Annotated in this window: 48 protein-coding genes (2 of these 48 cut by a window edge); 23 read left to right on the top strand and 25 right to left on the bottom strand. The window is 65.1% G+C overall.

Going from position 1 to position 57,671, the window contains the following annotated elements; translation table 11 throughout:
- The 4 genes from LC092_RS15400 to flaF form a co-directional block, all read left to right on the top strand.
- On the top strand, positions 1-1,388 hold the 3' portion of the coding sequence (locus LC092_RS15400; RefSeq protein ID WP_224808028.1) for a flagellin. Its footprint begins 1 nt before the window's first position; only the last 1,388 of its 1,389 coding nucleotides appear in the window; the start codon is cut by the window's left edge — 2 of its three bases fall inside, at positions 1-2; it ends in the stop codon at positions 1,386-1,388.
- 248 nt (positions 1,389-1,636) lie between these two features.
- A complete protein-coding gene (locus LC092_RS15395; RefSeq protein ID WP_224808026.1) occupies positions 1,637-3,025 on the top strand; it encodes a flagellin in 1,389 nt (462 codons plus the stop codon).
- Between the two features lie 342 nt (positions 3,026-3,367).
- Entirely contained in the window at positions 3,368-3,862 is a 495-nt protein-coding gene (gene flbT, locus LC092_RS15390) for a flagellar biosynthesis repressor FlbT (RefSeq protein ID WP_224808024.1), read from the top strand.
- Positions 3,744-4,112 (top strand): flagellar biosynthesis regulator FlaF, encoded by a 369-nt coding sequence (gene flaF, locus LC092_RS15385; protein ID WP_224808022.1) that lies wholly within the window; start codon positions 3,744-3,746, stop codon positions 4,110-4,112. Before flbT ends, flaF begins: the two co-directional genes overlap by 119 nt.
- A gap of 150 nt (positions 4,113-4,262) precedes the next feature.
- Here the strand turns inward: flaF and LC092_RS15380 are convergent, their stop codons facing one another.
- From LC092_RS15380 to LC092_RS15365, 4 genes are all read right to left on the bottom strand, one after another.
- Positions 4,263-5,003: a hypothetical protein gene (locus LC092_RS15380; protein ID WP_224808020.1), complete on the bottom strand. Its 741-nt coding sequence runs from the start codon at positions 5,001-5,003 to the stop codon at positions 4,263-4,265.
- A gap of 579 nt (positions 5,004-5,582) precedes the next feature.
- Positions 5,583-7,121: a flagellar protein gene (locus LC092_RS15375; RefSeq protein WP_224808019.1), complete on the bottom strand. Its 1,539-nt coding sequence runs from the start codon at positions 7,119-7,121 to the stop codon at positions 5,583-5,585.
- Between the two features lie 9 nt (positions 7,122-7,130).
- Positions 7,131-9,014 carry a flagellar hook-associated protein FlgK gene (gene flgK / locus LC092_RS15370; protein WP_224808017.1) on the bottom strand — a complete coding sequence of 628 codons (1,884 nt, stop codon included), beginning with the start codon at positions 9,012-9,014 and terminating at the stop codon, positions 7,131-7,133.
- A 78-nt stretch (positions 9,015-9,092) separates the two neighbouring features.
- The gene (locus tag LC092_RS15365) at positions 9,093-10,508 is read right to left on the bottom strand and encodes a flagellar hook protein FlgE (protein ID WP_224808015.1); all 1,416 of its coding nucleotides are present in this window, start codon (positions 10,506-10,508) and stop codon (positions 9,093-9,095) included.
- 294 nt (positions 10,509-10,802) lie between these two features.
- Between LC092_RS15365 and LC092_RS15360 the strand changes: the two genes are divergently transcribed.
- Complete coding sequence (locus LC092_RS15360) at positions 10,803-11,648, top strand: AAA family ATPase (RefSeq protein WP_224808014.1); 846 nt, start codon at positions 10,803-10,805, stop codon at positions 11,646-11,648.
- Positions 11,649-11,767: 119 nt separating this feature from the next.
- Positions 11,768-12,187, top strand: coding sequence for a hypothetical protein (locus tag LC092_RS15355; protein WP_224808013.1), 420 nt, complete (start codon positions 11,768-11,770; stop codon positions 12,185-12,187).
- Between the two features lie 19 nt (positions 12,188-12,206).
- Here the strand turns inward: LC092_RS15355 and LC092_RS15350 are convergent, their stop codons facing one another.
- Positions 12,207-12,857, bottom strand: coding sequence for a hypothetical protein (locus LC092_RS15350; RefSeq protein WP_224808012.1), 651 nt, complete (start codon positions 12,855-12,857; stop codon positions 12,207-12,209).
- 107 nt (positions 12,858-12,964) lie between these two features.
- Here LC092_RS15350 and LC092_RS15345 point away from each other — a divergent pair, with 107 nt between their 5' ends.
- Positions 12,965-13,543, top strand: a complete 579-nt coding sequence (locus LC092_RS15345) for a DUF2975 domain-containing protein (protein WP_224808011.1) — start codon at positions 12,965-12,967, stop codon at positions 13,541-13,543.
- 11 nt (positions 13,544-13,554) lie between these two features.
- On the top strand, positions 13,555-13,773 hold the full coding sequence (locus LC092_RS15340; protein WP_224808010.1) for a helix-turn-helix domain-containing protein: 219 nt from the start codon (positions 13,555-13,557) through the stop codon (positions 13,771-13,773).
- A gap of 16 nt (positions 13,774-13,789) precedes the next feature.
- Here the strand turns inward: LC092_RS15340 and LC092_RS15335 are convergent, their stop codons facing one another.
- Positions 13,790-14,746: a hypothetical protein gene (locus LC092_RS15335; protein ID WP_224808009.1), complete on the bottom strand. Its 957-nt coding sequence runs from the start codon at positions 14,744-14,746 to the stop codon at positions 13,790-13,792.
- A 21-nt stretch (positions 14,747-14,767) separates the two neighbouring features.
- Positions 14,768-15,166, bottom strand: coding sequence for a hypothetical protein (locus tag LC092_RS15330; protein WP_224808007.1), 399 nt, complete (start codon positions 15,164-15,166; stop codon positions 14,768-14,770).
- Between the two features lie 63 nt (positions 15,167-15,229).
- On the opposite strand from LC092_RS15330, the gene LC092_RS15325 reads away from it, so the two are divergent.
- The 5 genes from LC092_RS15325 to LC092_RS15305 all read left to right on the top strand — a co-directional run bounded on the left by LC092_RS15325 (position 15,230) and on the right by LC092_RS15305 (position 21,841).
- Positions 15,230-16,063: a SixA phosphatase family protein gene (locus LC092_RS15325; protein ID WP_224808005.1), complete on the top strand. Its 834-nt coding sequence runs from the start codon at positions 15,230-15,232 to the stop codon at positions 16,061-16,063.
- Between the two features lie 97 nt (positions 16,064-16,160).
- The gene (locus LC092_RS15320) at positions 16,161-17,630 is read left to right on the top strand and encodes a YcjX family protein (protein ID WP_224808003.1); all 1,470 of its coding nucleotides are present in this window, start codon (positions 16,161-16,163) and stop codon (positions 17,628-17,630) included.
- Positions 17,627-18,694, top strand: a complete 1,068-nt coding sequence (locus LC092_RS15315) for a YcjF family protein (RefSeq protein ID WP_224808001.1) — start codon at positions 17,627-17,629, stop codon at positions 18,692-18,694. Before LC092_RS15320 ends, LC092_RS15315 begins: the two co-directional genes overlap by 4 nt.
- A 250-nt stretch (positions 18,695-18,944) precedes the next feature.
- Positions 18,945-20,528, top strand: a complete 1,584-nt coding sequence (locus tag LC092_RS15310) for an EAL domain-containing protein (protein WP_224807999.1) — start codon at positions 18,945-18,947, stop codon at positions 20,526-20,528.
- 137 nt (positions 20,529-20,665) lie between these two features.
- Entirely contained in the window at positions 20,666-21,841 is a 1,176-nt protein-coding gene (locus LC092_RS15305; RefSeq protein WP_224807997.1) for a vWA domain-containing protein, read from the top strand.
- A gap of 265 nt (positions 21,842-22,106) precedes the next feature.
- Here LC092_RS15305 and LC092_RS15300 read toward each other — a convergent pair whose 3' ends face one another.
- Positions 22,107-22,292, bottom strand: coding sequence for a hypothetical protein (locus tag LC092_RS15300; RefSeq protein WP_224807995.1), 186 nt, complete (start codon positions 22,290-22,292; stop codon positions 22,107-22,109).
- Between the two features lie 552 nt (positions 22,293-22,844).
- Here LC092_RS15300 and LC092_RS15295 point away from each other — a divergent pair.
- Entirely contained in the window at positions 22,845-25,010 is a 2,166-nt protein-coding gene (locus tag LC092_RS15295; protein ID WP_318245931.1) for a methyl-accepting chemotaxis protein, read from the top strand.
- A gap of 268 nt (positions 25,011-25,278) precedes the next feature.
- On the opposite strand, the gene LC092_RS15290 is transcribed toward LC092_RS15295, so the two are convergent.
- Positions 25,279-26,727, bottom strand: coding sequence for an aminotransferase class V-fold PLP-dependent enzyme (locus LC092_RS15290; RefSeq protein WP_224807992.1), 1,449 nt, complete (start codon positions 26,725-26,727; stop codon positions 25,279-25,281).
- 125 nt (positions 26,728-26,852) lie between these two features.
- Here LC092_RS15290 and LC092_RS15285 point away from each other — a divergent pair, with 125 nt between their 5' ends.
- The 7 genes from LC092_RS15285 (at position 26,853) to LC092_RS15255 (ending at position 32,056) form a co-directional block, all read left to right on the top strand.
- Entirely contained in the window at positions 26,853-27,314 is a 462-nt protein-coding gene (locus tag LC092_RS15285; protein ID WP_224807991.1) for an Lrp/AsnC family transcriptional regulator, read from the top strand.
- Between the two features lie 437 nt (positions 27,315-27,751).
- Entirely contained in the window at positions 27,752-28,048 is a 297-nt protein-coding gene (locus tag LC092_RS15280; protein ID WP_224807990.1) for a hypothetical protein, read from the top strand.
- A complete protein-coding gene (locus tag LC092_RS15275; protein ID WP_224807989.1) occupies positions 28,041-28,193 on the top strand; it encodes a hypothetical protein in 153 nt (50 codons plus the stop codon). The genes LC092_RS15280 and LC092_RS15275 overlap by 8 nt, the downstream gene beginning before the upstream one ends.
- A gap of 349 nt (positions 28,194-28,542) precedes the next feature.
- Positions 28,543-28,845 carry a DUF1488 domain-containing protein gene (locus tag LC092_RS15270; protein WP_224807988.1) on the top strand — a complete coding sequence of 101 codons (303 nt, stop codon included), beginning with the start codon at positions 28,543-28,545 and terminating at the stop codon, positions 28,843-28,845.
- 12 nt (positions 28,846-28,857) lie between these two features.
- Positions 28,858-29,664 (top strand): transglutaminase-like domain-containing protein, encoded by an 807-nt coding sequence (locus LC092_RS15265; RefSeq protein ID WP_224807987.1) that lies wholly within the window; start codon positions 28,858-28,860, stop codon positions 29,662-29,664.
- Between the two features lie 148 nt (positions 29,665-29,812).
- A complete protein-coding gene (locus LC092_RS15260; RefSeq protein WP_224807986.1) occupies positions 29,813-30,193 on the top strand; it encodes a hypothetical protein in 381 nt (126 codons plus the stop codon).
- A gap of 180 nt (positions 30,194-30,373) precedes the next feature.
- Entirely contained in the window at positions 30,374-32,056 is a 1,683-nt protein-coding gene (locus tag LC092_RS15255; RefSeq protein ID WP_224807985.1) for a thiamine pyrophosphate-binding protein, read from the top strand.
- 214 nt (positions 32,057-32,270) lie between these two features.
- Here LC092_RS15255 and LC092_RS15250 read toward each other — a convergent pair whose 3' ends face one another.
- Positions 32,271-34,715 (bottom strand): ATP-dependent helicase, encoded by a 2,445-nt coding sequence (locus LC092_RS15250; RefSeq protein WP_224807983.1) that lies wholly within the window; start codon positions 34,713-34,715, stop codon positions 32,271-32,273.
- 124 nt (positions 34,716-34,839) lie between these two features.
- On the bottom strand, positions 34,840-37,023 hold the full coding sequence (ligA, locus tag LC092_RS15245; protein WP_224807981.1) for an NAD-dependent DNA ligase LigA: 2,184 nt from the start codon (positions 37,021-37,023) through the stop codon (positions 34,840-34,842).
- Positions 37,024-37,189: 166 nt separating this feature from the next.
- Between ligA and LC092_RS15240 the strand changes: the two genes are divergently transcribed.
- Entirely contained in the window at positions 37,190-37,627 is a 438-nt protein-coding gene (locus LC092_RS15240; protein WP_224807979.1) for a hypothetical protein, read from the top strand.
- A gap of 9 nt (positions 37,628-37,636) precedes the next feature.
- Positions 37,637-38,587, top strand: a complete 951-nt coding sequence (locus LC092_RS15235) for a hypothetical protein (protein ID WP_224807977.1) — start codon at positions 37,637-37,639, stop codon at positions 38,585-38,587.
- A 24-nt stretch (positions 38,588-38,611) separates the two neighbouring features.
- Here the strand turns inward: LC092_RS15235 and recN are convergent, their stop codons facing one another.
- From recN to LC092_RS21290, 14 genes are all read right to left on the bottom strand, one after another.
- Positions 38,612-40,288: a DNA repair protein RecN gene (recN, locus tag LC092_RS15230; RefSeq protein ID WP_224807975.1), complete on the bottom strand. Its 1,677-nt coding sequence runs from the start codon at positions 40,286-40,288 to the stop codon at positions 38,612-38,614.
- 87 nt (positions 40,289-40,375) lie between these two features.
- Entirely contained in the window at positions 40,376-41,194 is an 819-nt protein-coding gene (locus tag LC092_RS15225; protein ID WP_224808050.1) for an outer membrane protein assembly factor BamD, read from the bottom strand.
- 337 nt (positions 41,195-41,531) lie between these two features.
- Positions 41,532-42,488 (bottom strand): UDP-3-O-acyl-N-acetylglucosamine deacetylase, encoded by a 957-nt coding sequence (gene lpxC / locus LC092_RS15220; protein ID WP_224807973.1) that lies wholly within the window; start codon positions 42,486-42,488, stop codon positions 41,532-41,534.
- Positions 42,489-42,763: 275 nt separating this feature from the next.
- The gene (gene ftsZ / locus LC092_RS15215; protein ID WP_224807971.1) at positions 42,764-44,548 is read right to left on the bottom strand and encodes a cell division protein FtsZ; all 1,785 of its coding nucleotides are present in this window, start codon (positions 44,546-44,548) and stop codon (positions 42,764-42,766) included.
- 104 nt (positions 44,549-44,652) lie between these two features.
- Positions 44,653-45,975, bottom strand: coding sequence for a cell division protein FtsA (gene ftsA / locus LC092_RS15210; RefSeq protein ID WP_224807969.1), 1,323 nt, complete (start codon positions 45,973-45,975; stop codon positions 44,653-44,655).
- The gene (locus tag LC092_RS15205) at positions 45,972-46,667 is read right to left on the bottom strand and encodes a cell division protein FtsQ/DivIB (protein ID WP_224807967.1); all 696 of its coding nucleotides are present in this window, start codon (positions 46,665-46,667) and stop codon (positions 45,972-45,974) included. Before LC092_RS15205 ends, ftsA begins: the two co-directional genes overlap by 4 nt.
- Before the next feature lie 206 nt (positions 46,668-46,873).
- Positions 46,874-47,803, bottom strand: coding sequence for a D-alanine--D-alanine ligase (locus LC092_RS15200; RefSeq protein WP_224807965.1), 930 nt, complete (start codon positions 47,801-47,803; stop codon positions 46,874-46,876).
- Complete coding sequence (murB, locus tag LC092_RS15195; RefSeq protein ID WP_224807963.1) at positions 47,796-48,782, bottom strand: UDP-N-acetylmuramate dehydrogenase; 987 nt, start codon at positions 48,780-48,782, stop codon at positions 47,796-47,798. Before murB ends, LC092_RS15200 begins: the two co-directional genes overlap by 8 nt.
- Positions 48,779-50,209 (bottom strand): UDP-N-acetylmuramate--L-alanine ligase, encoded by a 1,431-nt coding sequence (gene murC / locus LC092_RS15190; RefSeq protein WP_224807962.1) that lies wholly within the window; start codon positions 50,207-50,209, stop codon positions 48,779-48,781. Before murC ends, murB begins: the two co-directional genes overlap by 4 nt.
- The gene (gene murG, locus LC092_RS15185) at positions 50,206-51,351 is read right to left on the bottom strand and encodes an undecaprenyldiphospho-muramoylpentapeptide beta-N-acetylglucosaminyltransferase (RefSeq protein WP_224807959.1); all 1,146 of its coding nucleotides are present in this window, start codon (positions 51,349-51,351) and stop codon (positions 50,206-50,208) included. Before murG ends, murC begins: the two co-directional genes overlap by 4 nt.
- 8 nt (positions 51,352-51,359) lie before the next feature.
- Positions 51,360-52,517 (bottom strand): FtsW/RodA/SpoVE family cell cycle protein, encoded by a 1,158-nt coding sequence (locus LC092_RS15180; RefSeq protein WP_224807957.1) that lies wholly within the window; start codon positions 52,515-52,517, stop codon positions 51,360-51,362.
- Positions 52,517-53,926 carry a UDP-N-acetylmuramoyl-L-alanine--D-glutamate ligase gene (murD, locus tag LC092_RS15175; protein ID WP_224807955.1) on the bottom strand — a complete coding sequence of 470 codons (1,410 nt, stop codon included), beginning with the start codon at positions 53,924-53,926 and terminating at the stop codon, positions 52,517-52,519. The genes LC092_RS15180 and murD overlap by 1 nt, the downstream gene beginning before the upstream one ends.
- A gap of 4 nt (positions 53,927-53,930) precedes the next feature.
- Entirely contained in the window at positions 53,931-55,016 is a 1,086-nt protein-coding gene (mraY, locus tag LC092_RS15170; RefSeq protein ID WP_224807954.1) for a phospho-N-acetylmuramoyl-pentapeptide-transferase, read from the bottom strand.
- Positions 55,017-55,024: 8 nt separating this feature from the next.
- A protein-coding gene (locus tag LC092_RS21290; protein ID WP_318245930.1) for a UDP-N-acetylmuramoylalanyl-D-glutamyl-2,6-diaminopimelate--D-alanyl-D-alanine ligase crosses the window boundary here: on the bottom strand, positions 55,025-57,671 show its 3' portion. 1,001 nt of this gene lie beyond the right edge of the window; the window shows 2,647 of its 3,648 coding nt (coding positions 1,002-3,648); its start codon lies beyond the right edge, outside the window; the stop codon is at positions 55,025-55,027.

The raw sequence follows: 57,671 nt of genomic DNA, 5'->3' as shown, positions 1-57,671 counted from the left end.
TGTCCGATATCACTCTCTCCGCCGGTGTTCGCCAGAACCTGCTCACGCTTCAGAGCACCGCGGACATGATGGCCTCCACCCAGAACCGTCTTGCCACCGGCAAGAAGGTCAACTCGGCCCTCGACAACCCGACCAACTTCTTTACCTCGCAGTCGCTGTCCGCGCGCGCCAATGACCTCGGCAACCTGCTCGACGGCATCGGCAACGCGATCAAGACGATCGAGGCCGCCGACAACGGTATCACCGCCATCACCAAGCTGGTGGAAAGTGCCCAGTCGACCGCGCGTCAGGCGCTGCAGGACGGCGGCGCCGGGTCCGGCACCATCGTCGAGAGCTCCTCGTCGATCTCCACAAACGGCCTGACGCCGATCGCCGGCGAATCGATCCAGGATCAGGCCAAGCGCCAGACCCTGTCGAACCTCGGCTTCGCGGCCGGCGACACGATCACGGTGCAGACGACCGACACCAGCACGGGGTCGGTCTCCAACATCTCGATCACCGTCGGCACGACGCAAAAGACCGACGGCTCCGGTGCGGTCTCGACCGTCCAGGACGTTCTCGATGTCGTCAACGCCTCCGGCGTTGCCACGGCCGAAGTCACCGACGCCGGCAAGCTGAAGCTCACCGGGTCCGACGCCGAGACGGTCAACCTGTCGATCGTCGACACGGGCGGCGACGCCTCCACGGCCACCACCCAGGCGACCTCGCTGGCCGCGTCGCTCGGCTTCGGCACGAACTCCAACGTCGACCTGTCCTCCCCGGCCGATGGCGACTATGTCGACGCCGGCGAGACCGCGGTGACCTTCACCGATGGTGCGACCGCCGGTGCCGCCGACAGCCTGTCGATCACCACCCAGGCCAACCCGGCCTCGAACTCCTCCACCCGCCAGAAGCTGGTGTCGCAGTTCAACGACATCCTGGGCCAGATCGACAAGCTCGCCGCCGATGCCTCCTTCAACGGCATCAACCTGATCGATTCTTCATCCTCCAAGCTGACCGTCGCCTTCAACGAGAAGCGTGACGCGGCCACCAAGTCGGAGCTGAAGATCCAGGGCGAGGACCTGACTTCCTCGGGCCTCAACATCAGCAAGACGACGAGCCTCAACGACACCGAGGCGAACACCGCGCTCGACGAGCTGTCGACCGCCCTGATCACCCTGCGCGAGGCCGGATCGAAGTTCGGTTCGAATCTCTCCACGGTGCAGATTCGCAAGGACTACACCAAGGCGGCGATCAACACGCTGCAGACCGGCGCGGACAACCTCGTGCTCGCCGACACCAACGAGGAAGGTGCGAACCTTCTGGCCCTGCAGACCCGCCAGCAGCTGTCGACCACAGCCCTGTCGCTGTCCTCGCAGGCCGACCAGGCGGTGCTGCGTCTGTTCTAAGAAACTGAAAAATATAGCACTCTCAGAATATCGGCCAATCGGGGCGGCGGGGAAACCCGCCGCCCCTTTTGCGTTTCGCACGGGTTAACCTCTTGGAGACGCCCTGTTTATCTTGATTAATTTTTTCTCCCAATTCGCGTTCTGGCACTCGGTCGTTAACACGTTGTTAGGGATAATTAAGGCACCTTCGTTGAAAGCCTCAGGACGAGGCGGTCCCGACAAACGGGACTAGGCGAAAGGATTTCACCATGTCTGACATTACCCTCTCCGCCGGTGTTCGCCAGAACCTGCTCACGCTTCAGAGCACCGCGGACATGATGGCCTCCACCCAGAACCGTCTTGCCACCGGCAAGAAGGTCAACTCGGCCCTCGACAACCCGACCAACTTCTTTACCTCGCAGTCGCTGTCCGCGCGCGCCAATGACCTCGCAAACCTGCTCGATGGCATCGGCAACGCGATCAAGACGATCGAGGCCGCCGACAACGGTATCACCGCCATCACCAAGCTGGTGGAAAGTGCCCAGTCGACCGCGCGTCAGGCGCTGCAGGACGGTGGCGCCGGGTCCGGCACCATCATCGAGAGCTCGTCGTCGATCTCCACCAACGGCCTGACGCCGATCGCCGGCGAATCGATCCAGGATCAGGCCAAGCGCCAGACCCTGTCGAACCTCGGCTTCGCGGCCGGCGACACGATCACGGTGCAGACGACCGACACCAGCACGGGGTCGGTCTCCAACATCTCGATCACCGTCGGCACGACGCAAAAGACCGACGGCACCGGCCCGGTCTCGACCGTCCAGGACGTTCTCGATGTCGTCAACGCCTCCGGCGTTGCCACGGCCGAAGTCACCGACGCCGGCAAGCTGAAGCTCACCGGGTCCGACGCCGAGACGGTCAACCTGTCGATCGTCGACACGGGCGGTGACGCCTCCACGGCCACCACCCAGGCGACCTCGCTGGCCGCATCGCTCGGCTTCGGCACGAACTCCAACATCGACCTGTCCTCCCCGGCCGATGGCGACTATGTCGACGCCGGCGAGACCGCGGTGGCCTTCACCGACGGTGCGACAGCCGGTGCAGCCGATACACTGTCGATCACCACCCAGGCCAACCCGGCCTCGAACTCCTCCACCCGCCAGAAGCTGGTGTCGCAGTTCAACGACATCCTGGGCCAGATCGACAAGCTCGCCGCCGATGCCTCCTTCAACGGCATCAACCTGATCAACTCCTCCTCGTCCAAGCTGACCGTCGCCTTCAACGAAAAGCGTGACGCGGCCACCAAGTCGGAGCTGAAGATCCAGGGCGAGGACCTGACCTCCTCGGGTCTCAGCATCACCAAGGCAACGAGCCTCAACGACACCGAGGCGAACACCGCGCTCGACGAGCTGTCGACCGCCTTGATCACCCTGCGCGAGGCCGGATCGAAGTTCGGTTCGAACCTTTCCATGGTGCAGATCCGCAAGGACTTCACCAAGGCGACGATCAACACGCTGCAGACCGGCGCGGACAACCTGGTTCTGGCCGACACCAACGAGGAAGGTGCGAACCTTCTGGCCCTGCAGACCCGCCAGCAGCTGTCGACCACAGCCCTGTCGCTGTCCTCGCAGGCCGACCAGGCGGTCCTCAGCCTCTTCTAAGGGCGCGCAAGCCTTCCGCGTCAGACGACGCGACCCGCAGACAGAAACGAAAGGGCGACGGGGATACCCGCCGCCCTTTTCCGTTGGAAAGGCGATTTGCGACAGGACACGCGCGCGGCTTCGAGACAGTTCGCATCGCGCGCGCGGCGCCGCAAGGCGGGTCCTGACACGCGCAGGCGCGACGCCAAATACCGCAAATTGACTTAGGGAATTATTCACTCTAATACATTGAAATACAAAGATATGCGGCAAATACTACCCGGCAAATTTTTCCGCCCCGAACATCTTCTTTTCGAGCACTTATTTGTTGCTTGAATCAACCCGGTATGCGATTCTCACACCATGGCACTCAAGATCGAATTGCGTCCTCGCGAAAGATTTATCATCGGTTCCACGGTCATCACCAATGGAGATCACCGGACGCATATCTTTATTGAGGGCAATGAACCGATCCTGCGCGAGAAGGACATCTACACGGCCCAGACGGCGAATACGCCGGCAAAGCGTATCTATCTGGCCGTCCAGCTCATGTACCTGAACCAGGACATCGAGCGGCACAAGAAGATCTACTTCGAGCTGATACAGGATCTGATTCAGGCCGCACCGAGCGCAATGGACCTGATCGATGCGGTCAACAATGAGATCTTAACCGGGTCGCTCTACGCTGCATTGAGACGGGCTCGAAAACTGGTCGAGTATGAACGGGAACTGATCGAACATGTACAATCAGGCCACGGCAGCATATCAGCAGACAGCGCAAACGGCGGTGAGCCCGAGGGAGCTGGAAGCGACCCTCTTGATGAAGGCGGCCGCGCGCCTGCAAGCGGTCAAGGATGACTGGGAAACCGGCGGACCCGTCACCCTCGACGACGCCCTGACCTACAATCGCCGTCTGTGGACGATCCTCGCGACCTCCGTGACGAGCAATGACAACCCGCTTCCGGACGAGGTGAAGCAGAACCTCGGTTCGCTCGGCGCCTTCATCCTGAAGCATACGTTCGACGTGATGTCGAACCCGAGCCCGGAGCGGCTGACGACGCTCATCCAGATCAATCGCAACATTGCAATGGGCCTGCGCGGGAGCTGATCCGACCGCAACCGGACAGCGCCCGTTCCGCGGTCCGATCGCCCAGCAAGTTTTCCAGACGCCGGCCCCGTGGCCGGCGTTTTCGTTTCTCCGCTCGTGCCTTCTTCCAAAAACAGACCCGAACGTTTTGCCGACGCCAGCCTGGCCGTCCTATCGCACGAGCACTTCGACACTCTGCACATTGCGCCCGTGGACATCGATGTAGAGTTCACCCTGATTGTCCAGAAGCTCGTCGACGTCTATCTGCAGCGTTGTATCGACACGCCCTTCGCACAAATCCCCGCCTGCCTCGTAGACAACCACAACACTGGCCCGCGGCGGCAGGCTCTTTAGGAAGGACCCGTCCCACCAGGCCTTGAAGGACGCCTCGCCGCACGCCCGCTGATGGGAAAGCCCAACGAGAAGCGTCCTGCCGTTGATCCCCGAGACAACTTCGGCACTGTCGAGGGAGAGCAACGGATCACCCAGGTCCGACGGCACGCCAGAAGCGATTGCCAGCGGCGGACTGGAGGGCACAGTCGCTGCACTCTCGTCGGCTCCGGCCCCGACCTCGATCACCATCCGCAGCACATCCAGCCCTGCCTGCAATTCGAACACATGCGACCCGGAAACACCCAGATCCGGAAGATCGAACGTCAGCGGTCCCGACTTGACCGCCTTACCGCGGTCGCCGTGCTTGTCGAGGGTGAGCTTCGCCTCGATGATCGGAGGGGCCGCCTCCTTGATCATCCGCGAGACATGAAGCGTGTAGTCATGCGGCTTGCGCCCGCCGCCCGACGTGACATCCAGAGCGATCTTGCCGATGCCGGCGCGACGTAGAGCGAAAGCCGAGAAGCCGTCCCCGTCGTCGATATCCTGAAGCCCGTCGACAACGACAGTGCGAGCGTTCAACTCGAATGCCATGGCCGGAGATGAAAAAAAGACCAAAACAAAGCGAAAACACAAAGAAGATAAACGACGTCTTGATCTTGCTAATGGGAACCCCAACTGCAATAAAAACGTAATATTATATGCGGCGGGCTCTCGATCTTAAAGGTCGGAATGTATATTGAATAATACTCTATCGACACACCTTCACGCGGGCTCGAGTTGTCGCGAATGCGAAGACCGGCAACCACGAACAAAAAAGGGGAACCGGCAGGCTCGTGCCGGTTCCCCTTTTTGCTTGCGCCTTCTGCGCGATCCGCAACGCATCCTGCGTTCGTCTGTCCGGTGGTCCGTCGCGCCTTCTGCACGTTCAAGGGCGCCTTCTGCGCCCGTCCCGGTCGGTTCTTTCGCGCCTTCTGCGCGGTTCAAGGGCACATTCTGTGCCCGCCACCCGGTCCGCTCTCACGCCTTCTGCGCGCTCCGGAGCGCCTCCTGCGCCCCGTTCCGGGGTCATTCGTCTTCGCGCCTTCTGCGCGTTCAAGGACGCCTTCTGCGTCCGGCCCCCATGAAGCCGCCTGACGGCGGCGAGAAACGGTTTGCTCCTCAGAGATAGTTCGACAGCGAGAGGTTCAACGTGATGCTCGTCGCCTGGTAGCTGACCTCGAGGGCGGTGCGCAGCGACAGGAGCTTGGTTGCAACCTCTTCCTTGTTGATCCCCTCGATCTCGTCGATCACCGACTTCACGGATCCTTCCGCCACCCTGTGGCGGGTCTCCGCATCCTTCACCGTGCGTTGCGCGGCGGAGAATTCCATGTGGTTGCGGCGAATGCCGGAGGATTCCGATCCCGGCGGGGTCAACCCGTCATAGGAGCGCTGCGCCATCGCCTCGTAGAACTTCTGATTGTCCGGCTGGCCGTTGGAGAAGTCGGCGACAGCGAAGCCGGCCAGCGCCTGGACGACCTCGCGATACCCCGCCTCATTGGCACGGGCGCCATAGTTCACGGTCAGGTTTTCGTCGATCGTCGCCCGGCTGTCCTTGCGCGGGTCGCCAAGATCGTTGTCGCCGGTGTACCAGGCGACCGTGTCATTGGTGCCGTCCCGCAGGCTGGTGGCGGTGCTGAAATCCACCGGCGGACCGGCGCTCGGCACCACGCGGGCGAGCGGCTGATAGCCGGGCGGAACCGGAGATTTCGGCGCCGTGTCGAAGAAGGCTTCCGTGGCCCGCACCGTCGACGCCGCCTTCAGCTCGGTGTTTGCCTCGCGTTGCAGCGCGGTGTCGAGCGCATCCTTGAAGAACTGGGCCGTATCGGCCGGGGTCGCGCCGCGCTGGAAGGTGAACTCGGGATCGTTCGCGCCGCCGAAGACGCCGATCTCGACCTCGCTTTTCGACCCGTCCGGCAGCGAGAAAAACACCCGGATCGTCTCACCCGGCTGCGGCTGGCCGGTAAAGTCGACGTCGAGCGTCGCCGGCGGTCCCGCGGTCTGGGTTATCGACACATTGGTCGCCCCCGACGCCACGCTGTCGATCTTGAAGCCGAAGGGATGAGCCCCGTCTTCCGCAACGCTCACCTGGGTCCCGACCCGGGCGGTCGTCAACCGCCCATTGTTGAGCGCTCCGAGATCCGCCTGGTTGTATTCGCCGACCACGGTCTTGAGACCGGCATAATTGCCGTCGCCCTTCAGCACGTAGTCGAGGCTCTGGACGGGGAGCGTGTCCGCCGTCTTTCCGGAAAACAGGTAGCGCCCGCCGACATCGGTGTTCAGATGGGCCATGAACTCGCGCAGGGCGATTTCGGTCGACGTCTGCGTCGACGTGCGCCCGTCGCTGAACAGCTCGAAATTGTTCCGGTCGGTGGCGGCCTTCGCCTCGATGCGGATATCCTCCAGCCGCTCGCTTGCCTGATCCAGCGTGGACAGCCGCAGGTCGGCGATCTGGATCGTCTGCTTGTAGACGCCGATCTCCGAAAGCTGCTGCTTCATCGACAGGTTGAGCACCCGCTCCGAGCCGAGCCCGCCATAGGTCTCCGACTTCAGGTTGGTGCCGAGCTGGCGCTGAAGATCGTTCATCTGGTTGCGCAGACTGGTCAGATAGGTGACCTGGCTGGGAGCCGAAAATCCGCCGCCGTAGGGATTGATCGCCATTGCTCGTCACTAGCTCCGCATCAGGATGTCGTAGAGTTCGCGCACGACCTGCATCACGCGTGCGTTGGCCGCATAGGCGTTCTGGAGCTGGACCAGTTGGGCAAGCTCCTGGTCGACGCTGACCTTCGAGGAATCGTCGAGCCGCGACTTGAGGTTCGACGTCACCACCTGCTGGCCGGTGACCGTCGCCTTCGCCTGCGCGGAACGCCCGCTTTGATGCGAGACCGAGGCGGTCACGAAGTCGTTGATCGACCCTTCGAACAGCGAGCCGGATCCGCCGATGCGCGTCTTCGGGGTGAAGGTGGTCTTGGTCAGCGTCAGCTTGTCGAGGACAGCCTGCGGGCGCGTCGCGTCGCCATTGGCAATCCCGGGGGCATATTCCACCAGCAGCGACGGATCGTTGACAAAGGTGGCCCCGACGCGAATGCGCGAGGCAAACCCGGTGATGTTCGGCCGCCCGTCCGCCATCCCCGTGAAGGTCTTGTCGCCGTCGTCCACGAAGAGGGCAAAGGCATCGCCATGGGCCGACGGACCGGAGACCGTCTCGTTCGTCTGTGCCGCTTCGATCCGCAGGCTGGCCGGCGCCGTGCTTTCCAGCCGCAGCGTCGAACCGCCCGGGTTGGCCGCGGCGAAGGTGCCGGCGCCAATGCGGGCGTCGCCATCGAGCGCGCTCTGGATGTTGGCGGCAATCGTCGCATGGTTGCCGCTGGAAAAATCCACCGCGAGAAAGATCGAATCCGGATCGTTGGTCGCGGTCAGCGCCGGCGGCTCCGGGCCGTCGGACCGGTAGATCGTCACCGATTTGCTGAGCCCGGTGCCGAGATCCTTGTAATTGAAGGACACGCTGTCGCCGGGCTGGAGATTGGCAAGATCCAGCTCATAGCCGGTCTGGGTGCCGGACGCGGGATAGGCGGTTCCCGGCTCCACATGGGTGGAAAACGCCCGCGCCAGCGAGGCGGCCAGTTCGTCGAGCTGCGTCTGCGCGTCGGTCAGCGCCTCGTCGCGCATATTGACCAGGCCGACGAGCGACCCGCTGCGCAGGGTGCGCGTCGACAGAAGGTCGATCTGGCTGCCTTCGGAATTCTCCAGCGTCAGCGTTCCCACGCGCCGCTTGGCCGGATCGATGTTGTAAAGCGCATCGGCGTTGATGTTGCCGCGCCCGTCGAACTTCAGCTTCATCACGTCGACGTCGTAGAGCATCGTGCCGCCGGAAGTGTGGACGCGCACGCCCCCCTGCTCGGTCGGCTTGACCTCGATGTCGATATAGCCGGACAATTCCTCCAGCAGCATGTCGCGCTGGTCCATCAGCCCGACCGGCTTGTCGCCGTCCTGGCTCGCCGCGATCACCTGCCGGTCGATCGCCTTGATGTCCGCCAGAAGATCGTTGACCCGGTCGACCTGCTCGCCGATCTGGTACTCGACCTCCTGCCGCATGCCCTGGATGTCTTCCGACATCGCATTGATCTTGCCGACCAGCGCTTCGGCGTTGCGCATCACCTCCAGCCGGTTGGTGTAATCCTCCGGGCCGGACACCAGGTTGGACATCGACGAAATGAAGGAATTGACGGTGTTGGGCAGCGAGCCCGCGTCCTTGATCGTGCCGAACAGCGTGTCGAGACGCGCGGTGTACTGCTGGGCAACGCTTGCGTAATTCTGTTCGGCCAGCGAGGTGCGGTACTGTCCCTGCACCGCCGTGTCGAGATAGCGGCGCATGCTGTCCGCCTCGACACCGGTGACGATGCCGTTGCCGTCATAGGTGACGGACGCGGAGACGGACTTTCGCGTGTAGCCGACCGTGTCGGCATTGGCGATGTTGGTCGCCGTCACATCGAGCTGACGCTGGTTGAACCCCAGTCCGATCAATGCGGTATTGAGAGCGCTGCTCAGTCCCATCGTCTCACCCGGCCCTCGCGCCTGCGATCACGTCATGCCCGGCCGGATCGCTCCGGCCGGGCTGTCCTCCAGATCCGCTTACCGGATCATGTTGATGGCTTCCTGCAGCATCTGGTCACCCGAGGAGACGATCCGCGTGTTGGCGGAATAGGCCTGCTGGGTGACGATCAGCTTGGAGAATTCATCGGCGATGTCGGTGTTGGACGCTTCAAGCCGCTTGCCGACAATGCGACCCTGCGCGCCCGCGATCGGCTCGCCCGATTCCGGCGTGACCTCGAAGGCGCCGCCATCGACGCGCTCAAGCCAGGCCTCGCCGGAGAAGGACACCAGCGAAATCTCGTGCAGCTCGCGGGTCCGGCCGTTGGAGTAGGAGGCCACGAGACGACCGGCTTCCGAAATCGAGATGCCGGCAAGGTCGCCGGAGGGATAGCCGTTTTGCGTCAGCTTGGAGATCTTGGCGCTGCCGTTGGAATCGGAGAACTGCGTCAAAGCGCCGGTGCCGAAGTCGAGCGTCATGTCACCGACAACTTCGCCATCGACGGCAAGGCCGGTGATCGTCATCGCGTCATTGGCGGGAACCAGCATCTGTCCGCCGTTGCCGGCACTGGAATCGAACTGCGCGTCCGACACCTTGGTCCACTTCGGATTGGCACCCGTGGCGGCGGAATCGGACAGATAGTAGAGCGACCAGGTGTCCGGCTGCGTGCCATTGTCCTCGAAGGTCTTGGCCCAGCGCATCTGCACGTTCACCGGCGTACCGCTCGAGTTGTAGACGGTGATTGCCTCGCCGGCGATGGAGGTGTTGAGGAAGGCCACCTCGTCGGCGGCATTGATGGCATCGACGCCAACGGTCTGGCCGGCGGCCGCCGCATCGGGAGCGGCACCCGTCGATGCCTTGGTCAGCGTCGCGTCGAGCAACTCGTCACCGCCGCCGAGCTGGTTGCTCGTCTGCGGTGTCGTCGGCAGATTGCCCTCATAGCGGATGCGATCGGTCGTCACGGCCGGAATGACCGAATTGTCGATGGTGATGATCTGGGGAACCGAGCCGGACACGTTCTTGGTGACTGGATCGATCGGCTGGCCCATCAGGTAGTAGCCGGCGCCATTGACCAGCCGGCCTTCCTTGTCGACCTCGAAATCGCCGCGACGGGTGTAGAGATCGTTGCCGGAGAAGATCGTCCGGCCGTCGACCTCGCCGGCCTTGCCCTGAACGACGAAATAGCCGCCGCCGTTGATCCCCATGTAGGTGTCGACCTGGCTCTGCTGCAGATCGCCCTGCAGGCCATTGGTCGCGCGCGAGTTGGCGGACACCGTGCCGGCGATCTGTCCGGGCTGCGCGCCCTTGCCGCCGCCGACGAGATCGGAAAACGACGTGTCGAGCCGCTTGTAGCCAACGGTCGCCGCGTTGGCGATGTTGCCCGAGATGTTCTCCAGCGCAAAAGCCTGCGCGGAAAGGCCGGAGACGGCCGCGTTCAATGCACCAAAAACACCCATGTGATCCTCCAGGACGGACAGGACGGACTTTCCGGCGCTGCTGGGCACGCCGGTCTCGGTCCTGAGGTTGGCAAACACTGTGCCAGTTCAAGAAATTTCGTTAACCATATGGAATATCGAGATTTTCGGATTCAGCTTCCGGGCCGCGGGCCAGGCAGGGCACGACCGACCGGCAGCTTTGTCCGCGCGCTCCCGGCAACAAATGCCGGCCTGCGGGCTCGGCGGCGGCATCTTGCGCAGGCGGGGGCCGCCCCATAGTGTGCGCTGCAAGATCAGTTATCAGCGGAGAGTTTCATGCGTTTTGAGGGCACGTCCGGCTATGTCGCAACGGAGGACCTGCGGATCGCGGTCAACGCGGCCGTGACACTGGAGCGGCCGTTGCTGGTCAAGGGCGAGCCCGGGACCGGCAAGACCATTCTCGCGCAGGAAATCGCAGGCGCCCTCAACGCGCCGCTGATCGAGTGGCACATCAAGTCGACGACCAAGGCGCAGCAGGGCCTTTACGAATATGACGCGGTATCGCGGCTGCGCGACAGCCAGCTCGGCGACGACCGGGTCCACGACATCGCCAACTACATCCGCAAGGGCAAGCTGTGGGAGGCCTTCGCGGCCGATCAGCGCCCGGTACTGCTGATCGACGAGATCGACAAGGCCGATATCGAGTTTCCCAACGACCTCCTGCAGGAACTCGACCGCATGGAGTTCCATGTCTACGAGACCGGCGAGATGGTCCGCGCCCGCCAGCGCCCGGTGGTGATCATCACCTCCAACAACGAGAAGGAACTGCCGGACGCGTTCCTGCGGCGCTGCTTCTTCCACTACATCACCTTCCCTGATGCAGACACGATGGCCGACATCGTCGAGGTGCATTTTCCGGGTCTGAAGGCGGAATTGCTGCGCGAAGCACTGAAAATCTTCTACGATGTCCGCGACACGCCGGGCCTGAAGAAAAAGCCCTCCACATCGGAGTTGCTGGATTGGATCAAACTGCTGCTCAACGAGGACATGGAGCCGGCCGACCTGCGCGAGCGCGACACCAAGAAGCTGATCCCGCCGCTGCATGGTGCCCTGCTGAAGAACGAACAGGACGTGCATCTGTTCGAACGCCTCGCCTTCCTCAACCGTCGCGACGGGCGCTGACCTCAGCGCGCGCAGCCGCCCTTGCGCTTGCCGGCATCCTCTCGCTGGGAGGGCTGTCCGGCGACGCCGGCGCGCAGGACGGCGCGACGGAATCCGGTTGGCGCACGGTCACAACCGGCATGCGCCATTTCACCGGCCTGACCTGTCCCGACCGGGTCGCCTCGCTCAACCGCATCAGCGTTCTCGGCAGCGGCGTCGACCGGGTCGCCGGCTGCGTCTACCAGGGCGACGACGGCACCAACGCGATCCTGCGCAGCCATCCGGTCGGCACCAGCGCCGACATCACGCGCACATTCTCCAAACGCTTCTCCGAAGCGGGCTTTTCGCGGCTTGAAACGACCGGCGCCTCGGCCGCCGGCGTCTCCTTCCGCACCGGACGGCGCGGCGATGGCACACGGTGCGAGACCCTGTGGCGCTTCACCGCGCAAAGCGCGGATTACACCTTGTGGATGGTCTATACGCTGCCCTCCCAGGCCGAGAGTATCGGCCCGATGGTGACCGCCTTTGCCGAGGTCATGGCCCGAACGGACGCGCGCTGACACTTTCGCAAACCGTGCCTCAGTCGCCGTCCACCGGGGCCGCGTCGCAGCTCGCGATCGTGTCTTCGACCGGCGCCCCCGCCTCGCGCATTGCCGCCTTCAGGTCGAAATCGCGCAGCAGCGCCACGACCCCGTCGAACTCGCTGGCGGCCAGAAAGGTCGAGACCGGCACGGGTCCCTCCGGAACCGGACCGACGCGGCAGCCCTTGACGGAAACCGACAGCGAACCGCTCGCCCGGGATGCGCCTTGCGACCGGCGCGCGCCGAGACGGCGCTGCACGGACCTGACCCTGTCCGCATCTTCCGGCGCAACGGCGAAGACGCTCAGCGTCGTGCCACTTCGCCGCTCGGAGGCGAGGCCCGCGGGTTCGCCCGCGCCCTCGATCCGTTCGAAGACGATCTCGTCGCGCTGAACGACGGGCCCCTCCGGCGCACTGCGCTGCTCGATAACCATTACCGCGCCCCCTTGCGGGATGCGGATCCAGTCGGGATGTCGCACGGCGACCATCAGTTGCTCGGGATCGGTGGTTTTCAGGTCGAAGGCGCGAAGCTTCACCATGCTTGTCAGGGGTACATGACCGCAGGCCGCCAGCAGCAGGGCGACACACACCGGCGCGGCAATGCGCAAAAGCGCAATCCGCGCGAAAAGCGGCAGGACAGGACGGGGCATGAAGAGGGCTCCAATGCAGGAAACGAGACCGACGGATATGTGATTGACGATTATTTTTTAATGTTACACAATAAAAAAACAGCATATGTCAATAAGGGACTCATCACATGGCACTTCGCGAGAACGAACCGCCCTCTTCCCGTGGGCGCCTTGCCCGCATCCAGCGTGTCAGCCGCATCATGGCGGCGATCACACTTGTTCCGGTCGTCGGGCTACTCGTCGTTCCGATCCTGGCCGTGGCTCTCGCGTTCCTTGATCCGGCCACGCTGGACGCCCGCCTGGTCGAGGCCCTGGCCGCGTCGCAGCAAGCAGCGCTCACGCCGGCGACCCGCCTCGCCGCCCTCGCCCTTGCCGCGATCCCCCTTTGTCTGGCGCTCCTTGGCTTTGTCGTGGTCCAGCGCCTGTTTCACGGATTTGCCACCGGCAACATCCTGACGCCGGAAAGCGGACGCCGGCTGAAACGGATCGGTCTCATCGTCACCGCCCTTGGCCCCGTCGCGATCGTGATCCGCTCCATTGCCAGCGTCGTCGTCTCGCTGCCCAACCCGCCCGGCGAACGGGTCCTGGCTGTCGGCTTCGGCAGCAACGACATCACGACGATCATCGCCGGCATGCTCATGATCGTGCTCGGCTGGACGCTGGAGGAAGCGGCAAGGGTTGCGGACGAGAACCGCCAGTTCGTGTAAGGAAGCGGACCATGGCGATCATCATCAATCTCGATGTCATGCTGGCCCGGCGGAAAATGCGCTCCCGCGAACTGGCAGACCGCATCGGCATCACCGAACAGAACGTCTCGCTGCTGAAATCCGGCAAGGTGAAGGGCGTGCGCTTCGAAACGCTGGAACGCATCTGCGAGGCACTGGACTGCCAGCCGGGCGACCTCATCGAGTATCGCCCGGAGCCGGAGGACGGCTGAGCGTTATCCCGTGACCTTAAGTGACCTGTGTCTCCTCAATGGTCTCGATAAAGGCATTCACGAAATCCATGTGCGTCTGGTAGGGCAAGAGCGTCGTAATCGTCACAATGCCCGATCCGTACCCTGTGGCGGTCATCACCTCGATCTCGAGCTTGGCGTTCTCTGTAATGCCAGTCTGCACGTCGAACAGTCGGATCTGAAAATACATCTTGTCTAGTGCAATACTCACCGCCGGCTTACGGTCGTTCTTTTTTTCCGGTCTGTGGTGCTGGATCGGCAGCATGCCGATACAGTAGTCATTGGCTTCATCATTAGCGCTCTGCAGAAAACCATAGAACGACGGGTTCAAAAGCAGTTCGAAACTGAAGGGAAGCTCGATCTCCGTAGATGTCGCATAGCGCGTGAGTTGATGTTCAGCTTCGATTGCACTCCATTGACGGGGTTCCCCCGTCGCATCCCAGATATATTCAGCACAATCCTGAATGATCGATTCCGCGATATCGCTTGAGCCGCTAACCGCAACCTGAATAACTTCCCGTGTAAACGAGATGATCTTAATTGGCACCGTCGTGCCGGCCTTGATCCGGTAAAGCCCTCCCTGAAAGCTGATCATCTGGATCTGGCCGTTTTCCAACAGGCTGAGGGTTTGCCGGTAAAGCGCCTTGCGGTCGTCGGCATCCAGCTGGTCCATCTGCATTCCGGACCGAAATTTTGCGGTCGGGTCGATAAAGCGGCACTTGTAGCGTTCCTCGACCCTTGCCACGAGTTCCCCCAAATCAATCATCGAGAACGGCAAAGACCTGGGTTTAATGGTATAGGCAACTTCGGAATGCTCGATCGAGAGAAGGTGCTTTTCCTTTCCCTGGGCACTTTGCTTCTTCGCCAGCGCATCGTGGCGCTGTTCTCGTGCTCGGGAGATCTCCTCGCGTCTCTGTTCCGCATATTCCGAAATAGGGTCGCCGTCGTTCTGCATGCCCTGCCCCTTTCAAATTTACTACCGGTGAATTGTGTTTTCTACGTAGTCTACAATTTTTTCGCGCAACGCTTTTGCACATCCCTTTGCCTCATCACGCGACCCCTGTTTTGCATTTAACGCGTTGAGCGCACGCATGGCTTGATTGCGCATATCTAGCGGGAGCCAAATCGAAACGGCGGCGAGCATTTCCCGCTCTTTCGGATCGACCGTTTCCCCGGCCTCGATCTTAAGAGCAGCAACCCACCACGCACTCAACGCACCGCTCAGTTCCTTCACGAACTGAACCGCGACCTGAGTCTCACGAGTTTTACGGAGTTGGTACCGGCTGTTTTCGCTCTGACGCCGGAAGATGAAGATACTCGTCAGCGTTCCAACAAAAATAACAAAAACATCAATAATATGAGGAATATAACTCATTCTGACACCATGTCCGGACCCTAGCCAGGGCCTTCAAATAGATAGAGGTTGCAAGGTCGTTAAATGCAACCACAGGACTTTCGCATACCGAAGAATCTACAGCAACCACAAAATAGTCATGATCCAAGCAACTACGATACGCAACTTTTACGAGAGTTTCCCAAGCAGATTCCAACACTAAAAACGCTGGTGTGGGCATTCAGCAAATCTCCCTTCTATCGTCCGGTCGCGCCGCCCCTTGTAGCGCGGGGTGACGGCTTTGTATGGTTCCTGGACCAGATGCACGAGAAAGGACGCGCCATGCTGAGATTGTTGCTCTTGAGGCATGCCAAGTCCGATTGGCACGACACGTCGGCGCTTGACCACGACCGGACCCTGAACGCGCGCGGACGAAGCGCGGCCCCTGCCATCGGCGCTCATCTGGCCCGCCACGGCCTGATGCCGGACAAGGTGCTCTGCTCCACCGCCCAGCGCGCCCGGGAAACGCTCGCGCTCGTCCTGCCCCACCTTTCCGGGGAAATCGACATTCGCATCATGCGCGGGATCTACGACGAGTCCGAGATGGACTATGTCGACTTGATCCGCGCCCTTGGCGGCGGCTCGCGCACCTTGATGCTGATCGGCCACAATCCTGCGATGCGTGACACGGCACTGGAACTCGTCGGCGGCGGAAATCCGTCGCTGGTCGAAGCCATCGAGGGCAAATACCCGACAGCCGCGCTCGCGGTGATCGATTTCGCCGCGAACCGATGGTCCGATGTGGAGCGCGCAAGCGGACGCGTCCTCGCCTATTGCCTGCCGCGCCATCTTCCGGCGGCGATGACGTCGCTGTCGGCATTGCCGGAGGCGGCCAACGACGGCGGCGACACGCCCCCCGACACAAACGACGGCACATGAGACCAGCGGCGCTTTCCGTGCGTTTCCGCCTGTTTGCTGACGCCGCTCCCTTGCAAGACCACACGCCCCGCACCACATGGCGGCGCGGAGATACCCATTGACCCGCAAGACGCTTCTTTCCCGCCTGAGCGACGAAGTCCGCTACTCCGTCGACAACATTGCCGAGACCGTCAGCGACCTGGGCACGCCGACCGTGCGCCTTGGCGTCACCGGCCTGTCGCGTGCCGGCAAGACCGTGTTCATCACCGCGCTGATCCACAATCTGGTGAACGGCGGGCGCTTGCCGATGCTCGATGCCGCTGCGGAAGGGCGCATCGCCCGCGCCGCGCTCGAGCCGCAGCCGGATGACGACGTGCCGCGCTTCGATGTCGAGGCCCATGTCGACACGTTGCTGAAGGAACGCGACTGGCCGCAGTCGACCCGCCAGGTCTCCGAGCTCAGGCTGACGATCACCTTCGAATCCGCGCATTTCCTGTCGCGGGCGCTGGGGCGCGGAAAACTGCATCTCGACATCGTCGACTATCCGGGCGAATGGCTCTTAGACCTGCCGCTGCTCGACAAGGATTTCGCGACCTTCTCGCGCGAGGCGCTGGAGCGGGCGCGCCAGGACGCCCGCGCGCCGATCGCCCGCCCCTTCCTTGACGCGCTCGCCGACATCGACCCGGACACCGAGGCCGACGAGACGACCGCCCGCGATCTCGCGCGCCACTACACCGCCTATCTCGGCGACTGCCGGGCGGAAGGCCGCGCGCTCTCCATGCTGCCGCCGGGACGTTTCCTGATGCCGGGTGACCTGGACGGCTCGCCGGCGCTGACCTTCGCCCCGCTCGACATCGCGCCGGATGCGGGAACCGCGCCGCCCGGATCCCTGCGCGCGATGATGGAGCGGCGCTACGAAGCCTACAAGAAGCACGTCGTGCGGCCCTTCTTCCGCGATCATTTCGCCCGGCTCGACCGGCAGATCGTGCTGGTCGACGCGCTCAGCGCGCTCAACGCCGGACCGGCCGCGCTCGCCGATCTGGAAACCGCGCTGTCGGAGATCCTGGCCGCCTTCCGGCCGGGCCGCGTCTCGCGGCTGTTCTCCATCCTGACACGGCGCATCGACAGGATCCTGTTCGCGGCGACCAAGGCGGACCATCTTCACCGCGCCGACCACGACCGGCTGGAAGCGATCCTGCGCCGCCTGGTGAAACGGGCGCTGGAGCGCGCCCATTACAGCGGCGCCGAGGTCGACGTCCTGGCGCTTGCCGCGATCCGGGCCACCCGCGAGGCACGCGTCACCCACGACGGCGAGGCCATGCCGGCGATCCTGGGGACACCCCTTCCCGGCGAACGCGTCAATGGCGAGACCTACGACGGCAAGACGGAGATCGCGCTTTTCCCCGGCGACCTGCCGGACGATCCCGAGACGGTGTTCGCCCCGGGCGCGGAGCCGCAGCCGCCGGTGCGCTTCGTGCGGTTCCGCCCGCCCGAACTGCAAACGACGGCGGAAGGGCTGAAACTCTCCCTCCCGCACATCCGCCTCGACCGGGCGCTGCATTTCCTCTTTGGAGACTATCTGACATGAGCGACGCGCAAGGCTCCCGCGAAACCGCCGGCCCGCGCGAACGCAAGCGCCGGCAACCGGCGGCCTTTCGTCTCGACGACACGCGGCTGAGCATGGACGAGGACCTGCCGGCGGACGCCGGTGCCGATCTTGATAGCGACACCGCGGTTGCGCCCCTTCCGTCCAAGCGGGGCCCGCGCTGGGGGCGCTGGCTTGCCATCGGCCTCGGCGGGCTTGCCTCGCTCGCGATCGGCCTGTCGGTCGACGCGCTGATCCGCGACCTCTTCGCGCGCACCGACTGGCTCGGCTGGACCGCCGTCGCCCTCGCCGCCCTGGCCGCGATCGCCGCCATCGGCCTTGCCCTGCGCGAAGTTTTCGGGCTCCTGCGGCTGCGCAAGATCGACAGCCTGCGCCAGACGCTGGCCGAGGCCGCCGAACAGGACGACGAGACGGCCGCGCGAGCCGGCCTTGCCGAACTGGTTGCGCTCTACTCCGGCCGCCCGGAAACGGCGGCGGGCCGTGCGGCTCTCTCCGCGCATCTGCGCGAGGTGATCGACGGGCGCGATCTGGTGCGCCTTGCCGAGCGCGAACTGATGAAGCAGATCGACGCCCGCGCCGTGCGGATCGTCAAGGAAAGCGTCAAACGCGTCTCCGTGGTGACGGCCGTCTCGCCGCGCGCCGCCCTCGACCTTGCGGTGGTGCTGATGGAAAACCTGCGGGTGATGCGCCGGCTTGCCGACCTCTACGGCGGTCGCCCGGGCATCTTCGGCTTCCTGCGGCTGGCGCGCCATGTGGTGACGCATCTCGCCATGACCGGCGGCATGGCGGCCGGCGACAGCCTGGTGTCGCAACTGCTTGGCCACGGCCTTGCCGCGCGCCTGTCCGCGCGCCTCGGCGAAGGCGTGATCAACGGTCTCCTGACCGCGCGCGTCGGCATTGCCGCCATTGCCGTGTGCCGTCCCGTGCCCTTCGTCGGCCATGGCGGACCGGCGGTGTCGGACGTAATGGGCGAGATGTTCCGCAGCGACCCGGAAACCCGCGCCCTGCTTGAAGAAGGCTCCGGCCGAGCCTCAGCGAAGACCTGAACCGCGCGGGCAGCTCTTTTAATTTCTTTGTTTCGCACATAAAAAAGAAAAGATGCGCGCCCGGGCTACACGACACTGTCGGCCCGCATATGCACCCAAACATAAAGATAGAAAAAGATTCAGATTTATTATCCGTATTTTTTACATGTATTTGAATTTTACAATTCTTGCATTTCCCTGAGTCGGCAGTCAGTCTGAAAACACCGACAATTGCCAGGGGCTTGATGTGGCTTTCTATTCAAGAGATCGCGTGATCAGCATAGGCTTGGCCTTTCTGGTTGCCGCCGTCCTTCTCGTCATGATCAAGTTCCTGCATGGATACGAAGTGCGCGGCGAAATGCGCACGGCCCTTCAGACCATGATGACGCGGACCGGGCTCGTCACGCAGCAGGCGAATGCCGCCTTGAACGGTCTTGGCAAGGATCCAGACCTTGGATGCAGCCCCGCCTATCTGCGCAAACTCAGCACCACCCTTTTCACCAACAATTTCCTTCATGACATTCTGATCCTGGACGAGGCTGCCGGCGGTTTCGCCATCTGTTCGGGAACCTTCGGGGTCTTCCCGCGCCCGATCGCCATTCCGGAGCCGAGTTTTCAGTCGCGCCGGCGCCCGGGACGCTACATCTGGCTCAACTTCAGGGTCGACGGTCTGCCGCAAAGCAATGCCAATCTCTTCATTGCAGCCGGCCGGATCGGCGTCCTGATCGATCAGCGCGCGCTGTCAGGGACCAAGACCCCGTTTTCCTGGGAGGCGTTCACCCGCCCGCCCGACGAGGACTACGGCATCCATCTCTACGGCACGCCGGGGCTGTTCCAGCAATTTGTCGCCGAAGGAAACCGGTTTCTGTCAGGCGGGCTTTCCGCCGAGGTCTGCAACAACAACGAGCAACTCGGCTTCTGCCTTGCGGGCTATTACTCGGGCGAGGAGCTGCTTCAGCGTCACATGGTCCTGATCGGCGCCAGCATCGCCCTGTGCCTGCTGTTCGCAGCGGTCACGCAGCGCCGGGTCTACAATCGCCTGGCCTATCGCAGAAGCATTCCCGGCCGCATCGCGCGCGCCCTGCGCAGCTCCGGCAGCGGCGGCTTTCATTGCCACTATCAACCCATCATCGACCTGGGGAGCGGACAGATCGTCGGCGTCGAGGCCCTTGCCCGTTTCCGGGACGAGACCGGCCCGCTCACGCCGGATGTCTTCATCCCCGAGATCGACAAGGCGCATGACACCTGGGCCTTTACCGAGCGGATCATCGGCATCGTCGCCGACGACCTCGGAGCGTTGGGAGACGTGGCGCGCTCCTGGACCGTCTCGATCAACTTCTTCCAGAACGACCTGCGCGAGGACAATCTCCCCAAACTCGCCGCGTCGGACGCGGTGACGCGGGCGCGTCGGTTCGGATTGAAACTGAACTGCGAGGTCCTGGAGGCCGGCATCATGCTGCGCACCGACAAGCAGGCGGCCCTCAGCCACTTGCGGGCCCTCGGGTTCACCGTCTCCATCGACGATTTCGGCGTCGGCTTTTCCAATCTCGCGGAAGTCCTGCGCATGGCGCCGGACTATCTCAAGATCGACAAGCAGTTCATTCAGGGCATCGATCGCAGCGAAACCTCCCTGCGCGCATCGCTCGTCCCAAACATCATCGACATCGCCCTGCAGATGAAAGCCAAGGTGATTGCGGAGGGCATCGAGACCCATGAGCAACTCGAGGCCCTCAGGGCGCTTGGCGTGCGCCTGGGCCAAGGCTATCTGCTGTCGCGCCCGGTCTCGGCCGACATTCTGGCGCAGTTGATCGCTCCCGGCACGACATTCGTCCCGGATGAGGCCGCGGTCAGCTGACCCGGGGGCGCGCCCGCAGGGGAGGCCCCGCGTTGCACCGCGCCGTCACCACGCCGTCACCGCGCATGGGCGGCAGGCCCCGACATTCGCGGGCTTGCGATCTCGACAGCGCCCCGCAAGCCCCGTAACTTGCGCGCATGTTCATAACCTTCCTGACCAATCTGCGCTCCGGCGGGGTGCCCGTCTCCTTGCGCGAGTACCTCACGCTGATGGAGGCGCTGAAGGCCGACCTTGCCGGCCGTCAGGTCGAGGACTTCTATTATCTCGCCCGCGCCTGCCTGGTGAAGGACGAGGCCAATCTCGACAAGTTCGACCGGATCTTCGGCCAGACCTTCAAGGGTCTCGACCTGGGGTCTGCGATCGAGGCGGAGGCACTTCCCGAGGACTGGCTGCGCAAGCTCGCCGAAAAGCACCTCACCGAGGAGGAAAAAGCGCAGATCGAGGCGCTCGGCGGCTTCGAGAAGCTGATGGAGACGCTGAAGCAGCGGCTCAAGGAGCAGAAGGACCGGCATCAGGGCGGCAGCAAGTGGATCGGCACGGCCGGCACGTCGCCCTTCGGCGCCTATGGCTACAATCCCGAAGGCGTGCGCATCGGCCAGGACGAGAGCCGGCACCGCCGCGCGGTGAAGGTCTGGGACAAGCGCAGCTTCAAGGATCTGGACGACACCGTCGAGCTGGGCACCCGCAACATCAAGGTGGCGCTGAAACGCCTGCGCCGCTTTGCCCGTCAGGGGGCGGCGGAGGAACTCGATCTCGACGACACCATCCGCGCCACGGCGCACAAGGGCCTGCTCGACATCAAGATGCGGCCCGAGCGGCGCAATGCGGTCAAGGTCCTCCTGTTCTTCGACATCGGCGGCTCGATGGACGACCACATCCGCATCTGCGAGGAGCTGTTTTCCGCCGCGCGCACCGAATTCAAGGTGATGGAGTATTTCTACTTCCACAACTGCCCCTATGAATTCGTCTGGAAGAACAACGCCCGCCGCCATTCCGAACGTCTGCCGACCTTCGATGTGCTCAACAAATACGGGCCGGACTACAAGGCGATCTTCGTCGGCGACGCCTCCATGAGCCCCTATGAGATCGCCTATGCGGGCGGCTCCGTGGAACATTGGAACGAGGAACCGGGCGCAGCGTGGATCCAGCGGCTGACGGCCCACTACCAAAAGAGCGTCTGGCTCAATCCGGTCGCGGAACGCCACTGGCCCTACACCCAGTCGATCCAGATGATCCGCAAGCTGATGGAGGGGCGCCACTACCCGCTCACGCTGGAGGGGCTGGAAGCGGCGATGAAGGACCTGGTCCGCTAGGGCGCTTGCCGCCCGCCCGGTGTCCTCGGGCACATGCAGACGGTCGGACACGCGCACGAGCAAGGTGCAGCGCACGTGGGGCCCCGTGTTCACACCGCCGTTGTGCCTGGTCGGGAACGCGATCGCTTGGCCGAGAGGGTCCTCGTGGTCGATCCCGTGAAAAAGCGACGTCCGCCCCGCGCCATCCGAGCCGGACAAGATGGAGCAGCTTGCACGTCGACTTGGAGAGGTCGAGATGCAACAGGCCGATGGTCGCAGCCGGGCATCAGTCCAGACAGGCAGGGACGGTCACGCAGATATCGCCCTTCACCCGCTCGTGTTTCGGGACATGGCCAATCACCCGGTTGCCGTCGCGGTGCCCGATGGCGGAGGTCAACATCCGGACGCTGTCGAAGCCGACGATCTTTCGGGTGCAGTGGTTTGGCTCGAAGATCGAGGCGAAATGCGCCATCGCCGTCAGAGAGTTCCGCCCGCCGCACCGCATTCGACGCTATTGGCCGGAATGTCGCGGATCAGGTTCCAGGAGTCATGGGTGCCATGAAACGCGTCACAGCCTGACGGGTGCAGAACACCGGCAGCACGTCGACGAGGCGATGCGGCGCGACAGACAATCCGTCAATGGCCTGCGCGTGCTTCCTACCAGGACAATCGCGCCTGCGTGTTCCGGCTCTTCTCGATGTTGTCGGGTGTGGTTTCGATCGTCTTCTCCGATTCGCGAAACAAGCCTGTCCGCGCAAAATTCCACGCCCTTTCGCGCGAGTCGTGCGGCGCAACGCCCGAAAACCGCAAACTTTATCCGTTTGCCGACGAAAGGGGTGCCCTAACGGCAAGGTACTGACGAATAAAGAAAAAAATTTTCGACAACAATTTCAGATAGAAATGCTTTCGTATTATTACAACCCGAATTGCCAAAAAAATAGGCATAATGCTGACATTTTTAGCAATGGTTAATCAATACGGCGCATCCGTTTAAGTAGAAGTCCAAGAACATGGAGCGCCTGCAATGTTCGCACGAATGCCTTCACTTCGTATTTCGGCCAAGATACCAGTCCTCGTGGTTGTCTTTGCCGTAATTGCAACCGTTGTTACAGGTGTCTCCTCTTACCTGTCTTCGAGCCGGTATCTTAGCGAGGCCGCGACCCGCAACATGGAAGCAGTTGTCGGCTCGCGCAGTTCTGAAATGGCCCTCTACCTCGCAAGCATCGAGGAAGACCTCAAGGTCGTGGCGGACAACAGCATGGTTCACGATGCCCTCGCGGCTTTCAAGGAAACCTACGGTGCAACCGGAGCCGCCGAGCACACGGCCCTGCGCGATGCCTATATCTTCAACAATCCCAACCCGTTGGGCGAAAAGCACAAGCTTGACGCAGCGGCCGACGGCAGCGCCTACAGCAAGACCCACGCAACCTTCCATCCCTGGTTCCGCCACCTTCAGCAGGCACGCGGCTACTATGACGTTTTCCTTGTCGAACCGAATGGCGATCTTGTCTATTCCGTGTTCAAGGAAAATGACTTCGGCACCAATCTGCTAACCGGCAAGTGGAAGGACACGGACATCGGAGCCGCGTTCCGCAAGGTTCGTGATACCCCGTCATCCAGCACCATCGCTTTCACGGATTTCGCCGCCTATGCCCCCTCCAACGATGCGCCGGCAAGCTTTATCGCAACGCCCGTCCTCGAGGACAACGGCAGCTTCAAGGGCGCGCTCATCTTCCAGATGCCGATCGACCGGATCAACACCATCATGAACAATTCGGCCGGCCTCGGCCGCACGGGCGAAACCTATCTTGTCGGCTCGGACAAGCTGCTGCGGTCCGACAGCCGGTTTCGCAAGAACGGCGACCCGACGAGCATCCTGAGCCTGAAAGCCGACACGGTCGCCGTGCGCGATGCACTGGCTGGCAAGGCGGGCGTGGGAAGTATCCTTGACTATCGGGGCACGCCGGTTCTTTCGAGCTACACGCCGCTGACGTTCAATGGTGTTACCTGGGCCCTGATCGCGGAAATCGACGAAGCGGAAGTCCAGGAACCCTCGATCGAATTGCGCAACTGGGTCGTTCTGCTTGGCCTTGGGATCGTCGTCATCACAGGGGCCGTCGGCTTCCTGTTCGCCCGCGGGGTCTCCGGGCCGATCACCCGGATGAATGGAACCATGCTCCATCTCGCCGGTGGCGATCTGACCGTCGACGTCCCCTATCAGGGGCGCCGCGACGAAATCGGCGACATGGCCTCCGCCGTGCAAACCTTCAAGGACAATGCGATCGAGGTGAAGCGGCTGGAAAGCCAGCAGGCCGAACTCGAGGCCCGCGCCGCCGAGGAAGCCCGTGCCGCCCGCGAAAAGCTGGCCTCGGAATTCGAGGCGGCTGTCGGCGGCATCGTCAACAGCGTCTCCTCGGCAGCAACCGAAATGCTGGCCTCCGCCCAGACCCTCTCGGCGTCCGCGGAAGAGAACTCCGCCAGCTCGGCAACCGTTTCGGCCGCGGCCGAGGAAGCCTCCACAAATGTGCAGGCCGTCTCCGGTGCTGCGGAAGAGCTGTCGAGCTCGATCTCCGAGATCAACCGTCAGGTGAGCGATTCCCAGGAGATCTCCGAAGCCGCGGTCAAGAATGTCGCCGCGACGAACCAGCGGGTCTCGGCCCTGACCACGGCCGCCGACAAGATCGGCGAGGTCATCGCCCTGATCACCGACATCGCCGAACAGACCAACTTGCTGGCTCTGAACGCCACCATTGAAGCCGCGCGTGCCGGCGAGGCCGGCAAGGGCTTTGCGGTCGTTGCCGCGGAAGTGAAGGAACTGGCCAGCCAGACCGCAAAGGCGACCGAGGAAATCGGCAAGCAGATCAAGGGCATCCAGAGCGCAACGGACGAAACCGTCTCCTCCATCGGCTCGATCGGCGAGACGATCGACCAGATCCGTCAGGTCTCGACGGCGATTTCGGCCTCGGTCGAACAGCAGGGCGCTGCAACCCATGAGATCGCCCGCAACATCGAGCAGGTGTCGAGCGGCATGCACGAGGTGACGACCACCATCACCAGCGTCAGCTCCACGGCGGCCGAAACCGGCGCCGCCAGCAGCCAGTTGGTCAGCGCGGCCAACGAGCTGTCGCAGCAGTCGGAAGTGCTGCGCAGCGAGGTCGACAGGTTCCTCGCGGGGGTCCGCGCGGCCTGACACCTGGTCGTATCAATCACTGAAAGGGGCCGCGGCGACGCGGCCCTCAGACTGCTGATAAAGGTGGAGTTGCTCCAGGCATCATACCGGGCAAGCGTCAGCGCGACCCGGTATCGGAGAGCTAAAGGCCCATAATTTCAAGCCAAAAGAAGCCGACAGGCAGTGCCTCCCCGATCCCGGCTCTCATTGCATTCGGCCGGGATGACGATTCTTCAGGGTTTGTCATCACTCTCGGGCCGCGGCGACGCGGCCCTTTTTGCATCTGCGGCTATCCGGCGGCCGAGAACCGGGCGGTCGTCCGGTCGCAGGCATAAAGCGGCACGAGAGACGGGGCGCGCCGTGCAAGATCGGCAACGCTGTCCAGCACGAAACCCACCGTCGCATCCTCCATCAGATACGACAGGTTGAGCCGGCACCAGCCCGGCTTTTCGATCTCCTCCCCCGTCAGGATCGCCGCGCGCAACACCGACGACGCAGCCGCGTCGATCTCCAGCAACCGGTGGCCGTAAGGCCCCGCGCAGGCACAACCGCCCCGGGCCTGAATGCCGTAGTGGTCGCTCAGCATCCTCGTCACCAGCTGCTGGTGAATGAAACCGCCGGCGCCGTCGCGGACCCGAAAGGAAAAGATCGGCAGCCGCGCCCGCTTGTCGCCGGCCAGAAGGTCGATCTCGGGAACGGCGGACCAGGCCGCGAAGGCGCGCTCGCACAGGACACCGTCACGCGCGGCGATGGTTTCCTGACCGATCGCCTCCTTCACCAGAAAGACGAGCGCGGCGCGAATGTCGCCGATCACATCCGGTGTGCCCGCTTCCTCGCGCGCTGCAAGCGAGGCGGAATAATCGTGCCCCCAGGGCGAGACGAAGGTCACGGTCCCACCGCCGGGCGCGGTCGGGATCTTGCGCCGCACCGCATCCCCACGCACCGCCAGCACGCCGGAGGCCGCCGGTCCGCCGACGAACTTGTGCGGCGACAGGAAGACGGCATCGAGCGCGACGCCGGGCGCGGGCCGCATGTCGACCGGCAGATAAGGTCCCCCGCCGGCATAATCCCAGACTGCAAGTGCCCCGTGCCGCTTCAGGATCCGCGTCACCGCGACGACATCGGTGACGATGCCGGTGACATTCGAGGCTGCGGAAAACGCGCCGACGATCAGCGGCCGCTTGGCATTGCGGCGCAGGATTTTCTCCAGGGCCTCAAGATCGGGGCCGCCGGACGGTGCCTCATCGACCGCAATCACGTCGGCCGCGGATTCGCGCCAGGGCAGGATATTGGAATGATGCTCATAGGGGCCGATGATCACGAGAGGCCGCAAGCCGGCGTGGTCGTCCCCTGCGCGATGATCGAGCCCGAACAGCGAGACCAACCGCGTCACGCCGGCAGTGGCGCCGCTGCCGGCGAAGATCACCGAGGCGTCCGGCCCCGCGTTGAGGAGACGGGCAATCGTCGCCCGCGCCTCGGCCCTGAGCCGGGTCATCGCGCTTCCGCAAAACGAGGCCTCGGTATGGCTGTTGGCGTAGAACGGCAGGACGCTTTCGGCGATGAAGCGCTCGACGCAGCCAAGCGCGCGACCGGAGGCGGTGTAGTCGGCATAGACCAGCCGCCGCGTGCCGAAGGGACCGTCGAAGCAAACGCCCTCGCCGATGACGTCCTGCCTGAGCCGGGCGAGCGTGTCGCCGTCGGCCCGCAGGTCGCGCGCAAAGTCCGCCAGACGTCTCATTTTGCCTCCCGATCGCGATTCCATGTTGCGGAAGACGTTAGAATTGTCCTTTCTTGATCGAAATTGGCTCCAATTTAAGCGAGATTGATCGTGAGATTGATGATTTTGATCGAAATGAGCGAAGAATGATCGACCAGTTCAATGCCGCGATCCTGCGACTTATCCAGCGCGACGGCAGCCTCACCCAGCGCCAGTTGGCGGAAAAGGTTCACCTGTCGGCCAACGCCTGCTGGAACCGCATCCAGGCGCTGAAGAAGGCCGGCGTCATCCTCGGCCAGAGCACCCGCCTCGACCGGGAGAAACTCGGCCTCGACCTCGTCGTCTTCATGATGGTGCGCACCCGCCACCATTCGCTCGACTGGCTGACCCGCTTCCGCACCCATGTCTCGACCATTCCGGAGGTGATCGATTTCTACCGGATCGGCGGCGACTACGATTACATGCTGAAGATCGTCACCCGCGACATGGCCGGCTACGACGCAGTCTACCAGCGTCTGATCGCGGGGGTGGAACTTGACACGGTGACCTCCTATTTCGCGATGGAGGCGATCGAGGAACAACGCCCGCTGCCGATCCGCGAGAGCTGATGCACGGGAGAGGAAGCTCGTCCGCCCCTGCCGTGCGGCGAATGCGCCTGCCTGGCGGGTCACGACGAGCGAGCCGCCGCCTGGGCCTGCCCCTCCCTTTTTCCTAAAAGTCGTCAGCCCGAAAAACGCAAATTAAAATTGCAAAAGCCTTACTTAAAACCCAATCGCCATGTATGGTGATCTTGTTTCGGTGGTTTTGTTTGTCTTTCCTTTGAAGAAAAATACTGAACCCATCGAAAATGATTTTCGGGCCCGCAGAAAAGTCCCTGTACTTTTGCTGGTCCGTTTCCACGCGCCTCTTCCTTTGTCCTTGCCTCCCCCGCACGCAAGCGCGAACGCCCCGCGTTCGACCGCGCAACCGGACAAGGCCAGGCGCAATCGGCAAGCGCCGATCCTGACGGCATGAAAATGCCGCACTTTCAGAACTGGACAGACTCATGACAATCGCAACCTACCGCCGACGCAACATCGGCCCGCCCGCCATCGAGGCCGACACGCATCTTTTCTCTCTCGGCGAGAGCGTCCGGCTGAAGGGCCGCATCGGCGGCGCGCCGGCGACCAACAGCTACCGCATCACCGGAATGCTGCCGCCGGTCAACGGCTCGCCCCAGTACCGGATCCGCAACGAGGAAGAACGCCACGAGCGCGTCGCCACGCAGGACAGCCTGGAACAGGTCGGATCGATCGACGACGCCAATGCAACCCTCTCGGAAAGAACATTTGGACATGGCTAAGGGACAGCAACGCAGCAACCGCGAAGCCAGGAAACCGAAGAAGGAAAAATCGGCGGCCAAGCCGGACGTTCCGACCTTCGGAAGCAAGATGGCGAGCGCCAGCAATGCCACACCGCCCCGCGGCAAGGCCACGCGCCAATCATGATCACCCGGCGGCATAGCGCCCCTGACAATACCGGTCAGACGCCTGGCGCGCCCGGGCGACAAACCCGCAAGACCACGGACGTCACGGGTTCGTCTCGCTTTCCCGACCGCCAACTGGGCCGCCTGATCGAGCGGGACCGCACCTGGACCGTGTATCATGCCTTCACCGGCGCTCCGGCCCAGGCCGGCGGAGAACCCCTCACCGGGCTCAGCCACACGATGGCGACCGATATCATGGTCGTTCTCAACCGGCGCATTGCCGCCGGACGGCAGGCCCGGCCCGCGACAGCGACAGCAATACGCAATCCCCGTTCGGACGCCGATCCCCAGGAACCCCGAGGTCCGGACCGATGACGCTGAACTTTCCGAACCCGAGCCGAAGCTTCGATGCGGCGCGCAACGGCGTGCGCTTCACCGGTCATGACGGTGTGTTCGAGGTGTCTTTTCTCGTGGAGGCCGCGGCACTCGTGAAATCCGAGACCGGACGGCCCGACGATCCCGGCATGGACACTCTCGATGCGGACGAACGGCGCGAAGCGGGGGCGCTTTCGGCCTTCGACCGTCAGCGCCGCTCCGTTCAGGATGTCGCCCGCGAGGCCTATTCCAATGCCCGTCATGCGTCCTATGTACTGGTCGCCTCCGATTTCCGATAAAGCGCAACTTTCATGCTGATCCGCTGCGGCTACGAAATCACCCTGCGATGCGAGGAACCAACGGCACTCGTCTGCCTGCTGTCCGTTCATCCGGACCGCATGGCCGACATTCGCGGTCCCGAGACCTTCAGCACCGATCCGGAGGTGGTTACCTCCGGTTTCATCGACCCGTTCGGCAACAGGGCCCTCAGGATGGTCGCGCCGGCCGGCGCTTTCACGATCACCGGCAACGTCACGGTCGCCGACAGCGGCGCACCGGAGGTCGCCCACCGTCAGGCGCGCGAGGTTCTCGTGCCCGACCTGCCCGCCGATTGTCTTGGCTGGCTGAGCGGAAGCCGCTACTGCGAGACCGACCGCCTCAGCCAGACGGCCTGGGATCTCTTCGGCCATTTGCCGCCGGGCTGGGACCGGGTGCAGGCAATCTGCGATTTCGTGCATGAACACCTGCATTTCGACTACCTGCAGGCACGCGCGACGCGCACCGCCTTCGAGGCCTATGAGGAGCGCGTCGGCGTCTGCCGCGACTTCGCCCATCTGGCGCTGACCTTCTGCCGCTGCCTCAACATCCCGGCCCGCTACGTCAACGGACATCTGGGCGACATCGGCGTTCCGGTGGTCGACCCGATGGATTTCAGCGCCTGGATCGAGGTCTTTCTCGACGACGGCTGGCATGCGTTCGACCCGCGCAACAACCGTCCGCGCATCGGCCGGATCGTGATCGCCCGCGGTCGCGACGCCGCCGACGTCCCGCTGGTCAACTCCTTCGGCCCGCACATACTCGACGCCTTCAACGTCTGGACCCATGAGGTCGCCAGCTAGGCTGATCCTTCGCAGGCCATCGCACCGGCCCTTGGTTGTGGCCGGGAGCCCCGGGCGCCGACGGGTTTGATTTTGCTCATTGTCTCCGCCGCCGCATCGGGTAAGCCTATGGGTTGTATGACTGCGAGAAAAAAGGGACCCCGCTTTCATGACCGCGCATCTCGGCCTGAAGAAGATTCGCCTGAACCTGGCCCGTACCAAGGAATTCCCGAACGGCTCCGCCCGTCACGGATATGAATTCGTCGCGCCGCTCGACGCGGAGGACCACATCGATCCGGCCGCCTGGAAGAAACACAAGGAGCAGTGCCGCGTGCGCCGTTTCTGGGCGGACGAGGAAGAAGACATCGGCCATCTGCGCCACCGTCCCGGCGGCTCCTGGGCCTTCCACTACGATATCGAGGGCGACGAGGACGATGAAGCCGGCTACCGCTTCAACACCCATCCGTTCCGCCCCGGCGAATATGTCTCCATCAAGGACGACGACGGCGACCTTCACACGTTTCAGGTCGTGACCGTTCAGGATCTGTGACGCGCCCGCCTTCCGGCACGGGCAGGACCTGCGCCGGACACGGCCCGCAATCGCACGACCCCGCATCCTATTCCGAACTGGAATAGGATGCGGAAGGTCGCGCTTTTGCGTGAGCGCCCGTCAGCGGTGTATATCGGCGACAGAAGACTGATATCGCGACAGATCGGGGACCAGGACATCATGACGGGCACGGCGGGATCGGAAGCATCTGCGACGCAGGCAAGCGGCGGCGTCTTGCTGGTGCGCGCGCTTGAGGAGCTTGGCGCGGAACGCGTGTTCTGCGTGCCGGGCGAGAGCTACCTGCCCGTGCTCGACGCCCTGCATGACGCCAGCATTCCCGTCACCGTGTGCCGTCAGGAAGGCGGCGCGGCGATGATGGCCGACGCCTGGGGCAAGATGACGGGACGACCCGGCATCTGCATGGTGACGCGCGGTCCCGGCGCGACCAACGCGGCCGCCGGCGTGCATGTCGCACAGCAGGATTCCACGCCGATGATCCTCTTCGTCGGCCAGATCGAAACCGGCATGCGCGGTCGCGACGCCTTCCAGGAGGTCGACTATCGCCAGATGTTCGGCGGCATCGCCAAATGGGTGGCCGAGATCGAGGATCCGGCACGCATTCCCGAAATGCTGTCGCGCGCCTATCACACCGCCACATCCGGGCGTCCCGGCCCGGTGGTGCTGGCCCTTCCCGAGGACATGCTGGCGGCTTGCGCCGCGCCGCAGTCGCTCGGCCCCTTCACGCCGATCGAGACCCATCCGGGGCTGACCCAGATGGCCGACCTGCAAAAACGCCTGTGGGCGGCGAAGCGTCCGCTCGCCATCCTCGGCGGCAGCCGATGGAGCGCGACGGCCCGCGCGGCGTTCCAGCGGTTCGCCGAACGCTTCGAGCTGCCGGTCGCCTGCTCCTTCCGCCGGCAGATGCTGTTCGACAACCTCCATCCCAATTATGCCGGCGACGTGGGCATCGGCGTCAATCCGGCGCTGGCGAAACGCGTGCGCGAGGCGGATCTTCTGATGATCATCGGCGGACGGCTTTCGGAAATGCCGAGCCAGTCCTACGATCTTCTCGAGATCCCGCAGCCCGCCCAGGATCTGGTGCATGTCCATGCCGGCGCCGAGGAGCTTGGCCGCGTCTACCGGCCGGCCCTTGCCATCCACGCCTCGCCCAACGGCTTTTGCGCGGCACTGGAAGGCCTGCAGCCGCCCAATGAAACGCCCTGGCCGGGCCTCGCCAAAGCCGCCCATGATGACTATCTCGCCTGGTCGTCGGCCCGCCCGAAGGTTCCCGGCGCGCTGCAGATGGCCGAGGTGATGGACTGGCTGGAGGAAAACCTCCCCACCGACGCCATCCTCACCAACGGCGCGGGCAATTACGCCACCTGGGTGCACCGCTTCCATCGCTTCCGCGAAATCAACACCCAGCTCGCGCCGACCAGCGGCTCGATGGGCTACGGCCTGCCGGCCTCGGTGGCCGCCAAGCTCAAGTATCCGGAGCGCACCGTCGTCTGCTTTGCCGGCGACGGCTGCCTGCAGATGACCATGCAGGAGTTCGGAACGGCGGCCCAGGAGGGCGCGGCCATCGTCGTCATCGCCGTCGACAATGGCATGTATGGCACGATCCGCATGCATCAGGAGCGCGACTTCCCGGGGCGTGTTTCGGCGACGACACTGGTCAATCCGGATTTCGCCGCCTTCGCCCGCGCCTATGGCGCCCATGCGGAAACGGTCGAGACGGCGGAGCAGTTCGGCCCGGCATTCGAGCGCGCGACAGCTTCCGGCAAGCCGGCGCTGCTGCACCTGAAGCTTGATCCGGAAGCGATCACGCCGATGAAATCGCTGAGCGAGATCCGCGCCGGCTGAGCCGGCGCCCGCGCCGGCACTCGTCTACGGCGTCGCGGGCGCGGCCGTCACCGGCAGGGTGACCTCGGCGATGGCGTCGTCGTCGGGCGCGGAGCGCACGGAAAAGCCAAGCGCCTGGCACATGGTAACCCAACGCCAAAATCGCCAATCGGTCGGCTCGGTCTTTCCAAGAAAACGCTCTTGAGGGTCCACGGCTCGTTGCCTTTTGAAGGGCTCAATGCTGTTCGACGAAACTGTCGAGCACCTTCTTGCGACCCGCCTTGTCGAACTGGACGGTGAGCTTGTTGCCCTCGATGCCGACGACTTCGCCGTAGCCGAACTTGAGATGGAACACCCGTTCGCCAAGATCGAAGGTCGACGGGACATCGGCGACGGATTTCGCCACCAGTTCGCCCTCGATTGTGCGCGGTCCGCCCTGTCCGCGCCGCTCGGAGCCGCCCATCCGCCCGGCGAACCCGCCGCCCGCGGCATTGCCGGCCTGCGCCCGCTTCGCCCGCTGCCAGCCCGGCGTCGAATAGCTTGCCTGAAACGGATCGCGCGTGTCGAAGCGGCTGGCGCCATAGCCCCCGCCGCCATAGCCGCCATAGCTCGCCGACGCTTCCACGACCTCGACGTGCTCCGCCGGGAGCTCGTCCAGGAACCGCGACGGGACGGTCGATTGCCACAGCCCGTGAATCCGCCGGTTGGAGGCGAACCAGACCTTCGCCCGCCGCCTTGCGCGCGTCAGCCCGACATAGGCGAGCCGGCGCTCTTCCTCCAGCCCCGCCCGCCCGCTTTCGTCGAGCGCGCGCTGATGCGGGAAAAGTCCTTCCTCCCAGCCGGGCAGGAACACCGTGTCGAATTCCAGCCCCTTGGCGGAATGCAGCGTCATGATGGAGATCGCCTCGGCATCGCCCTGCGCGTCCCGGTCCATCACCAGCGAAATATGCTCCAGGAAGCCGGAGAGCGATTCAAAATCCTCCATGGAGCGCACCAGCTCCTTGAGGTTGTCGAGCCGGCCCGGCGCCTCCGCAGACCGGTCGGCCCGCCACATCTCGGTATAGCCCGACTCGTCCAGCACGACCTCGGCGAGGTCGGTGTGCGACATCGTCGGCATCTGGTCGCGCCAGCGGTCGAAATCGGCGAGCAGGGATTTCAGCGCCGTGCGCGCCTTCGGCCTGAGTTCCTCGGTCTGGCACAGGTCGGACGCGGCCTGCATCAGCGGAATGCGGTTGGCGCGGGCATAGGCATGCACAAGCTTGAGGCTCGCCTCGCCGAGGCCGCGCTTCGGTGTGTTGACGATCCGCTCGAAGGCGAGATCGTCGGCCGGCTGCGCGATGCAGCGGAAATAGGCCATGGCATCGCGGACTTCCATGCGCTCGTAGAAGCGCGGACCGCCGACCACCCGGTAATTCACGCCGAGCGTGACGAAACGGTCCTCAAACTCGCGCATCTGGAACGAGGCCCGCACCAGGATCGCCATGGAATCGAGGCTGTGGCCCTTGGCATGCAAGGCCTCCACCTCTTCGCCGATCGCGCGGGCCTCTTCCTCGGAATCCCAGACGGCGGCCACGGTGACGCGCATGTCCTCTTCCGTGTCGTCGACGACGTCGGTGAACAGCGTCTTGCCGAGCCGCCCCTCGTTGTGGGCGATCAGATGGGAAGCGGCGGCCAGGATATGGCTGGTGGAGCGGTAGTTGCGCTCCAGCCGCACCACCTTGGCGCCCGGAAAATCGTGCTCGAAGCGCAGGATGTTGTCGACCTCCGCCCCGCGCCAGCCGTAGATCGACTGATCGTCGTCGCCGACGCAGCAGATGTTGGTGTTGCCCTGCGCCAGCAGCCGCAGGAACAGATACTGGGCGATATTGGTGTCCTGATACTCGTCGACGAGCATATAGGCGAAGCGGCGCTGATATTCCGCCAGGATGTCGGGATGCGCGCGAAACAGCGTGATCACATGCAGGAGCAGGTCGCCGAAATCGGCGGCGTTCAGGATCGACAGCCGCTCCTGGTACAAGGCGTAAAGGTCGCGGCCGCGCCCGTTGGCAAAGCTGCGCGCCTCGCCTTCCGGGATCTGTTCCGGCGTCAGGCCACGGTTCTTCCAGCCGTCGAGCATCCCGGCGAAGGCACGCGCCGTCCAGCGCTTGTCGTCGAGCCCTTCCGCCTGGATGATCTGCTTGATCAGCCGGATCTGGTCGTCGGTGTCGAGAATGGAAAAGCCGGACTTCAGGCCGACCAGTTCGGCGTGCCGGCGCAGGATCTTGACGCAGATCGAATGGAAGGTGCCGAGCCACGGCATGCCCTCCGCCCCCTCGCCGATCAGCCGGGCGATGCGTTCCTTCATCTCCCGCGCGGCCTTGTTGGTGAAGGTCACCGCCAGGATCTGGCTCGGGAAGGCGCGCCGCGTTGCGAGAATATGCCCGATGCGCGTCGTCAGCACCTTGGTCTTGCCGGTGCCCGCGCCCGCGAGCACCAGAACCGGGCCGTCGAGGGTTTCCACCGCCTCGGCCTGCTCCGGATTGAGCCCCTCCAGATAGGGCGCCGCCTGGGCCGGACGCGCCATTGCGGCGCGCGCGCGCGCGGCGATGCCGCCGCCCGGCGCCGGCGGTGCACCGGCGTGACGGCGTGCATCGGCCGGGGCCGGAACTCGGGAGCTGTCGTCACCGGGGAAATCGGGCATGCAGGATCTTGTCTCGACGGGTTGGATATGCGCTTGCGCGAATCTGTTCGCTATTTGGACCAATATAGCAACTTCCCCGTCGCGTGGGAGGGGCGGCGCGCAAACACACCCGGTGACGGCGCGCTCAGCCGCCGCCGGCCATCTCGATCCAGTCGTCCTCGCTGATCACCTCGATGCCGAGGTCCGTAGCCTTCTTCAGTTTCGAGCCGGCACCGGGGCCGGCAATCACGAGATCGGTTTTCTTCGAGACCGAGCCCGACACTTTCGCGCCCATCGCCTCCGCGCGCGCCTTGGCCTCGTCGCGGCTCATCTTTTCCAGCGAGCCGGTGAAGACCAGCGTCTTGCCGAAGACCGGACTGTCGCCGGGGTCGGCCTGTTCCATATCCTCAGGCGTCACCTTTTCCAAAAGCGCCGACACGGCATCGCGATTGTGCGTCTCCGCGAAGAACTCGACCACCGCGCGGGCCACCGTCTCCCCGACCCCGTCGATGTCGAGCAGTTCCGCCCAGGCCTCGGAGCCGGTCTCGCCCGCCGCTTCCATGGCCTTGGCGAAGGCCGACCACGAGCCGTAGTGCCGGGCCAGCAGCTTGGCGTTGCCCTCACCGACATGGCGGATGCCGAGCGCATAGATGAAGCGGTTGAGCGGCACCTCGCGGCGCGCCTCGATGGCGGCAAAGAGGTTGGCGGCGCTGGTCTCGCCCCAGCCGTCGCGATTCCTGAGCTTCTTGATCGGCGAGGCGGCATCGCGTTCGGCGAGCGTGAATATATCCGCCGGCTGGCGGATGCCGCCTTCCTCCATCGGAAGATCGAAGAAAAACTCGACCTGTTTGTCGCCGAGACCGTCGATGTCGAAGGCCAAACGCGAGACGAAATGCTTCAGCTTTTCCTTCGCCTGTGCCGGGCAGATCAGCCCGCCGGTGCAGCGGCGCACGGCCTCGCCCTCCTCGCGAACCGCGTGGCTGCCGCAGGCCGGGCACAGGGTCGGAAACACATAGGCTTTCGACCCGTCGGGCCGCTTGTCGAGATCGACATCGATGATCTGCGGAATGACGTCGCCGGCACGCTGGATGCGCACCGTATCGCCGATGCGAATGTCCTTGCCGCCACGGATCTCCTCGCCCTTGGCGCCGATACCCTTGATGTAGTCCTCGTTGTGCAGCGTCGCATTGGAGACGACGACGCCGCCCACGGTCACCGGCTCCAGCTTGGCGACCGGCGTCAGCGCGCCGGTGCGTCCGACCTGGATCTCGATGTCGTTCAGCACCGTGAAGGCCTTCTCGGCCGGAAACTTGTGCGCGATCGCCCAGCGCGGCGCGCGCGAGACGAAGCCGAGCCGCGCCTGCAGGTCGAGCCGGTCGACCTTGTAGACCATGCCGTCGATGTCATAGCCGAGCAGCGCACGGTCTTCCTCGATGGCGTGATAGACGTCGAGCACAGCCTCCACGCTGTCGCAGCGGCGCATGCGGCTGTTGATGGAAAAGCCCCAGTCGCCGAGTTTCTGCACCATGTCATACTGGGTGTCGCAGGGCACCTCGCTCATCTCGCCCCAGGCATAGGCGAAAAAGCGCAAGGGCCGTGAGCGGGTGACCTCGGCGTTCAACTGGCGCAACGATCCGGCCGCCGCATTGCGCGGATTGGCGAAGACGCGTGTCCCTTGCGCCTCCATGCGCGCGTTGAGCGCACGAAAGTCGTCGTGGTGCATGTAGACCTCGCCGCGCACCTCCACGATTTCCGGCACGCCATCGGGCAATTGCGTCGGGATATCGCCGATGGTGCGGGCGTTGGCGGTGACATTCTCGCCCACCGTGCCGTCGCCGCGCGTTGCAGCACTCACCAGCCGGCCCGCCTCGTAGCGCAGCGACAGCGACAGGCCGTCGATCTTCGGCTCCGCCGTCAAAACGATGGTGCCGGCGAGCGGATCGATTTTCAGGAACCGCCGCAGGCGGCCGACGAAATCGCGCACGTCCTCGTCGGAAAACGCATTGTCGAGCGAGAGCATCGGCAAGGCATGGGTGACCTTGCCGAAGCCGTCCGCAGGTGCCGTGCCGACCCGCAAGGACGGGCTGTCGCTGCGCACCAGAGTGGGAAACCGCGCCTCGATGGCATCGTTGCGCCGCTTCAGCGCGTCATAATCGGCATCCGAGATTTCCGGCGCATCCTCGCCGTGATAGCGCCGGTCGTGTTCGGCGATTTCGGCGGCAAGCCGCTCCAGCTCGCTCGCCGCCTCCTCGAGCGTCAGATCCTCGACGGCGCGGGCGGCGAGGTCTGTATCGGCGGGCTTGTTGTCTTGCTGTTCGGATTTCGACATGGATGCGGCTTCGGGTCCCGGGACTGACGGCTGCGCGGAAGAGCTTGCTTCCGCCAATCGAGCAAGATAGGGCGATTTTCATTGTCAGACGAGCCGTCTCGCGCCACCATCTGGGGATGATTGTCACGAAAGCCGCTCATTGCGAAGGATTGTCTGGGGAGAGCCGATGATTGCCCCTCTCCTCTTGCGAAGGCTCTCCGCCGTGCTCGCCGCGACCGCAGTCTGCATGGCACTTGCCCCGCCGGCGAGCGCCCGCTCCAGGGCAGCCGACTATCTGATCGCCGAGCAGATCCGCGAAGGATGCCTTGAGGGGCGCGGCACCTTCGATGACCGCGGCGTCTACGAGATCGACCTCAATGGCGACGGTCGCGACGACCTGCTCCTCGCCCATGAAGCGCTTGAGTGCGAGGGCGCAATGTCCCGCAGCCTGTTCTGCGGTGCCCAGGTCTGCTCGATCCTCGTCTACATCCGCGAGGGCGCATTGCTGAACCTCAAGGATGAGGCCCTCGGCCTGATCGTGGAACACGACCCCGGCCCGCCTCCAACCTTCAAGATCATGAGCCACGGCGGCGCGACGAGCGTCTGGACGCCCGGGCGCGACTAGGATCCATCGATGCACCTTGCAAAATCCGGATGTTTCGCCGTTTCGCTTGCATTCCTGTTCGCGGCCCCCTTCGCAGCGGTCGCGCAGGACCTGCAGCCCCTCGAGGGCGACCCGCTGCGCGACACGCGGCTTGAAAGCTGCGCGCAGACCCGCGGTTTCGCGCTGCTGCGCTACATGACACCCGACGGACCGGTGGTGCATCTGTCCGACCTGTGTCTCGACGAGGACGAAGGGCGGATCGTCTCCGCCGAAACGCGCGACGGCTTCACGCTGGTCGAAAAGAGCCGCAACGGCCGCGCCTTCGAGGTTTTGGACAGCGGCAACGACAAGTACAGCCGCCTGCGCGTCCAGCTCGTCCCGGACGAGGACGCGCCGGGCTGCACGGCGAACGGTCTTCACTCGCTCGCATACCAGATCCCCAGCGCCAAGGGCCTGACCGTCGATGGCGCCACGGCCCTATATGCCACCGGCTACACGATCCCCGCCACCGCAAGAAAACCGATGCGGCCGAAAACCTCCGTCGTCCTGCTGTCGATCCGCGATTTCTCCCAGGCGGAACTGCCGCGATCCCTGCCGCAGCAGCATCTTCCGGCCAGCGCCGACCTCTACGGCATGCTCGATTTCTCCGGCGACGCCGCAACCTTTTCCGTGATCGAGGGCGGCGGACACACGGTCGGCGAAGCCGCCGGCGGACTATCGCTCTCCGTCGACGGCACAGGGGAAGTGCGCGCCTCCGGCGACGTCACCGCAAAGAGCCAGCGCCTCGCGGGGCACCAGCCGCATGAATGGGTGTCGATGCGCGCCGAGATCCCTTATCTGCGCGGACACGTCCTTGGGCAGACCGGTATTCAGCTGAAGTCCTATGGCGCGGTCCGCGGCACCTTGATGGATGCGTCCGGGCAGGAGCATGCCTTTCGCGCCAGCGCGCAGCTCGTCGCCTGCTTCAAGGATCCGGAATAATCGCGAGCGCCAAAAGTTGCGCGGTCAGCCTTGCGCCGGCGCATCGGCCAGAAGACGATCGGCGGCAGCGCGGGCCTCGTCGGTGATCGTCGCGCCGGCGAGCATGCGGGCGATTTCCTCGCGGCGATGCTCGACGTCGATCCGCCGCACCCGTGTCGCCACCCGCTCCTCGTCGGCGTCTTCCTTCAGGATCAGGAAGTGACCGCCGGCACGCGCGGCGACCTGCGGCGCATGGGTCACCGTCAGCACCTGGACATTGCCGGCGAGCCGCGCCAGCCGTTTGCCGATGGCCTCGGCCACGGCTCCGCCAACGCCCGTGTCGATCTCGTCGAACACCAGCGTCGGGGCCGATCCCTTGTCGGCGAGCGATACCTTCAGCGCCAGCAGGAAGCGGGACAGCTCGCCGCCCGAGGCGACCTTCATCATCGGCCCGGGCTTGGTGCCCGGGTTGGTCTGCACCCAGAACTCGATCTGGTCGATGCCGTCGCGGGTGCGCTGCGCCGGGTCGCTTTCCAGATTGACGATAAACCGCGCCCGGTCGAGCTTGAGATCCGGCAACTCGGCGGCAACCGCGGCCTCCAGACCGGCAGCCGCCGCCTTGCGCTTGGCCGACAGCGCAGCCGCCCGCTCGTCATAGGCCGCGGCCGCGGCACGCGCGGCATCGGCCAGACCCGCCAGCGCCTCCTCGCCCGCATCGAGCGCGGCAAGGTCGGCATCGAAGCGCGCCCGCACGCCCGGCAAGTCTTCCACCGGAACCTGATATTTGCGCGAGGCGGCGCGCAGCGCGAACAGCCGCTCTTCCGTCATCTCCAGCGCCTTGGGATCAAATTCGGTTTCACGGATGGAGGCTTCCAGACCGGCACGCGCATCTTCCAGCCTGTCCAGCGCTTCCGCCAGATTGGCAGCCGGCGCGGTCAGCAGCTCCGGCGCCTGTTCCACCTTGCGCTCCAGCCGCCGCCACAGTGACGCGATCTCGCCGATCGGCGAAGCATTGCCGTTGAGAATCTCGAAGGCCTCGCCGAGATCGCCGGCGATCTTTTCCACCTGCATCATCGACTGGCGCCTGGCGGCAAGCTCTTCCTCCTCGCCCTCGCGCGGGTCGAGCGTCGCCAGTTCCTCGGCCGCGGCGCGCAGATAATCGGCTTCCCGGCGCGCCGCCTCGATGCGTTCTTCCTGCTCGCGCAGCGCCTTTTGCGCCTTGCGCATCGTGGAGAAGGCCTCGCTGACGCCAGCGACATCGGCGCCGCATTCGGCGAAGGAATCGAGCAGCCGGCGGTGTTCGGCCGGATCGATATAGGCGCGGGACTCGTTCTGACCGTGGATTTCGACGAGTTGGCTGCCGACCTGGCGCAGCACCGACACGCTCACCGGCGCGTCGTTGATGAAGGCACGGCTGCGGCCGTCCTCCGCCTGCACCCGGCGCAGGATGACATCGCCGTCGGCTTCCAGATCATGCGCCTGCAGGATCCGTCGAACCGGATGGGCCATCGGCACGTCGAAGGCGGCGGTGACCTGACCCTGCGCCTGTCCGTGGCGCACGAGACCGACGTCGCCGCGCCCGCCGAGCGCCAGGCTGAGCGAATCGAGAAGGATGGATTTGCCCGCGCCGGTTTCACCGGTCAGCACCGACATGCCCGACCCGAAAGACAGGTCGAGCCGGTCGATCAAGACGATATCTCGGATGGCAAGCGCGGCGAGCATGCGTGCGGGAACCGGATCGTTTGGGCGCGCGGCGCATGAGGCGCCGCGGCACGGGGAAAGACGCTGGAGCGGACGAAGCGACCGCCCTTAAAGGGAAATACCCGCGAACGCCCGGCTGATCCAGCTTCCAGAATCCTCGTCCGGCGAATAGCCGCCGGTCTTCAGCAGGCTGTAGGCGTCCTTGTACCACTGGCTGTCGGGGAAATTGTGCCCGAGCACCGCCGCCGCGGTCTGTGCCTCGTTGACAACGCCGAGCGCGTAGTAGCTCTCCGTCAGCCGGAACAGGGCTTCCTCGATGTGGCGGGTGGTCTGGTAGTTGGTGACCACCACCTTGAACCGATTGATCGCGGCGATCTGGTGGCCGCGCTTCAGGTAGTAGCGCCCGACCTCCATCTCCTTGCCGGCCAACTGGTCCTGGGCGATGCGGATCTTGGTGCGCGCGTCTTCCGCATATTCGGACTCCGGATAGCGCTGCACCAGTTCGCCATAGGCGGCCATTGCCCGCTGGGTCATCTCCTGGTCGCGCGTCACGTCCGGGATCTGCTTGTGGTAGGACTGGCCGATGATATAGAGCGCATAGGCGCTGTCCTCACTGCCCGGATAGAGCGTGGTGAAGCGCTTTGCGGCCGTGATCGCCTCGGTGAACTTGCCGCTCGAGTAGTTCAGATAGGCCAGGTTGATCAGCGCCTTGCGGGAATATTCGGAATAAGGATGGAGCTTGTCCACCTCCTCGAACTTGACCCGCGCGTCGCTCAGGCGCCCCTCGTTGCGCAGCGCCAGGCCCTCGTTGTAGAGCACCTCCGCCGGCGTGTCGTTGGTGGCGAAGTCATCGTCGGAATTCGTGGACGAACAGGCTGCGAGCGCAAGGCTCGCGACAGTGAGCACGGCGGCGATGGACCGGCGCATGCGGCACGTCGGCGCGTCCGTCGCGGTGGATTTGGGCAAAGCCGCCTTCACGTTTTCACTCTCCTTGACACGTCATGTCGCGCGGGTGCGTCCGGCACGGCAAATGGTCCCGCTCCGGCGGACCGAAGAACCACGGCAAGCTGACGACCCCTTGCGTCCCGACCCGCATGCGGATGCGGGACGACGGGCGCGCGACCGTGTTGTAACGGATAACACCCCGTCGCGTCACGTCATGTGCGTGCAATTTGTCGCTTTTTTGTGGCCGAGGCCAAGGTCCGCTTGCGCAAGCCGGACCTGACCAGACACGGCCGACCCGAAGCGACCCGGGCATTGCGCCTCAGGACGCGGACTGGCCGACCGCCATCAGCGGGCGAACGTCGCTGCCGGACACGACGGCCGGCTCGCGGTCGAAATGCCCCTCGACGATCTCGAAGGCATCCGTACCCGCCTTGTCGAACAGCTCGACCAGGATCGCGTGGTTCATCCGGTGGCCGCCCTTGTAGGAATGATAGGCCCCGATGAAGGGAAGACCGGCAAGCGCCAGATCGCCGACGGCATCCAGCATCTTGTGGCGAACGAATTCGTCCGCCCAGCGGGTGCCTTCCGGATTAAGAACCCGGCCCTCGGAAATGGCGACGGAGTTTTCCAGCGAGGATCCGAGCGCAAAGCCCATGGACCACAGCTTCTCCACGTCCTGGACCGAGCCGAAGGTGCGGGCGCGCGACAGCTCGTCGCGGAAGCTGTCCGGGGCAAGATCGAGGACCAGGCGCTGACGGCCGATCACCTCGGCATCGAAATCGATAGTCACGTCGAAGCGGCAGCCGTCGAAGGGGCGAAGCTCGCACCAGGCGTTGCCTTGGTCGACACGCACGGTCTTCTTGATACGCACGTAGCGACGGGCGGCGGAGAGCTTGCGCAGTCCGACCTGCTCGATCGCAGCAACGAAGGCGGCGGAACTGCCATCCATGATCGGCATTTCCGGGCCGTCGAGCTCGACGACCGCATTGTCGATGCCAAGCCCGCGCAGGGCCGCCATCAGATGTTCGACGGTGGAAACGCCGCCTGCCTTCGGATCGCCGACAACGGTGCAAAGGGAGGTGGCGGTGACAGCGCGCCAATGTGCGGGGATCTCGACGTCGCGACCGGTTTCAGGGTGCTGCACGGCAAAAACGATGCCCGTGCCGGCATCCGCCGGATGAAGCGTGACCTCGGCCGGATCGCCGGAATGGACACCGATGCCCTTCAGCGATACGGAGCCGGCGAGCGTGGTCTGCCGGTCGGAGCCTCTTTTCATCAGTCGATCGTCCTGTGTGCGAACCCCGGAAGCGATGATCAGGGAGGCATTGCCAAGTTGGCGCGAATCATGATCCGGCCCGGCGACCTCCCCGATCGCAGGTGCAACATACAAGCTGGAGCGGGTGGGTCTAAATAAAGCTTTGTTACGGTATGTAACGAAGTCTTAAATTTTAAGGCACTGATTTAAAACATATATTTCAAAAAGAAAGGGACGGACGATCCGGTGAGGGGCCGGATCGTCCGCATTGCGAGGAAGGGTCGCGAGGTCCCGGATCAGTTCGCCTGGCGGCGAAGGAAAGCCGGGATCTCCAGTTGATCGTCCTCGGACATGGTGCGCGGCTGCGGCGCGCTGCGACCGGTCAGGTCGAGCTGACCGGCAGCGCCCTGCTGAGCCGGGCGCGGCTGGGCCGGGCGCGGAGCCGCCGGACGGGCGGCAACGGGCTGCGGCTGCTGGGCCGGACGGGCCGCCTCGGGAGCGGGAGCAGGTGCCGGCTGCGGCTGGCGCGGTGCGGGAACCTGTTCGGGCGCATGGCCATACGCCATGTCCTCGTCGTCTTCGCGGCGGGTCAGCCCGCTGGCGAGCCTGCGCAGCAGACCCATCGGACGGCGCTCGTCGCCATGCTCTTCATGGTGCTGCTCGGCGGCAGCGCCATGCGCGCGCATCTCACGCTGGGCGACCGGCGGGAAGTCCTCGATCGAGGGCATGCGCGTCGGCTGTGTCGCCGTTTCCGCCACCGGCGGGATATACGGCTGGACGGCCGGCTCGTCGGCGATGCTTTCGGCCTGCGGATCGGTGTCGAAATCATCGACCGGCGCGGCCTTGTCCATCAGGTCGGGGGCCGGAGAAAACGGTGCGATCTCGACGTCCGGGTCGGTCGATGCCTTGACCGGCTCGGGGATTTCCAGCTCCTGCTCGAGGCGCTGCACGGCGGCAGCGCGCACCGGAGCGGCGGCCGGACGCGGCGGCTGCGCGGCCGGGCGGGCCGGCTGCGGGGCTTCCGCCTTGGGCTGGTCGGCCGGATCGGCGATGGTCTTCAGCCGTTCGGTCAGTTCGGCCATGCGGGCCTCTGCCGGGGAGACGTCCTCGCGCATGTCCTTGTCGATACCGGTTGCCACGACGGAGACCCGGATGATGCCGTCGAGGCTCTCGTCGAAGGTCGCGCCCAGTATAATGTTGGCGTCGGAATCGACCTCCTCTCGAATGCGGGTGGCCGCCTCGTCCAGCTCGAACAGCGTCAGGTCGTTGCCGCCGGTGATCGAGATCAGCAGGCCGCGGGCGCCCTTCATCGAGGTCTCGTCGAGCAGCGGGTTGGCGATCGCCGCTTCGGCGGCCTGCATGGCGCGCTTGTCGCCGGAGGCTTCGCCGGTGCCCATCATCGCCTTGCCCATGCCGCGCATGATCGAGCGCACGTCGGCGAAGTCGAGGTTGATGAGACCTTCCTTCACCATCAGGTCGGTGATGCAGGCAACGCCGGAGTAGAGCACCTGGTCGGCCATCGCGAAGGCGTCGGCGAAGGTGGTCTGCGCATTGGCGATGCGGAACAGGTTCTGGTTCGGAATGACGATCAGCGTGTCGACCGCCTTCTGCAGCTCGATGATGCCGGCTTCAGCGATGCGCATGCGGCGCACGCCCTCGAACTGGAACGGCTTGGTGACGACGCCGACGGTGAGTATTCCCATCTCGCGCGCCGCACGTGCGATGACGGGAGCTGCGCCCGTGCCGGTGCCGCCGCCCATGCCGGCGGTGATGAACACCATGTGCGATCCCGACAGATGGTCGTTGATCTCGTCGATCACTTCTTCGGCGGCGGCCGCGCCAACGTCCGGCTGCGATCCGGCGCCCAGCCCTTCCGTCACGGCGACGCCCATCTGGACGACCCGGTCGGAATGGTTGCTGGCAAGCGCCTGCGCGTCGGTGTTTGCGACGACGAAGTCGCAGCCCTGCAGGCCGGCCTGGATCATGTTGTTGACGGCATTGCCGCCGGCTCCGCCGACGCCGAACACCGTAATTCTTGGCTTCAGTTCCTGAAGGTCAGGCATTTGCAAATTGATGGTCATGGCTTCCTCGCGACCCCTGGATGCCCTTCTGGACATCCGCCTCATTCCTCGTTTCCCTCAAATCGCACCGGTGCACCGGTGCATCCCGGAGGCGGCTTCCCGCCTCAGAAACTCTCGCGTATCCAGTTGCCGACCCGCGCCAGCGCGCCGGAACCGAGGTTCCAGCGTCCCCGCAGGTTGCGTGGCTCGAACTGTTCGACCTGCGCCACCTGGGGATAGATCAGCAACCCGACGGCCGCCGCGAACGCCGGCCCCTTTGCGGCTTCCGGCAGCCCGGCGATCCCGAGCGGCCGGCCGAGCCGCACCTGACGGCCCAGCACCCGGCGGGCCACATCGCTAAGGCCCGTGAGCTGGCTGGCGCCGCCCGTCAGCACGATGCGCTTGCCCACGCGTCCGGCGAAGCCGGAGGCCGTGAGACGGTCGCGCACCAGTTCCAGAATTTCCTCCACGCGCGGCACGATCACCCGCACCAGCGTAGAGCGCGGCACCTGGATCGGCAGGTCGCTGTCGGCATCCACCGGCGGCACCGAGATGAAGTCCCGCTCGTCGGAATGGCTCGGCAGCGCCGATCCCTGCAGCGTCTTGATCCGCTCCGCATCCGCAAGACGCGTCGACAGCGCCCGCGCGATATCCATCGTCACGTGGTGACCGCCGACGGCGATCGCGTCGAGATGCACCATCTGACCCTCGACGAAGACCGAAAGCGTCGTCGTGCCGCCGCCCATGTCGACGCAGGCAACGCCCAGTTCCGTCTCGTCTTCCACCAGCGTCGACAGGCCGCTCGCATAGGGTGTCGCGACCATCGTCTCCACGGCCAGGTGACCGCGGTTGATGCAAAGCTCCAGATTGCGCACCGGCGCGATCTCGGCGGTCGCCACCTGCATGTCGACGCCAAGCCGGCGGCCCATCATGCCGCGCGGATCGCGCATGCCGCGATTGCCGTCGAGCGTGTAGGAGATCGGCAGCGCATGCATCACCGCCCGGTCGTCGGCAACCGTATGGGCGCTTCCGGCCGAGAGCACCCGCTGGATGTCCGCCTCGCAGACGGAATCGCCGGCGAGACCGACGCTTGCCGTGATGATTTCCGAGCCGAGCCGGCCGCAGGTCACATTGGTGATCAGCGATTCCACCGTCAGCCCGGCCATGCGCTCCGCCGCATCGACGGAAAGCCGGATGGCCTGTTCGGCCGCATCCATGTCGACGACGACGCCGCTCTTCAGCCCGCGCGAACGCTGGTAGCCGTAGCCCAGCACCTCGATGGAATGGGTGCGGCCGGGCAGCACGCCGTCGTCGCCGCGCGGCGTCAGCTTGGCGATCAGACAGCACACCTTGGTCGAGCCGATGTCGAGCACGGAAACGACCACCGCCCGCCGGGACGGGAGCGGGCGCATGCGCGGAAGATAGATGGGAGCGCTGCGCCTCGTCATGTGTCGGCCCCCGAACGGCGGCGCGCGCCGGCATCGGGCGTGCCCGCCTTGCGGCGCAAGGCCGCCTCGTCGGTCAGCCGCACCACCACGCGGTCCTGGAGACGCAGGTCGATCATCGCGATGTCGCGGGCCAGAAGCCCGTTCTCCGCGTCCATCGTCACCACATCGGCAAGCGCGCGGGCCACGTCCTTTTCCGGAAGGCGCAGGGTGATCCCGTTTTCAAGCAGCAGGTCCCAGCGGCGGTCGGACACGAGCCGCGCCGCGCGCACCCGCACCCGAAGCTCCGGCACCGCATCGAGCGCATCGAGCACCTCGCCGCCGCGATACTGCGCGCCATGGCCGATCAGCATCAGCAGGTTGGCGTAGCGCCCGTCGACGTCGTCGCTGATCACCTGGCCCTTGGAATCGATCACCGACAGCAGATCGCCGCGCTGCCACAGCGCATAGGCCTCGCGCTCGTCGATGCGCACCTGAAGCGTGCCGGGATAGAGCTTCTGGACCGAGACCGCGTCGACCCATGGAATATGCGACAGCCGCTCGCGCGCCGCCGAGGCGTCGAAGAGGGCAAGCGAGGTTCCCTGCTGGATTTCAAGCGCCTCGAGAATTTCGAACTCGGTGGTTTCCTTCTGCCCCGACAGTTTCACCGCCGCGATCTGGAAACCGGCTGCCGAGGTGAGTGATTCGCTGACCATTCGACCGTAACCGCCAAGCGCAACCCCGTAAGCAATCGTTAAGCCAAGGAAGGCAACGGCGCCGGCCGTGCCCGTCCAGCGCGGCAAATCCTGCAGCACGCCGGCGGCGCGCCACAGCGGGCGACGGTGCAAACGCGCGACGCCGCGACCGCGCGGCGCGAGCGCCACCTCGATCGGCAGGTCACCGTTCCGTGCCCATTTTGCCTTTAACGTCCGCAACTTGCGTTCTCCACCATCCAGCTGGTCAGGTCTTCGAAGGAGTGTCCCGCATGGGCCGCGATCTCCGGCACAAGCGAGGTTTCAGTCATTCCGGGCTGCGTGTTCACTTCCAGACAGATCAGTTCGCCACCGCCTGTCGGCTGCTCGTCGAAGCGAAAATCCGCCCGTGTAACGCCCTTGCAACCGAGCGCCTGATGCGCCCTGAGACTGAGTTTCTGTACTTCTTGGTAAACAAATGGTGAAATTTCCGCCGGCAGGACGTGTTGTGATCCGCCAGGCGCGTATTTCGCCTCATAATCATAGAAGCCGTGACCCTTCGGCATCACTTCCGTAACGCCAAGCGCGACGTTGCCGACAACGGCGCATGTCAGCTCGCGACCGGGGATGTAACGCTCCACCATCACGGTGTCGCCATAGGGCCAGTCGTCGCGGAAAAGCTCCTGCGGCGGATGCTCAGCACCCTCCTTGACAATGAGCACGCCGAAGGAGGATCCCTCCGCCACAGGCTTCGCCACATAGGGCGGCGGCAACGCATGCGCCTTGGCCGCTTCCAGCCTGTGGAGAACCTTGTGGGCGGCGACGGGGATGCCGGCGGCCTTCATCACCGCCTTGGCCTTCTCCTTGTCCATGGCAAGCGCGGAGGCGGCGACACCGGAGTGCGTATAGGGAATGCCGAGGATCTCCAGCAGCCCCTGGATGCAGCCGTCCTCGCCAAAGGGACCGTGCAGCGCGTTGAAGGCGACATCCGGCTTCAGCTTCGTCAGCACCTCGGCGATGTCGCGGCCAACGTCGACCCGCGTCACCCGGTAGCCGGCGCGCTCCAGCGCCCCGGCGCAGCCCTCGCCCGACTTGAGGCTGACCGGGCGTTCCGACGACCAGCCGCCCATCAACACGGCGACATGTTTCTTCTCAGCCATCGACGGCAGCCCCTTCCTGTTTCGCACCGAGGAAAGGCGCGATCGCCGCTGTCCCCTCGCCAAAACGCCCGAGGCGCTTGATTTCCCATTCGAGCGCGACGCCCGTCTTTTCCAGGACACGCGCCCGCACCGTCTCGCCCAGCGTCTCCAGGTCGTGCGCGGTGGCTTCGCCCGTGTTGATCATGAAATTGCAATGCATGTCCGACATGCGCGCGCCGCCGATCTGCAGGCCCCGGCAGCCGGCCTCGTCGACAAGCTTCCACGCCGAGTGGCCCGGCGGGTTCTTGAAAGTCGATCCGCCCGTCTTCTCGCGGATCGGCTGGGCCGCCTCGCGATGCGCGGTAACCTCGGCCATCTCGCGCCGGATGTCTGCCTCGTCGCGCGGCACGCCGCGAAACCGGCCTTGGGTGAAGATCATGTCGCCGGGCTGCCCGCTGTGGCGGTAGCGATAGGCCATCTCCGCGTTGGACAGCGTGACGATCTCGCCGGCACGCGTCACTGCCGTGAGCTCCTGCATGATCTCGCGCGTCTCGCTTCCGTGCGCGCCCGCGTTCATGCGCAGCGCGCCGCCGATGCCGCCCGGGATCCCGGAGAGAAACGCAAAACCGCCCTGCCCCGCGGACGCCGCCGCCTCTGCCAGTCGCCGGTCGGGCACCGCGGCGCCGGCGATCAGGCTGCCGTCGTCGAGCGTCTCGATATGACCGAAGCCGCGCGCGCCCAGGCGAATGACGACGCCATCGATGCCGCCGTCACGCACCAAAAGGTTCGAGCCCAGCCCGATGGGCAAAACCGGAACCTCCGCCGGCAGATGGCGCAGGAACAGCGCGAGATCGTCCGTGTCGGCCGGCTGGAACAGAAGTTCCGCCGGTCCGCCGACGCGAAACCACGTCACGCTCGACAGCGGGACATTCGCCGTCAGCTTGCCGCGCAGGCCGATGCGCTCCAGCCCGTGCCGGTCTATGAGGCCGGCTTCGCTCATGAGGCCCCACCGGTCGCCGCTTCGTCGAGCGCCCGGGCGAGCGCCTCGGGGAGGACCTGCGCCCATTGCGAGATGCTGCCGGCACCAAGACACACGACATAGTCGCCCGGCGAGGCGATCCCGGCTATGCATCCGGCAAGGTCGCTCTCACCGTCGATCGCATGCACGTTGCGGTGACCGCTGGCGCGGATGCCGTTGGCAAGCGCGATGTGATCGATCCCCTCGCGCGGCTGCTCGCCGGCGGCATAGACAGGCGCACAAATCACATGATCGGCGTCGTTGAAGCAGCTCGAGAATTCGTCGAGCAGGCTTTCCAGCCGCGAATAGCGATGCGGCTGCACCACGGCGATGACCTCGCCGGAGGCAACGGCGCGCGCCGCCGACAGCACGGCGCGGATCTCCACGGGGTGATGGGCATAGTCGTCGAAGACATCGATACCGCCGGCATTGCCGGTGTGGGTGAAGCGCCGCTTCACGCCGCCGAAGCTCGCCAGCCCCTGGCGGATGCGGGCCGGCTCGATGCCGAGCTTCCAGGCGACAGCGACGGCAGCGACCGCGTTGGACACGTTGTGAAGCCCCGGCATCGGCAGCGTCAGGCTTTCGATCACCTCGCTGGTGCCGCTCAGCCGGTCGCGCATCTCCACGGAGAAGATGGAATTCACGCCATGGGTCGCGAGATCGAAGAAGCGCACGTCGGCCTGACGGTTCTGGCCATAGGTGATGACCTGCCGGTCCTCGATGCGGCCGACCATCGCCTGGACCTCCGGATGGTCGAGACACATCACGGCGAAGCCGTAGAAGGGCACATTCTCCACGAACTGGTGGAAGGCGGAGCGCACGCCGTCGAAATCGCCATAGTGATCGAGATGCTCGGGGTCGATGTTGGTCACCACCGCGACGTCCGCCGGCAGCTTGACGAAGGTGCCGTCGGATTCGTCGGCCTCCACCACCATCCAGTCGCCCTTGCCCATGCGCGCGTTGGTGCCATAGGCGTTGATGATGCCGCCGTTGATCACCGTCGGGTCGAGCCCGCCGGCATCCAGCAGAGCCGCGATGATCGAGGTCGTCGTCGTCTTGCCATGGGTGCCGCCGACGGCGATCGCCTGCTTGAAGCGCATCAGCTCGGCCAGCATTTCCGCGCGCCGCACCACCGGCAGCAGCTTGTTGCGCGCCGCCGTCAGTTCGGGATTGTCGCGCCGGATCGCGGAAGACACCACGACGACGCGGGCCTGGCCGAGGTTCTCCGCGGCATGGCCGACCTTCACCGCGATGCCCTTCTCGCGCAGCCGCTTGACGTTGGCGCTTTCCGACAGATCGGATCCCTGAACGGTGTAGCCGAGCGTGTGCAGCACTTCGGCGATGCCGCTCATGCCGATGCCGCCGATGCCGATGAAGTGAACCGGACCGATATCCTGGGGCATCTTCATGATGCGTCTCCTGATGCTGTTTCCTGCGCGTCCAGCGCGCCAAGCGGCGCACCGGAGGCAATGTGTTCGGCGAGGTCGGCAAGACGGCGCACCGCATCGGGGCGGCCCGCGCGCTTGGCGCAGTCCGCCGCCTCGGCGAGGCGCTCCGGTGCCGCCATCAGCTCGTCGAGCAGGGCGGCAAGGCGTGCCGGATCGAGTTCGGATTGCGCGACCGGCCAGGCGCCGCCCGCGCGGGCAAGAATGTCGGCGTTGCGCCCCTGGTCGTTGTCGAGCGCATGCGGCAGCGGCACCAGGACGGATGGTCGGCCGATCACCGAAAGCTCGCTGACGCTCGAGGCGCCCGAGCGGCAGACCACCAGATGCGACGCCGCGATTTTCTCAGCCATATCGGGGAAAAACGGCGCGATTTCGGCAGCGATTCCAATTCGTTCGAAGGCGGAGCGCACGCGGTCCATGTCCTCGGGCCGGCACTGCTGCACAAGCCGGATCCGCGCCCGCGTTTCCGCCGGCAGGCACTCCAGTGCCGGCGGCAGGCAATCGGAGAAAAACCGCGCGCCTTGCGATCCGCCGAAGACCAGAAGCGAGAACGGCCCGTCGGCCTGCGGCACGGCATAGGGCGCTGCGGATGCGGCAATCACCGCGTCGCGCACCGGGTTGCCGGTCTGGCGTGTCTTTTGCGGATAGGCGCCTGCCGCCTCGCCGACGAGCGGAAAGCTTGTGGCAATCGCGCTGACCCGGCCGGCCAGCATGCGGTTGGCGCGTCCCATCACCGCATTGGCCTCGTGCAGCACGCTGGGGACGCCGGCGAGAAACGCCGCAAACATCGGCGGAAACGTCGGATAGCCGCCGAAGCCGATCACCGCGTCGGGCTTCAGCTGCCGGATCACGCCGCGCGCCTGCAGCGTGCCACGCGCCAGCCGCCAGGCGGTGCGCGCCAGCGCGACCGGATTGCGCCCGGCAAGCGTTGCAGACGAGATCACATGCACCTTGCGGGCCGGAAAATCCGCGCCATAGGCACCGACGCGCTGGTCGGTCGCAAGCTCCACCACATGGCCGCGCCGGATCAGTTCGGCGGCAAGCGCCTGGGCCGGAAACAGATGGCCGCCGGTTCCCCCGGCGGTGAGAAGAAAGGTCGATGCCATGCCCGCTCTCAGGTCAGTTTTGCCGGCGACAGCCGGGAGACGACCACACTGTCGGTGCGCGATGCCTGCGGGCGCCGCCTCGTCAGCGCCAGCACGAAGCCCATGGACAGCGCCGTCGCCAGCAGCGAGGAGCCGCCGTAGGAGATAAAGGGAAGCGTCATGCCCTTGGCGGGCATCAGGTTCAGGTTCACCGCCATGTTGATGCAGGACTGGATGCCGAAAAGAACCATCAGTCCCGCCGTCGCCAGCCGGCCGAAGGGATCGGTGTCGCGGGCGGCGTGACCAAGCCCGCGCAGCACGACGAAGGTGAAGACCAGCACCAGGATCAGGCAGACGAGAATGCCGAACTCCTCCGCCGCCACCGCGAAGATGAAGTCGGTATGGCTTTCCGGCAGCACCCGCTTGATCGTTCCTTCGCCCGGACCGCGTCCGAACCAGCTGCCCGAGACGAAGGCCTCGATGGCGCGGTCGACGTTGAAGGTATCGCCGGAGCTTGGATCGAGAAACCGGTCGACGCGGCTTTGCACGTGCGGCAGCGTCATATAGGCCGCCAGAATGCCGCCGGCCCCCAGCGCGCCGATGGGCACGATCGCCACCCACGGCAGGCCGTTGAGAAAGAACAGCGCCGCGAACACCAGCATGAGGAGCATCGTCTGGCCGAAGTCCGGTTGGGCAACCAGAAGCGCCGCCGACATGACGAACAAAAGGATGGAAAACAGAGAGCCGGGCACCTCGGGGCGCCGGCCACCTTCCGACAGCAGGAAGGCCACCAGCACGATCAGAGCCGGCTTGAGGAACTCCGACGGCTGGATGGAAAAGCCGAAGATCATCACCCAGCGCCGCGCGCCCTTGGCCTCCATGCCGACGAAGAGCGTCGCCACCATCAGCGCAAGCGATGCCACGAAGACCACCAGCGCCACCCGCCGCACCATGCGCGGGCTGAGCGCCGAGACCCCCAGCATCAGGGCGAGCGCCGGCACCAGGAACACGGCCTGCCGCTTGATGAAGTGATAGCTGTCGATGCCGAGCCGTTCCGCCACCGCGGGGCTTGCGGCGAAGGACAGAACGATACCCCCGATCATCAGTATCACGAAACCGGCGAACAGGTAACGATCGACGGTCCAAAGCCATTCGGCGAACGGGCTTCTGTCGGCACGGCTCACCATCACACGGTCTCCTGTTCGGTCGCCTGCGGCACAATGCGGCGCACGGCCTCGACGAAGGCGCGCCCGCGCGCCTCGAAGTCCGGGAACTGGTCGAAGGACGAACAGGCCGGCGACAGCAGCACCACCGCTTCCCCGCCGTGCGCGCGCGCATCCGCCGCCGCATCCCGTGCCGCCGCCTCGACGGCCGCCTGCAGCGTTCCCGAGCGCTCGTAGGGAACATGGCCTTCGAGCACGCCGGCAAAATTCTCCGCCGCCTCGCCGATCAGATAGGTTTTTGCGATTCGGGGGAAATGCGGCTGAAGCGACGCGATACCACCGGTCTTGGCGCGGCCGCCGGCGATCCAGTGGATGCGTTCGAAACTGGTGAGCGCCCGCTCCGCCGCATCGGCATTGGTCGCCTTGCTGTCGTTGACGAAGAGCACCTGCCCGTCGCGGGCCACCACCTGCATGCGATGCGCCAGTCCCGGAAAACAGGCAAGCCCGGCATGGATCGCCTTGTCGGTGAGCCCGAGCGCCCGGCAGACGGCCACGGCGGCGGCCGCATTCTGCGCATTATGCGCGCCGCGCAGCGAGGTCACCGGCGCCAGATCGTAGAATTCGCGCTGCGCCCCGTCCTCGGCGACATAGAGCTTGCTGCCCTCGGCATAGACCCCGTGGGTCACCGGATGGCGCACGCACAGGCGCAGGGTTTCGACACCCGCCTGTTCGGCACGGTCCGCGATTGCCGCGCTCAGACCGTCGTCGACACCGACGACCGCAAGCCGGCTCCCGGCGATCAGCCGTTCCTTCACGGCGGCATAATGCTCCAGCGAGCCGTGACGGTCGAGGTGGTCCGCGGTGATGTTCAGCAAGACCCCGATGGAGGGATCGAGGCTCGGCGCCAGGTCGATCTGGTAGGAGGAGCATTCAACCACATGAACCCGCCCGCGCGCCGGCGGCAGCAGGTCGAGGATCGGCACGCCGATGTTGCCGCCCATCGCTACGTCGTGACCGGCATGGGCGAGGCAATGGCTGATCAGCGCGGTGGTGGTCGACTTGCCGTTGGTGCCGGTGATCGCCACGAAGGGCGCGTCGGGCGCATGCGTCTGGCGCTCCCGGCAGAACAGTTCGATGTCGCCGATCACCGGAATGCCCTGCTGGCGGGCGAGATTGACGCTCCAGTGCGGCGTCGGATGGGTGAGCGGCACCCCCGGCGCCAGCACCAGCGCGTCGAACACCGACCAGTTCGCCGACTTCAGGTCGACGACCGGGATGCCGGACGAGATCGCCGTCTGACGGCGTTCCGGCATGTCGTCAAAGGCGTGCACGCGCGCGCCGCCGGACTTGAGCGCATGCGCTGCCGACAGGCCCGAGGCGCCGAGCCCGAACAGGGCGACGTCGCGATCCGCGAAGGAGGTTGCGGAGATCATGTCCTCACCTCAGCTTCAGCGTGGCCAGCCCGACCAGCGCCAAAACCACGGCGATGATCCAGAAGCGGATCACCACCTGGCTTTCGGTCCAGCCGAGATGCTCGAAATGATGGTGGATCGGCGCCATCTTGAAGACGCGCTTGCCCGTCAGCTTGAAGGAGGCGACCTGCACGATCACCGACACGGCCTCCAGCACGAAGAGCCCGCCGATGATTGCCAGCACGATCTCGTGCTTGGTTGCGACCGCGATGGCGCCCAGCATGCCGCCGAGCGCAAGCGACCCGGTGTCGCCCATGAAGATCGCCGCAGGCGGCGCGTTGAACCACAGGAAGCCGAGCCCCGCCCCGATCACCGCGCCGCACAGCACCGCCAGTTCGCCCGCGCCCGCCACGTGATGGATCTGCAGGTAGTCGGAGAACACCGCGTTGCCGGTGAGATAGGCGATCAGGCCGAAGGAGGCGGAGGCGATCATCACGGGCACAATCGCCAACCCGTCCAGCCCGTCGGTCAGATTGACCGCGTTGCCCGCACCGACCACGACGAAGGCCGCAAACGGAATGAAGAAGATCCCGAGATTGATCGCCAGGTCCTTGAAGAACGGGAACCCGATGGAGGTGCCGTAGACATCGCCTTCCAGAAAGGTGACGCACCAGGCGGCAGTGCCGGCGATCAGGAATTCCAGACCGAGACGCATGCGCCCGCTGAAGCCCTTGTGCGAGGCCTTGGCGACCTTCAGGAAGTCGTCGTAGAAGCCGATGAGGCCGAAGCCGACGGTCACGCCCAGCACGATCCAGGTATAGGGATTGAGCAGATTGGCCCAGAGCAGGGTCGCCACGATCATGCCCGACAGGATCATCAGGCCGCCCATCGTCGGCGTGCCCTTCTTGGTCAGCAGATGGCTCTGCGGCCCGTCGGCGCGGATCGGCTGACCATGCCCCTGGCGGGTGCGCAGCGAGTTGATGATCATCGGCCCGAACAGGAAGATGAACAGCAGCGCCGTCATGATCGCGCCGCCGGTGCGGAACGTGATGTAGCGGAACACGTTAAGCGCGGAGAACTGGTCGGCGAATTCGACGAGAAAATACAGCATCGGGCGTCCTATTCGGCTCCGTCGTCCTCGACGGGAAATTCGCGCTTCAGCGCCTCGACCAGCGGCCCCATGCGGGTGCCGAGAGATCCCTTGATCATGATGACGTCGCCGGGGCGCACGTCTTCCAGAAGCAGCGGCCTCAGGCTCGCCGCCTCTTCGGAATAGGCGCCGCGCAGGTGCTTCGGCAAGAGGTCCCAGAGCTCGTGCATGCGTTCGCCGACGCAATAGACGAGGTCCGCCTCGCTTTCCGTGACCGGTCCGATGAGATCCGCATGCAGCCGGCCTTCCGCCTCGCCGAGCTCGAGCATGTCGCCCAGTACGGCAATGCGCCGCCCTGGCCGCGAGATCGGGGTTTCCTTCAGGAGGGAAAGCGCTGCGCGCACCGAGGCGGGATTGGCATTGTAGCTTTCGTCGATCACCGTGGCCGAGCCCTCCGGCAATCGCAGGGCGATCTGCGCGCCGCGGCCCTTGGGTGCGCGGAAATTCGCAAGCGCCAGACCGGCGAGCGCCAGGTCGCCGCCAAGCTCCGCAACGGCCGCGAGCACGGCGAGGCTGTTGGTGACCAGATGCTGACCCGGCGCACCGACCTTGTAGGTGATCGGCTGGTCGAAGATATGGCCGGAAATCGAGCTGCAGGCGACCTGCGCGGACACGCGTTCCGCCTGGGCGTCGGCCGGCCCCTCGCGCCCGAAGGTGGCGATACGGCGCACGCCGGCGGTCTTTGCCAGATAGGTCAGGAGATCGAACTGGTCGTTGTCGCGGTTGAGGAGCGCAAGCCCGCCAGGCTCGAGCCCGAGAAAGATCTCGCCCTTGGCCTGGGCGATCCGCTCCACGGAGCCGAAGAACTCCAGATGAACCGCCGCGACCGTGGTGATGACGGCGACATGCGGACGCACCATCCGGACCAGCGGCGTGATCTCGCCGGCATGGTTCATGCCGATCTCGAAGACGCCGAAAGCGCAATCTGCCGGCATGCGCGCCAGCGTCAGCGGCACGCCCCAGTGATTGTTGAAGGAGGCGACGGGCGCATGGGTCTTGCCGGAGGCATCCAGCGCCAGTTTCAGCATGTCCTTGGTGCTGGTCTTGCCGACCGAGCCGGTGACGGCGACGATCCGCGCCCGGCTGCGCGCCCGCGATGCCCGCGCCAGATCGCGCAAGCCCTCAAGCGCGTCCGCGACGATCAGATAGCGCCCGTCCTTGGGCAGGTCGGCGCGCCGGGCCGCGGACACGAGGGCAAGGGTCGCACCGGCCTCAAGGGCGGCGCCGGCAAAATCGTGACCGTCGAACCGCTCACCGGCAATCGCAACGAACGCCTCGCCGGGCTGGATCGTGCGGCTGTCGATGGAGAGGCCGGAAATCGCCGCGCCGGCCTCCACACCCTCGGCCCGGCCGCCGGTCGCCGCGACCATCTCGTCCAGCGTCCAAAGCGGACGACTGTCGTCCGGCTCGGGAAGAGGTTCGAACGTCTGCGGCTCGCTCCCCTTGGCAACGGCCGCCGCGGCCGCGGCAGCAGCCGCAGGGAGTACCGCATCGGCGAACTCACGCGACGCGTCGGGCTCTTCCTCGGCGTTTTCCCCGGTGGCATCATCCGCGTCAGCGTCGGCCGGTTTGACAGGAGCGTCAACGTCCCCCTCGCGAAGGTCCGCTTCGTCCGCGTCCGCTTCCCCGTCCTCGGTCTTTTCGGCAAGGGTCGCGGAGAGCTCGGTTTCATCTGCCTCGGTCTCGGCTTCCGCCTGATCCGGTTCGCCGGCGTCTTCGACCGTCTCTTCGGTGTCGATGTCGTCTTGGCCGTCCGTCGTCAGCGCGTCGGCCATGACCGCGTCGTCGCGATCGGCAAACAACGCGTCGTCTTCGCCTTCGCCAGCGTCTGCCTCGCCATCGCCTCCGGCCGTTGCGTCGCTGTCCGGCCCCTCGTCGGCATCCGCGAAGATCCCGTCGTCGGCTTCCTCGGCTTCAGCGACATCAGATTCAGCAGGTTCATCGGCATCGGTCCGGCCGGCATCGCCGCCCAACTCATCGAGAAGGGCCGCAGCCAGTTGGTCGTCCAGCGACACGCCGTCCACGTCCGGAGTGCCTTCCGCCGCCTCGTCCACCTCCGGCGTATTCCCGGCCGGCGCCTCGTCCTCCAGAAGGGCCGCGAGATCCAGTTCGAACCCTCCGGCATCGTCTTCGGAGGCGGCGAACAGGTCGCTCTCGGCAATGGCGGCAAGGGCTGTGCGCGCGACCTGATGGTCGGAAAAGGGCAGCACCTCGTCGCCGACGATCTGCCCCGGCTCATGGCCCTTGCCGGCGATGCACAGCACATCGCCCGCCTGCAACATGCCGACCGCCGCCTCGATCGCATCGCGCCGGTCGCCGATTTCCAGCGCGCCAGGGGCCGCCTCGAGGATCGCGCTGCGGATCGCGGCCGGATCCTCGCTGCGCGGGTTGTCGTCGGTGACGATCACCACGTCCGCCTGACGCGCAGCGGCCGCGCCCATCAGCGGGCGCTTGCCGGCATCGCGGTCGCCGCCCGCGCCGAAGACGACAATCAGCCGCCCCTTGGTGAAGGGGCGAAGAGCCGCAAGCGCGGTGTCGAGCGCATCGGGCTTGTGCGCGTAATCGACGAAGACGAGCGCTCCGTCGTCGCTCTCGCCGACGAGCTCCAGCCGCCCG

This window comes from Stappia stellulata (assembly GCF_020176715.1).
Taxonomy (GTDB): Bacteria; Pseudomonadota; Alphaproteobacteria; order Rhizobiales; family Stappiaceae; genus Stappia.
Note: the sequence above shows the minus strand (reverse complement) of the source record. Positions and strands in the feature narration are given on the sequence as shown.

What these genes read in the sequence shown, in the direction of transcription:
- LC092_RS15225 (WP_224808050.1), bottom strand. Translation starts at nt 41,194, where the DNA reads ATGCGCCGGTCCATCGCCGCCGTGCTCACTGTCGCGAGCCTTGCGCTC.
- LC092_RS15285 (WP_224807991.1), top strand. Translation starts at nt 26,853, where the DNA reads ATGATCGACCAGTTCAATGCCGCGATCCTGCGACTTATCCAGCGCGAC.
- flaF (WP_224808022.1), top strand. Translation starts at nt 3,744, where the DNA reads ATGTACAATCAGGCCACGGCAGCATATCAGCAGACAGCGCAAACGGCG.
- LC092_RS15180 (WP_224807957.1), bottom strand. Translation starts at nt 52,517, where the DNA reads ATGGTGAGCCGTGCCGACAGAAGCCCGTTCGCCGAATGGCTTTGGACC.
- LC092_RS15280 (WP_224807990.1), top strand. Translation starts at nt 27,752, where the DNA reads ATGACAATCGCAACCTACCGCCGACGCAACATCGGCCCGCCCGCCATC.
- LC092_RS15260 (WP_224807986.1), top strand. Translation starts at nt 29,813, where the DNA reads ATGACCGCGCATCTCGGCCTGAAGAAGATTCGCCTGAACCTGGCCCGT.
- LC092_RS15340 (WP_224808010.1), top strand. Translation starts at nt 13,555, where the DNA reads ATGGCGATCATCATCAATCTCGATGTCATGCTGGCCCGGCGGAAAATG.
- LC092_RS15270 (WP_224807988.1), top strand. Translation starts at nt 28,543, where the DNA reads ATGACGCTGAACTTTCCGAACCCGAGCCGAAGCTTCGATGCGGCGCGC.
- LC092_RS15335 (WP_224808009.1), bottom strand. Translation starts at nt 14,746, where the DNA reads ATGCAGAACGACGGCGACCCTATTTCGGAATATGCGGAACAGAGACGC.
- LC092_RS15355 (WP_224808013.1), top strand. Translation starts at nt 11,768, where the DNA reads ATGCGCCATTTCACCGGCCTGACCTGTCCCGACCGGGTCGCCTCGCTC.
- LC092_RS15255 (WP_224807985.1), top strand. Translation starts at nt 30,374, where the DNA reads ATGACGGGCACGGCGGGATCGGAAGCATCTGCGACGCAGGCAAGCGGC.
- LC092_RS15200 (WP_224807965.1), bottom strand. Translation starts at nt 47,803, where the DNA reads ATGGCTGAGAAGAAACATGTCGCCGTGTTGATGGGCGGCTGGTCGTCG.
- LC092_RS15300 (WP_224807995.1), bottom strand. Translation starts at nt 22,292, where the DNA reads ATGGCGCATTTCGCCTCGATCTTCGAGCCAAACCACTGCACCCGAAAG.
- murC (WP_224807962.1), bottom strand. Translation starts at nt 50,209, where the DNA reads ATGAAGATGCCCCAGGATATCGGTCCGGTTCACTTCATCGGCATCGGC.
- ftsZ (WP_224807971.1), bottom strand. Translation starts at nt 44,548, where the DNA reads ATGACCATCAATTTGCAAATGCCTGACCTTCAGGAACTGAAGCCAAGA.
- lpxC (WP_224807973.1), bottom strand. Translation starts at nt 42,488, where the DNA reads ATGAAAAGAGGCTCCGACCGGCAGACCACGCTCGCCGGCTCCGTATCG.
- flbT (WP_224808024.1), top strand. Translation starts at nt 3,368, where the DNA reads ATGGCACTCAAGATCGAATTGCGTCCTCGCGAAAGATTTATCATCGGT.
- ligA (WP_224807981.1), bottom strand. Translation starts at nt 37,023, where the DNA reads ATGTCGAAATCCGAACAGCAAGACAACAAGCCCGCCGATACAGACCTC.
- LC092_RS15315 (WP_224808001.1), top strand. Translation starts at nt 17,627, where the DNA reads ATGAGCGACGCGCAAGGCTCCCGCGAAACCGCCGGCCCGCGCGAACGC.
- LC092_RS15345 (WP_224808011.1), top strand. Translation starts at nt 12,965, where the DNA reads ATGGCACTTCGCGAGAACGAACCGCCCTCTTCCCGTGGGCGCCTTGCC.
- LC092_RS15235 (WP_224807977.1), top strand. Translation starts at nt 37,637, where the DNA reads ATGCACCTTGCAAAATCCGGATGTTTCGCCGTTTCGCTTGCATTCCTG.
- murG (WP_224807959.1), bottom strand. Translation starts at nt 51,351, where the DNA reads ATGGCATCGACCTTTCTTCTCACCGCCGGGGGAACCGGCGGCCATCTG.
- LC092_RS15330 (WP_224808007.1), bottom strand. Translation starts at nt 15,166, where the DNA reads ATGAGTTATATTCCTCATATTATTGATGTTTTTGTTATTTTTGTTGGA.
- LC092_RS15365 (WP_224808015.1), bottom strand. Translation starts at nt 10,508, where the DNA reads ATGGGTGTTTTTGGTGCATTGAACGCGGCCGTCTCCGGCCTTTCCGCG.
- LC092_RS15240 (WP_224807979.1), top strand. Translation starts at nt 37,190, where the DNA reads ATGATTGCCCCTCTCCTCTTGCGAAGGCTCTCCGCCGTGCTCGCCGCG.
- LC092_RS15265 (WP_224807987.1), top strand. Translation starts at nt 28,858, where the DNA reads ATGCTGATCCGCTGCGGCTACGAAATCACCCTGCGATGCGAGGAACCA.
- LC092_RS15350 (WP_224808012.1), bottom strand. Translation starts at nt 12,857, where the DNA reads ATGCCCCGTCCTGTCCTGCCGCTTTTCGCGCGGATTGCGCTTTTGCGC.
- flgK (WP_224808017.1), bottom strand. Translation starts at nt 9,014, where the DNA reads ATGGGACTGAGCAGCGCTCTCAATACCGCATTGATCGGACTGGGGTTC.
- LC092_RS15305 (WP_224807997.1), top strand. Translation starts at nt 20,666, where the DNA reads ATGTTCATAACCTTCCTGACCAATCTGCGCTCCGGCGGGGTGCCCGTC.
- mraY (WP_224807954.1), bottom strand. Translation starts at nt 55,016, where the DNA reads ATGCTGTATTTTCTCGTCGAATTCGCCGACCAGTTCTCCGCGCTTAAC.
- LC092_RS15325 (WP_224808005.1), top strand. Translation starts at nt 15,230, where the DNA reads ATGCAACCACAGGACTTTCGCATACCGAAGAATCTACAGCAACCACAA.
- LC092_RS15375 (WP_224808019.1), bottom strand. Translation starts at nt 7,121, where the DNA reads ATGGCGATCAATCCCTACGGCGGCGGATTTTCGGCTCCCAGCCAGGTC.
- LC092_RS15275 (WP_224807989.1), top strand. Translation starts at nt 28,041, where the DNA reads ATGGCTAAGGGACAGCAACGCAGCAACCGCGAAGCCAGGAAACCGAAG.
- LC092_RS15295 (WP_318245931.1), top strand. Translation starts at nt 22,845, where the DNA reads ATGTTCGCACGAATGCCTTCACTTCGTATTTCGGCCAAGATACCAGTC.
- LC092_RS15395 (WP_224808026.1), top strand. Translation starts at nt 1,637, where the DNA reads ATGTCTGACATTACCCTCTCCGCCGGTGTTCGCCAGAACCTGCTCACG.
- LC092_RS15205 (WP_224807967.1), bottom strand. Translation starts at nt 46,667, where the DNA reads ATGGTCAGCGAATCACTCACCTCGGCAGCCGGTTTCCAGATCGCGGCG.
- LC092_RS15290 (WP_224807992.1), bottom strand. Translation starts at nt 26,727, where the DNA reads ATGAGACGTCTGGCGGACTTTGCGCGCGACCTGCGGGCCGACGGCGAC.
- murD (WP_224807955.1), bottom strand. Translation starts at nt 53,926, where the DNA reads ATGATCTCCGCAACCTCCTTCGCGGATCGCGACGTCGCCCTGTTCGGG.
- LC092_RS15360 (WP_224808014.1), top strand. Translation starts at nt 10,803, where the DNA reads ATGCGTTTTGAGGGCACGTCCGGCTATGTCGCAACGGAGGACCTGCGG.
- murB (WP_224807963.1), bottom strand. Translation starts at nt 48,782, where the DNA reads ATGAGCGAAGCCGGCCTCATAGACCGGCACGGGCTGGAGCGCATCGGC.
- recN (WP_224807975.1), bottom strand. Translation starts at nt 40,288, where the DNA reads ATGCTCGCCGCGCTTGCCATCCGAGATATCGTCTTGATCGACCGGCTC.
- ftsA (WP_224807969.1), bottom strand. Translation starts at nt 45,975, where the DNA reads ATGACGAGGCGCAGCGCTCCCATCTATCTTCCGCGCATGCGCCCGCTC.
- LC092_RS15250 (WP_224807983.1), bottom strand. Translation starts at nt 34,715, where the DNA reads ATGCCCGATTTCCCCGGTGACGACAGCTCCCGAGTTCCGGCCCCGGCC.